The following is a 57,046-nucleotide window of genomic DNA, read 5'->3' as shown; positions in this document are numbered from 1 at the left end:
GCCCGGGACCAGCTCCCCCACCGGCGTCGCCCACGACGACAAGATGGTGGAGATGAGCACGTCAACCGACCCCCGGGACACCAGCGCCATCGGGAAGAACCCGATCCGGCGAAACCCGACCGGCCAGCTGATCCGCGCCCTGATGGCCGTGGTCCAGACGCCGTTCGTGCAGAACCGAGGCCTCCAGGACCTCGTGAACCGCGTCGCCTACGAGGGCACCAAGACCGGCTTCAAGGCGCTCGGCGCCGCGAACCGCACCTTCAAGGTGGTCGCCGGCACCGGTAAGCCCAAACGGCTCGGCGCCAGCACGAAGACGACCTACGACCTCACGCCCGACGACGAGCAGAAGATGATCGTCGACACGGTCAAGGACTTCGCCGCCGAGATCGTCCGGCCCGCAGCGTTCGACGCGGACGCCGCGACCGAGGCCCCGGAGTCGCTGCTCGAGCGCGCCACCGAGCTGGGCATCACGATGATCAACGTGCCGGAGGAGTTGGACGGCGCCGGCACCGACCGCGGCGTGGTCACCAACGCGCTCGTGGCCGAGGCCCTCGCCTACGGCGACATGGGCCTCGCGCTGCCGATCATCGCGCCGAGCGGCGTCGCGGTGGCGCTGTCGCAGTTCGGCTCCGACGGCCAGCAGAAGACCTACCTCACCGAGTTCGCGGGCGAGGAGGTGCCGCAGTCCTCCGTGGTGATCGCGGAGCCCGGCGCCCTGTTCAATCCGTTCGCGCTGTCCACCAAGGCCACCCGCACCTCGGGCGGCTACGTGCTCAGCGGCGTGAAGTCGATGGTGCCGCAGGCCGGTTCGGCCGAGCTGTTCGTGGTCGGCGCCGAACTGGACGGCAAGCCCGCGCTGTTCATCGTGGAGTCCGGCACCGACGGCGTGATCGTGGAGGGCGACCCCAGCATGGGCCTGCGCGCCGCCTCGCTCGGCCGCCTCAACCTCAACAACGTCAAGGTGCCGTCGACGGCGCTGCTGGGCGAAGTCGACCTCGACACCGCCGCGCAGAACTACACCGACGTGGTGCGCCTCGCCCGCCTCGGCTGGTCGGCGCTCGCGCTGGGCACCTCGCGTGCCGTCCTCGACTACGTGACCCCGTACGTCAAGGAGCGCGAGGCCTTCGGCGAGCCGATCGCCCACCGCCAGGCCGTCGCGTTCGCGGTGGCCGACATGGCCACCGAGATCGAGGGCCTCGAGTTGCTCGTGTGGCGCGGCGCCTCGCGCGCCGAGCAGGGCCTCTCGTTCAGCCGCGAGGCGGCGCTGGCGCGGAAGTTCGCCACCGACAAGGGCATGCGCATCGGCCTCGACGGCGTGCAGCTGCTCGGCGGCCACGGATTCACCAAGGAGCACCCGGTCGAGCGCTGGTATCGCGACCTGCGCGCCGTGGGCATCGCCGAGGGCGTCGTCGTCCTCTAGCCGACCTTCTGACACGAAAGAACCATCATGGCAATCAATCTGGAACTTCCCAAGAAGCTCAAGGCCTCGGCGGAGATGTCCCACCAGGGCGCGGCCGAGATCTTCCGCCCCATCTCGCGCAAGTACGACCTCGCCGAACACGAGTACCCCAAGGAACTCGACACCATCGCGGCGCTCTACGACGGCCTCGCCGACGCCGGCCAGGCCCCGTCCGCCGCGAGCGGTGACCGCAAGAAGAGCGAGGCCCCCGAGGCCGAGGCGGAGAAGCCGAAGCCGGCGGTCGATGTCACTGCGGGCAACCGCAACGGCGGCACCATGGAGTCGATCATCAACGCGATCGAGATGTGTTGGGGCGATACCGGTCTCATGCTGGCGTTCCCGTTCCAGGGACTCGGCAACGCCGCGATCGCCGCGGTCGCGACCGACGAGCAGCTGGAGCGCTTCGGCAAGGTATGGGCCTCGATGGCCATCACCGAGCCCTCGTTCGGCTCCGACTCCGCCGCCGTCACCACCACCGCGACCCGCGACGGCGACGAGTGGGTCCTCAACGGCACCAAGATCTTCGTCACCTCGGGTTCGCGTGCCGACCACGTGGTCGTGTGGGCCACCGTGGACAAGAGCCTGGGCCGCGCGGCGATCAAGTCGTTCGTGGTGCCCCGCGAGCACCCCGGCGTGACCGTCGCCCGGCTCGAGCACAAGCTGGGCATCCGTGCGTCGGACACCGCGGAGATCCGCTTCGAGGACTGCCGCATCCCGTTCGAGAACATCCTCGGCAGCCCGGAAGTCAACGTGGAGAAGGGCTTCGCGGGCGTCATGCAGACGTTCGACAACACCCGCCCGCTCGTCGCCGCGATGGCGATCGGCTGCGCGCGCGCGTCGCTCGAGGAGCTGCGCACGGTCCTGGAGGACGCGGGTATCGCCATCGATTACGACGCACCGGTGAACACGCTGCCGCACGCGGCCGCCGAGTTCATCCGCCTCGAATCCGATTGGGAGGCCGCGTACCAGCTCACGCTGAAGTCCGGCTGGATGGCCGATAACAAGGTGCCGAACTCGATGAACGCGTCGATGGCCAAGGCGAAGGCCGGCCGCGTCGGCTCGGATGTGACCCTCAAGGCGGTGGAACTCGCGGGTGCGCTGGGATACTCGGAGCGCACGCTCCTGGAGAAGTGGGCCCGCGATTCGAAGATCCTGGACATCTTCGAGGGCACCCAGCAGATCCAGCAGCTCATCATCGCCCGGCGCCACCTGGATCTCACCAGCTCCCAGCTGAAGTAGCCCGGGGAGGATCCGACGGGGCGTCGCCATCATCGATGGCGGCGCCCCGTTCTCGTGCGCGCAACGTTTTTCGCGCACGCGGGCACATCTCGCGCACCGCGCGTCGTCCGCGCGCGGAGCAGCCCTCAGAGCGCGTGTCGCGGCCGAAAGTCCCGGCGACCCTTCCCCGGTACTCCGCGCCGCCCTACCTCCGTAAGGAAAGTAGTTGCGCTGCTATCGGAATCGAATCTCGTTCATCATTTCGTGACCGAATTGTCGTGACGCCAGTCACATTTTTTCTGTGACCTCCACCACTTCGCGCTGGTCAGTGCCTATGCGAACTATTGCTAGCATCATTACGGCTGACCTGGTCTTACCCACCTCACAGCCTACCGTGATCTTTTCGTTATCAAACGGAGACCGTCTCGTGGCGGGGATGACGCCGGGCCGAGAACCACCTAGTGTTCATCAGGACCCGTTCACGGGACGAAAACTGAATCCACGAACCCCGCGTGTGTGTGTGGGCCCGCCGCCGAAAGAGTGCATCCAGCCTCTGGCGCCGGACCGCTTCAGCGCGACGCACCACGTCGCCGAAGCAGGTTGAGTGCTCTTCTCAGCCCACTGCCGTGCCCGACAGAGAAGGCACGGTCCACTTCTTCCCCGACACTTCGGCCCCTATCGGGCCATGTCCTGGCATGCGCATGGCGAAAGGAAAACATGAAGAACCTCCGTAAGACCCTGGGCATGATGGCCGTTACCGGCGCGATCGTCGCCGCTCCCGTCGCTTTCGGCGCCGGCACCGCGAACGCCAGCAGCGTCGATTGGGACGCCATCGCCGCCTGCGAGTCGGGTGGCAACTGGTCCACCAACACCGGCAACGGCTACTACGGCGGCCTGCAGTTCAGCCCGTCGACCTGGCAGGCCAACGGCGGCTCGGGCATGCCCCACAACGCCTCCAAGGCCGAGCAGATCCGCGTGGCGGAGAACATCCTCGCCTCGCAGGGCATCGGCGCGTGGCCGAGCTGCGGCGGCCGCGGCTAAGAGCCTGTCGCACACTGACGAACGCCTGTGGCGGTCGGTCCCCGAAGGGATCGGCCGCCACAGGCGTTTCCGCGTTCGCACCGAGGGCCGCACCTGACAGAATCAGCGGGTGCTCCGCTCCGGCGTCCTCGTCCTTCTGACGGGGCTCTACTTCGCGCAGGGACTCCCCTTCGGCTTCTTCACCCAGGCCGTGCCGGTGCTCCTCCGTGACGCCGGCTACTCCCTCACCGCGATCAGTCTCACGTCACTCCTGTACGCGCCGTGGGGCATCAAGTTCCTCTGGGCCCCTGCCGTCGACCGGCTGGGCACCCGCAGGCGGTGGCTCCTGATCACCCAGCTCGGCTCCGCGGGCACGGCGTTCGCACTCGCCGCGACCGACGTCACCGGCTCCCTCCGGTGGGTCTTCGTGGGCATCGCCGTGATCAACCTGCTGGCGGCCACGCAGGACGTGGCGACCGACGGCCTCGCGGTGCGGCTCCTCGGGCCCCGCGATCGGGGCATCGGCAACGGCATCCAGACCGGCGCCTACCGGATCGGGATGATCGTGGGCGGCGGAGGCCTGCGGTGGGTGTTCTCCGAATACGGCTGGCGCGTGCTGATGCTCACCCTCGGGTGCCTCATCCTGCTCTGCACGCTGCCGGTCGTCGCTCTCGTCCGCGACGAGCCGCGGACCGTCGAACCCGAGCCCGCGCGCGAGGCACTGACGACGGCGTGGTGGCAGCGCCTGCGCCGCCCCGGCGTGGTCGGCCTGATCGCGCTTCTCGCGGCCTACAAGTTCGGCAACGCGATGGCCTCGTCGATCGCCGGTCCGTTCCTGCACGACGTGGGACTGAGCCTCGGCCAGATCGCGCTCGTGAGCGGCGCCCTGAGCTCCGCGGGCGCACTGCTCGGCTCCGCCGTCGGCGGATGGCTGGCCTACCATTACGGCCGGCGGCCCGCCCTCCTCGCGGGCGGCGTCGCGCAGACCCTGGCGATCGGGCTGTACGTCGTCGCCGCCGCCGGTTTCGGCGGTTACGGACTCGTGGTGACCGCGACGATGACCGAGCACGTCCTCGGAGGCGCCGCCACCGTCGCCCTGTTCACCCTGATGATGGACGCCAGCGAGCGCGAGTTCGCCGGGGCCGATTACACACTGCTGGCCTGCGCAGTGGTGGGCGCGCAGGGCCTCGCCGGATTCGCCGGGGGCGCGGTGGGCGACGTGTTCGGCTACACCGCGGCGTTCGGGACCGGGATGGTGCTCTCCGGTATCGGGTGCGCGGTGTTCGTCCGCGCCCTCGACCGCGGGGCCGGGCCGGAGTCACTCACGACGTGGGCACCTCGGGCGTCCAGAGCATGAGCTCATCCGCGGAACGGAATCCCATGCGGCGGTACAGGTCCACCGACTCATCGGTCGGCGAGAGAACCAGCCTTCGGTAATCGCGCGAGCGGGCCTCTTCCTGCGCCCGCTCGACCAGTGCCCGGCCCACTCCCTGCCGCCGCGCGGCCGGAAGCACGAAGAGGTGACCCACGTATCCCCATGCGGCCGGCACCGCGCCCGGCATCGGCATCCGCCGGTACTCGTGCACCGTGATCATCCCCGCGACCCCGCCGCGGTCAGAGCGGTCCCCCGCCACGAACACCGTGCGATCGTCGTCGACCCACCACCGCCGGATCTGCTCGGTGAACCCGTCGTCGCAGGGCCCGTGGGCGCGGCCCGTCGTGGCGGCCCAGGCGTACCGCAACGCGGCCACCACGGCCGCGTCCCGCGCGGGATCGGCCCTCCAGACGTCCATGCCGCCAGGTTACAAGCGGACGCGTCGCGAATCTTCGCTGTAGAGGGTGGACGCGGCCATTATGGCTGCGAGGTACCTCTGCGGCGAAGATTCGCGACGCGGGGCGGGGCGATCAGGCGGGGACGGGCTCCCTGGGCTCCTCGGCCTTCGGGTCGTCGGCGTTGCGCTCGGCGAGGGCGCTGATGGAGTCGGCGGACTCGACACTCGCGTCGCGGCGGTACTGGACGAAGGAGTACGCGAAGGCCGCGATCCACAGCGCCACGATGAGGATGTACACGATGCGCGTGACGCCCGGATCGAGCGCGAGACCGCTCTTGCCCATCAGCGTCTTGGCGTTGGTGAGGATGATCAGGCCGCCCACCGAGGCGCCCAACAGGCGCGGCGGGAAGTGCCGCACGAGCCAGGCCGCGATCGGGGCCGCGATGACGCCGCCCAGCAGGATCGCGCCGGCGTAGGCGAAGTTCACGCCCTCGCCGCCGAGGTTGGCGAGGAAACCCAGGGAGGCGGCGAGCGCGATGAGGAACTCACTGGTGTCGATCGTGCCGACCACCTTGCGGGGCTCCATCCGGCCCGAGGCGAGCAGCGCGGGGGTCCCGACGGGGCCCCAACCGCCGCCGCCCGTCGCGTCGACGAAGCCGCCGAACAGGCCGAGCGGGGCCAGGAAGCGGCGCTTGAGCGGGCGGCCCAGGTTCTTGGTGTCGATGCCGCGGAAGGTGAAGCGCAGGAGCACGTACAGGCCCAGCAGCAACAGGATCGTCGACATCACCGGCTTGGCCACCTCGGTCGAGAGGTTGGAGAGCACCGTCGCACCGATGAACGCACCGATCGCGCCGGGGACGCCGATCCGGCGGACGACCTTCCAATCGACGTTGCCGAAGCGCCAGTGCGAGGCGCCCGATACGGCGCTGGTGCCGATCTCCGCGAGGTGGACGGTCGCGGAGATCGCGGCCGGCGACAGCGTGGTGAGTGCGACGAGGAACGTCGTGGCGGTGACGCCGAAGGCCATTCCCAGGCTCCCGTCCACGAGCTGCCCCAGCAGCCCCACGAACGCGACGATGACCAGAGTCGGCATGGTGATTCTCCCTGTACGGCTGATCCGGACGAAGGGACTCGTCCGTGTATGACAGGCCACTCTGCCGTTCAGCGCTCCGTCCGGGAACGGTCCCGATCACGGTGATCGGAACTCGGGTGTCGCTCAGCCGCCGTCCGGGACGCCGGAGAGGCGGCTCGACGGCGACTCCAGCGAACTCATCGCGGGCGGGCGCCCTCGCCGACGAGGAACCACGTGCGCTGATCGGGCTTGCCCTTCACGGCGATGATCCCCCGCTCCTCGAAGTCGAAGCCCTCCTCGGACAGCCTGTCGCGCACCGACGATGTGACCTGGATGCGGTCGACGATCCCCGTCGACTCCATCCGGGACGCGACGTTGACCGCGTCGCCCCACACGTCGAAGAACACCTTCTTCGAGCCGACGATGCCCGCCACCACCGGCCCGTCGGCGAGACCGATCCGCATCGGCGTCGCCCGGCCGTCCGCGTCGGCGACGGACGCGGCGGCGACCCGCATCGCCAGCCCGAACCGGGCCAGGGCGGCGAGGTGATCGCGCCGCGGCTCGGGTACGCCGCTGACCACCATGTACGAGTCGCCGGACGTCTTGATCTTCTCCAGGCCGTGCGCCTCCACCAGACCGTCGAGCACCGTGTAGAGGCGGTCGAGGTACCGCACCACCTCGGCGGGAGCCGTGTGCCCGGACATCTCGGTGAACCCGGCGATATCGGCGAACAGGACCGAGGCGTCGTCATAGGCGTCCGCGACCTCGCGGTGGCCCGGCTGCTTGAGCCGGTCCGCGACGCTGCGCGGAAGAATGTTGTCGAGCAGCGCCTCCGACCGCCGGTACTCCTCCGCGAGGGCCGCCTCGGCGCGGGCGATCTCGAACAGCCCCGAGCCGACGGTCGCCACCGCCAGCGTGGCCGCGACCGTCACGTTGATCACGAATCCCACGGTGAGCAGCCACGGCGGCGCCAGGCCGGTGTCCTCGGGCACCGCGAAGTGAAGGTGGATCACCGCCGCCAGGCACAGCGCCACCACCACGGCGGACGCCACGACCCTGCGGATGCCGACCACCATCGGCACCCCGACGGCCATGACCAGGAAGTAGTAGAGCAACCCGGCGCCCTCGCCGATCGCGGTGCACAGGCTCCACAGAGCGGCGGACGCGACGATGAAGAAGCCCGTGGCAGGAGCGAGCGCGCCGAGCCGGCGCAGGGACGGGACCACGGCGAACGCCGCCCCGGACACGGCGTTGATCACCGCGACGTTCACCGGCCCGCCGAACGCGCCGCCGATCACGGCGAAAACGAAACTCACCGCCGATGCTCCGTACGCGGCGATCGAGACCAGGCGACGCCCGCGCCGATCGGTCTCCGATGTCTCGCGCTCGTCCACGTCGCGCGAAGAGCACCACGTCCGGAGGTCTGCGCTGGTCGGCACAGCAGCGAGCGTACGCAGGAAAGCCCCGTGCCGGTCCGGATACGGCGGCAATCGTGCTGCGACTACTCCGGCGGGAGTCGCCGCACGACACGGCAGGGGTTGCCGACCGCGACCACGTGGTCCGGGACGTCGCGGGTGACGACGCTGCCCGCCCCGATCACCGCGTTCCGGCCGATCCTCACGCCGGGACACACGATCACGCCGCCGCCCAGCCACACGTTGTCGCCGATCGCGATCGGTTCCGCGGTCTCCCAGCGCGCACGCCGCGCCGCGTGGTCCCCGACCGGATGCAGGGCCGTGAGGAGTTGCGCCCGTGGCCCGACGGACACGTCGTCGCCGATCGAGATGGGCGCGCAGTCCATCAGGATCGCGTCGTAGTTGAGGAAGCTGTTGGCTCCGATGGTGATGTGAGCGCCGTAATCGCACTGGAACCGCGGCATGACCCAGGATCCCTCGCCGATGCCGCCCAGAAGCTCCTGGAGGATCCGGAGGCGCTGCGCGTCGTCGTCGGCGGCGGTGCCGTTGAACCGGTCCAGCAGCCGGCCGCACGCCTTCCGCATGGCCACGAGCTCGGGATCGCTGTCGCGATACGGCTCGCCCGCGAGCATCCGTCCCCGTTCGTCGATCACCCCACGACCGTACGCGGAAATGCGAAAGGGCCCCGGATTTCTCCGGGGCCCTTCGACCTAGTAGCGGGGACAGGATTTGAACCTGCGACCTCTGGGTTATGAGCCCAGCGAGCTACCGAGCTGCTCCACCCCGCGTCGGGTGAACACCACGTTACTGGAAGCTGCTCTCGATGTGCAAATCACTTGAACGTGACGCCCGTCTCCCCCGCCGCCGCGACGCTCTCACGAGCGACGGGGGAACCGGAATCAGTTGCCGCCCTGCGACTTGCCCTCGGCCTCCTGCAGCTTGCCCACCGCGTCGCCCAGGCGCTTCATCGCCTGGCCCACGGCGACCTGATCGCCGCTGCGCTGCGCCGAGAGCACCGCTCCCCACGCATCGGACACGGCCTGCACCGCCGCCTCGAGCTCGGGCGTCTCGGGGCCACCGGGCACGATGCCCGGCGTCGTGCCGGGCTGCTGCCCCTGCTCCCCGTTGGGGCCGGGCACCGTCGCGCCCGCCGTCGGCCCGCTCACACCGGGCGCGGCCGCGGCGAGGGCCGCGTCCACCCCGCGGAAACCCGCCTGCGTCAGCGACGCGGCGACCGTCGGCTGGTAGCCGGCACCGGAGGTGACCGGGTTCAGCGTGAGCACCTTGATCAGCTTCGGCGGCGTGTTCTGCTCGCTGCTCTGCGCGTACATCGGCCACACGTACACCTGACCGCCGTTCGCGAGCCCCAACGCTTGGAGGTTGCCGAACCGCGGGTTGAGCGCGCTGATGTTGGCGTTGTCCGCGGTGTACGGGGGCGAGCCCTTGATCAGGTCCGCCGCCTGGCTCGGGCCGGGCGTGCGACGGGGCATGTCGCGCACGATGATCCGGCCCGCGTCATCCCCGTCCGAGGACACCGACACCCGCGCCGACACGTACGGCTGGTCGCGCGGCTGCAGCACGGACGACAGCTGGAACTGCGCCGGACCGCCGCCGGGCTGCGCCGCGACGGAGTAGTACGGCGCCTGCAGGCCGTCCTTGTCCGGGGTGTCCGCGGGGGCGCCCGCCACCTGCCACACGTCGTTCTGCTGACGGAAGGTGTTGGCGTCGTTCGTGTGGTACTTCTGCAGCAGGAACCGCTGCACCTCGAACAGGTCCTGCGGGTAACGGAAGTGCTGCCGGATCTCCGACGGGGCGTTGCCGCCCGGCTCGATCACGCTGGGGAAGATCTTCTTCCACGCGTTGAGCACCGGGTCCTTGTCGTCCACCTGGTACAGGTGTACCGACCCGTCGTACGCGTCGACGGTGGCCTTCACCGAGTTCCGGATGTAGCCCACCTTCTCGTCGGGCTGGCGCCGCTGCTGCGGCTGGCCCGGCGCGGCCTGCTGACGGGAGCCGGTGGCGTCCGACAGCGAGGTCTGCTGCGCGTAGGGGTACTTCGGCAGCGTGGTGTAGCCGTCGACAACCCACTGGATGCGGCCGGACCGCGAGTCCACCACCGGGTACGTCTTCGTGTCCACCGTGAGGAACGGCGCGATCTGCTTGACGCGGTCGCGCGGGTCGCGCTGGTAGATGATCTTCGACTCGTCACCGATGTTGGGGTTCAGCAGGATGTTCCGCTCGGTGAACTTGATCGCGTAGGCCAGGCGCGGCAGCCACGAGCCCACGTTCACGCCGCCGTCGCCCTCGTACCGCGAGCGCGCGGTGTCCGAGTCGTACTCGCGCGCCTCGCCCTTGCTGCCGACGATCGAGTAGAAGTTCGGGTCCGAGCCGATGATCTCGCCGTAGTAGAGCCGGTTCTGCTTGACCGTCTGCTGCTTGCCGACACCGTCGCGGGTGAACACCGGCTGGCCGCCGGCGGTGTTGTTCACCGCGTCCTTGTTGCCCTCGGTGACCACCTGGTCGACCTCGCCCGCGGGCGCGGTGATCAGGCCGTTGCCGTGGGTGTAGACCATGTGCCGCGACGTCCAGTCGGTGGGCGTCTTGTCCGGGTTCAGCTCGATCGGCGCCATCAGCACGTTGGTGGGCCGGCCGCCCACGTCGTACCGGTCCACCGCCAGCTGGTCCGGGAGGCGGTAGTACTCCTTGAGCTGGTTGAGCGTGGAGAAGGCGCGCGAGACCACGTTCGGGTCCAGTAGGCGCACGTTCTGCAGCGACGGCGCGTCCTTCTGCGTCAGGGTCTGCAGCGTGTCGTCGGAGACCTTGGAGTCCGTCTTCTCGTATTTGGCGTCGGTGAGCCCGTACGCCTCCTTGGTCGCCTCGAGGTTCCTGTTGATGTACGGCAGTTCACGCTCGGTGTTCGGGCCGACGGAGAAGGTCTGCACCGCCTGCGGCCAGCCGAACCCGACGACCAGCGAGGAGAACAGCATGAGCACGGTGGCGATCGCCGGGACCCGCAGGTCCCTCATCACGATGCCCGCGAAGAACGCCGCGGCGCAGATGATCGCGATGCCCGTGAGGATGGCCTTCGCCGGGAGCACCGCGTTGATGTCGGTGTAGTTGGCGCCGGTGAACATGCTGGACCGGTTCGAGTAGACCAGCGCGTACCGGTCGAACCAGTAGGCCACGGCCTTGGTCACCAGGAACACGCCCGCGATGGAGGCCAGCTGGATACGGGCGCCGCGCGAGAGGGAACCGTCCCGGCCCGCGAGCCGGATTCCGCCGAACACGTAGTGCGCCAGCAGATTCGCCAGGAACATCACGATGAGGCCGGCGAACACGAAACCGAGGAGGAACTCGATGAACGGCAGCGTGAACGCGTAGAAGCCGATGTCCTTGCCGAACTCGGGGTCCTGCACGCCGAACGTCTCGCGGTTGAAGAACAGCAGCACCTGCTGCCACGACGCCTGCCCGAAGATGCCGGCGATGAGGCCGACGAGAACGGCGGGAACCACGGCGAAGGTCTTCAGCTTGCTGGTGACCACCGCGCGGTAGCGCACCACCGGATCGTCGGTGGGCGAGGGCAGGAACGCGGGCCGCACCCGGTACGCGAGCCACATCCCGGCGAACGTGAACACCGCCAGGATCAGGCCCGTGATCACGAACAAGCCGAACCGCGACAGCAGCACCGTGCGCAGCACGCCCGCGTGTCCCAGCGAGGAGAACCACAGGAAGCCGGTGTACACGTCCACCACCCGCGGCCCGATGAGCAGCAGTGCGAGCAGCACCACCGCAAGGCCGATCAAGATCTTGGCGCGCCTCGAGAGCGAGGGGACACCGGCAGCACGAGGAGTCGTCACGACAACTACTGTACGGATTTGTCCCGATCCTTCCTCGGGGCGGCTCCGTGCTGCGCCCGGGGAATGCGATCATGGGGTCGTGACCTACGACGAGCAGGAATTCGACGAGGCGGCGCTGGGCCGCGCCGCCCGCGAGGCCATCGAGTTCGTGGAGCCGCAGGGGTGGGGCCAGCCGCCCCAGCTGTTCGGCTTCGTCCCCACCTCACTCCTGGCCACCAGCCAGCCCGAATGGGCCGACATGCTCGACGACGGCGCCTCGCTCACCGTCATCGAGCAGGAGCCGCTGCCCGGTGATCCGGAGGGCGGGAGCTCCGAACTCGATCACGTGCTCGCCACCACCACGTGGCCGGACGAGGTGGTCGGCTGCGCGCTGGTGCAGGAGATCATCGTGCTGCCCCCGGCCGCGGAGGCCGATCTCGACGGTGCGCTCGAGCCCCACCTCGACGACGTCTCGAAGGCCGACCGCGCCGGTCGCGCGGCCGCCGAGAGCCACCCGGGCCGCAAGACCGCGCGGATGGTCGCCGCGGTGCTCCGCGACGGGCACCGGATCACGCTGCTCATGGTGCGCCCGGACGACGAGGACGACGACCCCTTCGCCGCCCCGGACCTGCTGCGCGCCGATCAGCTGGCGCCCGGCCTGGTGCAGGGGCTGCTCGCCACCTTCGACGAGGATTAGCCGACCGCCGTCAGCACGAGGGCGCGGGGCGCCCCTCCCGCACGTCGTCCAAGGCCTTGACCGCACCGTCGACGTTCTCCACCTTGACCAGCCGGAGGCCGTCGGGCGGCGACGTCTTGGCCTCCTGGCAGTTGCCCGACGGGACCAGGAACACCGACGCACCGTCGCGCTTGGCGCCCTTGAGCTTGTGCGAGATCCCGCCGATCGGGCCGACCGCACCGTCGGCCGCGATCTCGCCGGTGCCTGCGACGATCTTGCCGCCGGTGATGTCGCCCGGCTGCACCATGTCGATGATGCCGAGCGTGAGCATCAGGCCCGCCGAGGGGCCGCCCACCTTCTCCACGCCGAAGCCGACCTTGACCTTGGGGTCCGCGGGCACCTGCCCGACCACGATCCCGAGGCGGGCCTTGCCGTCCTTCTCGTCGAGCACGACGGGGACCTGCGCCGGCCCCTCGGGCCGGAGCACGCCCACCGTCACCGTGTCGCCGCGCTTCTTCCCCTCCATTGCCTTCGCGACCGACGCGGCGTCCGTGGTCGGGGCGCCGTCCACCGACTGGATGACGTCGCTGCCGCGCAGCTTCCCGTCCGACGGTCCGCCCTGGACCAGCGCGGACACGCCGGTGGCGGTCGGGACCTTGAGATAGCGCAGCGCCGCGAGGGTGGCCGAGGACTCCGACCCCGTGAACTGCTCGCGGTTCCCCTGCTCGATCTCCTCGCGGGTGGCACCCGGCTTGTAGTAGGCGTCCCGCGGAGCGAGCTGCTCACCGGACGCCCACTTGCCGAGGGCGCTGAACAGGTTGAGCCCGTCGGTCACCGCGATGGTGGTGAACCGCAGCTGCCCGGCCGGATGGTGCACGGGGAGGCCCTCGACCTTGATGACCTGCTTCTTGTCGTATTCGCCGAGGGTGTCGGCGGTGTCGCCGGGGCCGACCGCCACGTAGGGCACGGTCACGAACATCCCGAGCAGCACCAGCACCAGAAGCGGCACCAGGGCCGCCAGCACCGTCGTGATCCTGCGCTCCGTCACAGGCACCCACAGTAGCGGCCGCCTGTTCGCTGACGGCGTGACGGAGGCTGCGGCGGACCGTCGACGCGGGCAGTACCGTGGAATCATGAACGACTTGCCCTTCGGATTCTCCGCGTCGAACGACGACGGCGACGGCCGTGACAAGCCGTTCGGCGCCGACCCCAACCAACCCTTCGACATGAGCCAACTCGGCGACATGCTCAGCCAGCTCGGCCAGATGATCTCCGGCATGGGCGCGGGGATGACGGCGCCGGGCGGCCAATCCGGCGACCCGGTCAACTACAGCGTGGCCGCGCAGCTCGCCCGGCAGACCCTCGGCAAGCACGAGCCGGTGTCGGACCGCCAGCGCAACGCCGTCGACGAGTCCATGCACCTCGCGCAGCTGTGGCTGGACGAGGCGACGGTGCTGCCCGCCGGCCCGCAGAAGACGGTCGCCTGGACGCCCGTGGACTGGCAGGAGAAGACCCTGCCCACGTGGAAGCGGCTCGTGAACCCCGTCGCCGAGAAGATCTCCGGCGCATGGCTTCAGGGCATGCCCGAGGAGGCGCGGGAGATGGCCGCGCCCATGATGGGCATGTTCACCCAGCTGGGCTCGATGTCCTTCGGCACGCAGCTCGGCCAGGCCCTCGGCAGCCTGTCCAAGGAGGTGCTCACCAGCACCGACATCGGCCTGCCCCTGGGGCCGGACGACAGCGCGGCCCTGCTCCCCGAGGCGATCGAGGCGTTCAGCAAGGACCTGGAGCAGAAGGACCAGGAGATCCTCGTGTTCCTCGCGGCCCGCGAGGCGGCGCACCAGCGCCTGTTCTCGCACGTGCCGTGGCTGCGCTCGCGCCTGCTGGACACGGTCGAGCAGTACGCCCGCGGCATCCAGATCGACATGTCCGGCATCGAGGAGCTCTCCCGCAACCTCGACCCGTCGGCGCTGCAGGACCCGGCCAAGCTCGAGGAACTGATGTCCGCGCAGGGCGCGGCGCTGCAGCCGAAGACCACGCCCGAGCAGACCGTGGCGCTCGAGCGTCTCGAGACACTGCTGGCGCTCATCGAGGGCTGGGTGGAGACCGTGGTGCACGCCGCGATCGCGGACCGGCTGCCGAGCGCCGCCGCGCTGCGCGAGACGATGCGCCGCCGCCGGGCATCCGGCGGGCCCGCGGAGCAGACCTTCGCCACCCTGGTCGGCCTGGAGCTGCGGCCCCGCAAGGTCCGCGAGGCCGCCGACCTGTGGGAGCGGCTCCTGACCGCCACCTCGCTCGAGCAGCGCGACGGGGTCTGGGCACACCCGGATCTCATTCCCGACGCCTCGGACCTCGACTCCCCCGCCGGCTTCATCGACCGGTTCCTCGCGGACTCCTCCGACCTGGACGACCCCATCGCCGCGATCGAGCGCGAGATGCGCCGGGACTCCGGCGAGCCCGGGGATTCCGGGATTTCCGACGAGTCCGAGAAGTAGCACGTAACCCCTGGTGGACGCCGGTCATCCCCTGTGGATAACCGGCGTTCTCCGCGTGTGCGCGGGTCCGCGGGATGCGAGGCTCGGCGCATGGAGGAACGCGTCCGGGTAGACCCCTATCTGACCGTCGTGGTGCGGCCGCCCACGCTCGTGCAGCTCGGTGCCGCGGCCACGGGCGCCCCGGTGCTCCGGCCGCCGTCGTGGCTGCCGCCCGACACCGCCGCCGGGCTGGTCCGATGGATGCAGACCTACCGCACCCGGCGGGAGGTGGAACGACGGGCGGCCGACTCGGGGATGACGGAGGGCGACGTGGCGGAGCTCCTCGCCGAGCTGCGCGCGCACGGCCTGCTGCAGCGCGAGCCCGCGGGCGCGCCGCTGCACGTGTACCTGCACGGCAAGGGCCCCGTCGCCGATTCCCTGCTCGGCGAACTCGAATCGGTCGACGCGGTGCGGGTGAGCGCCGGGACCGCCCGCGGCTGGACTCCGACGGGCCGCGGCATCGACCTCGCGGTGCTCACCGACGTGCTGACGCCGGATCCCGTGCTGGTCCGCAGGCTGATGCTGGCCCGGGTACCGCACCTGCCGGTCCTGGTGCGCGACGGCATCGGAGTGGTGGGGCCGCTCGTCCTGCCCGGCGCCTCCCCGTGCCTGCGGTGCCTGGACCACACCCGCTCCGACGCCGACCCCGGTTGGCCGACCCTCGCGTGCCAACTGTTCGGCCGGACGGGACGCGCCTCGGACCAGGTCCTTCGGGTCACCTCCGCGGTGGCGGCCCAGCAGGTGGGTGCGATCGCGGCGTTGAGGGCCGACGAACCCGCGCCGGGCGACGGCGCCGGGACCGCCCTCCGGAGCGCCCCTCTGGATGTGCTCGGATGTACTTTGGAGGTCGAGGGCTGCGGCATCGCCGTCCGGCGTTGGACCATGCACCCCGGCTGCGGATGCGGTCGTCCCGCCGACGACACCGCCGCGGCCGCCACGACAGGATGACGTACATCAGGGGGCCAGGTGTCCGAGATCACCCGCGGCGGCGCGAAGCGCACCGCGAAACTGGCGGGCCTTCCCCTCGGGATGGCGAGCCGAACGGCCGTGGGCTGGGGCAAGCGCCTCGCCGGCGCCGACCGCGACGCGGTGAACGCCGAGCTGCAGGCCAAGGCCGCCGAGCAGCTGTTCGAGGTGCTCGGCGAGCTCAAGGGCGGCGCCATGAAGCTGGGGCAGGCCATGAGCGTGATGGAGGCCGCGGTGCCACCGGAGTACGCCGAGCCCTACCGCGAGGCGCTGGCCAAGCTGCAGAACGAGGCCCCGCCGATGCCCGCCGCGACGGTGCACAAGGTGCTCGACCAGCAGCTGGGGACGGGCTGGCGGGACCGGTTCGGCTCGTTCGACGACGAGGCGGCCGCCTCCGCATCGATCGGCCAGGTGCACCGCGGCGTGTGGGCCGACGGCCGCGAGGTGGCGATCAAGGTGCAGTACCCGGGTGCCGACGAGGCCCTGCGCGCCGACCTCAAAGCGCTGGGCCGCCTGAGCTCGGTGATCAAGCCGCTGACGCCGGGGGCCGACATCAAGTCCCTGGTCCAGGAGCTCACCGACCGTACGGAGGCCGAGCTCGACTACCGCTACGAGGCCACGAACCAGCGCAAGTTCGCCAAGGCCTTCGACGGGGACCCGAACGTGGTGGTCCCCAAGATCATCGCGAGCGCACCCAAGGTGATCATCAGCGAATGGGTCACCGGGAAGCCGCTGCGCGAGGTGATCTCGTCGGGAACGCAGCAGGAGCGGAACGACGCCGCCGCCAAGCTCACCGAGTTCGAGGTGAGCGCGCCCGCCCGCACCGGCCTGCTGCACGGCGACCCGCACCCGGGCAACTTCATGATCGCCGACGACGGCCGCCTCATAGCGCTCGACTTCGGCGCGGTCGCCGAGTACCCGGGCGGTATCCCGCCCGCGGTCGGCGAGATCCTCCGGCTGGCCCGCGACGAGGACTACGAGGCGCTGTTCCCGCTGCTGCGCAGCCAGGGGTTCATCCCGCCGCGCCTGGACATCACGCCGGACGAGATCCGCTCGTACCTCGCGCCGTACGTCGATCCGCTGCGCTCGGAGAGCTTCCACTTCACCCGCAAGTGGCTGATGCGGGTGGCCAACACGTCGGCCGATGTGCGCAGCGAGCAGTTCCAGACCGGCCGCAAGCTGTCGCTGCCCACCGAGTACGTGATGCTGTTCCGCGTGCTGCTCGGCATGGTGGGCATCTGCTCGCAGATGGAGGCGGAGGCGCCGTACCGGGCCATCGTCGAGCACTGGGTGCCGCTGCTCGACACCGAGGACTAGACCCTCACCTCTCGCGCAGCCTGCGCAGGACCGCCAGCGCCGCACCCAGTTCGGCGTCATCGAGGCCGCGGGCGGGCTCCGCCGCGCAGGCCGCGGGCGGGCCCCACGTGGTCGAGCGCGGCGGCACCGTCGGGCGTGAGGCGCACCAGGGGCGCCCGACGGTCCGCCGGATTCGGTCCCCGTTCCACCAGGCCGTCGCGTTCGAGCCGCTCGACGGTCTCGCGCACGCTACGGTTCGAGCATGACCACACCGCGGATCTCCCGGATCGTCGTCTCCGTGTCCGGGCTCGAGCAGGCGCTCGGCTTCTACCGGGACCTGCTGGGACTGCCGGTGGAACGCGCGGCCGGCGAACTCGCGTGGCTGCGCACCGACGACGGCGTCGAGCTCATGCTGCACGAACGCCCGGCGCGGGCCAGTGACACCGCTGTCGCGCTCGGCTTCCTCGTCGACGACGTGGACGCGACCGTCGCGCGGTGGATCGACGACGGCGGCGCCGTGGCCGACGCCCCGTCGACGAGGCCGTGGGGCGAACGGATGGCCGTCGTGCGGGACGCCGACGGCCACCTCGTCTGCCTGTCACAGCCCGCCTCGGCCCCCGCGTGAGCGCACGTCACGCGAACGCGCCCGAGCCCGTGATGTCCCGGCCGACGATGAGCGACTGCACCTCGGCGGTCCCCTCGTAGGTGACCAGCGCCTCCATATCGCAGAGGTGACGCATGACGTGGAAGTCGAGCGTGATCCCGTTGCCGCCGAGCACGTCCCGCGCCAGGCGGCACACGTGCCGCGCCTTGACGCTGCAGAAGTACTTCGCCAGGGCGGCCATGGTGTCGGTGACCGCACCCTCGTCGAGCAGCCGGCCCAGGCGGATGCAGTACAGCTGCATCGCTGTGACCTCGGCGAGCATCTCCACCAACTTCGCCTGCACGCCCTGCGTCGCCGCGATCGGCTTGCCGAACTGGATCCGCCGCTGCGCGTACGTGAGCGCGATCTCGTAGGCCGCCACGGCGTGCCCGGCGGACGCCCACGCCACCATGTTCCTGGTGCCCATGAGAACCTTGGCCACGTCGGGGAACCCGTTGCAGTGCACCAGCCGCCGGTCGTCGGGCACGCGGACCCCGTCGAGCACGATGTCCGCGTTCTGCACCATCCGCAGCGACACCTTGCCCTCGATCTTGGTAGCGCCGTATCCGGGGTCGTCCTTCTCCACGACGAACGCCTTCACCTTGCCGTCGGCGGTGTCGCGCGCGAACACCACGATGACGTCGCACCACACCGCGTTGCCGGGCCAGCGCTTGGCGCCGTTGAGGACCCAGTGGTCGCCGTCGCGGGTGGCCGTGGCCTCGAGGGCCACCGAGTCGGAACCGTGGTCGGGCTCGGTGAGCGCGAAGGCGCCGATCCTCTCGAGCCGCGCCATCGCGGGCAGCCACCGCTCCCGCTGCTCCTCGGAGCCCAGCTTGTACACGGACTGCATGGCGAGCCCCACGTGCACGCCCATGAAAGTGCCTATGCTGCCGTCGATCCGGCCGAGCTCGTAGGAGACGAGCCCCTGCCCCACCGCGGTCATCGGGGTGATGCCGTATCCGCTCATCGTGTCGCCCACGATCTGCAGATCGCGGAGCTTCGGAAGCACCTCGAAGGGGAATTCGCCGCGCTCCCAGTAGTCGTTGACGATCGGCAGCAGTTCCCGCTCACCGAAGTCGCGCACCTTGTCGAGCAGTGCGGACTCGTCCGGGCTGAGCAGGGCGCGCATGTGCAGGTAGTCGGTCCCGCGGGCGCGGGCGATGCCGTCGGCCAGCGCGGCGGTGGTCTGATCGGTCATGGGAGGTCCCTTCGTCGGCGTGATCGCCTCGCGCTCGCCGTGTGAGGCGGGTCACGGCGGGCGCATTCCCAGTGTGCGGGGCGGGACCGGCGGGAGCCTATGTGCGGGGAGACAGTCCGCGGGACGTCGCGGCGTGACGGGGACCAACGGGTCGCCCTGCGCCGCTGCCGGCGCGCCGGCCCGAGGCGCACCGGCCCCGGAGACGAGTGAGCCCCGGTCTCCCGAGGCCCTGCTGCGAGGGCCGGGAGCCGGGGCTCACCGTGTCGAGCGGCGTCACGCCGCGTTCTTCCGCGGCCGTCCGCGAGGACGCTTGCGGGCGATCACGACACCCTGGTCGAAGATCTGTCCGCCCCACACGCCCCACGGCTCGCCACGCTCGAGAGCGGCGGCGAGGCAGGCGCGCTGGAGGGGGCATCCTTCGCAGAGCTGCTTGGCGTGCTCGAGGTCCGACGGGGCCTCGGCGAACCACAGGTCGGGATCGGTTGCGCGGCAGGGGATACTGCCGCTGATGTCGATGTCAACTTCTTCGATGTTTCGGACGACCGGGCGTTCGTCCATGATGGTCGGCACTTCTGGTCACCTTTCCGCCTGGTTCACAGGCGGCCTCGGTAGCGGCGCCGGGTAGGCGCACGGGATGTTCTCTGACGGTGAGTGCGCGAACCGTGTGGCGGTGACCTGCTCGAGGCCCCGACGAGGCGGGGCGGATCAGGTACCGGAGAACCACGGGTTCCGCGCGGCTGCGGGTCCCGTGGTGAATGTGATGGAGGTGGGTCTGAGACCTAACCTCGTCGCATGGAACACACGGGGCGCGTGAGCGGTTCGCGATCGACGACGTACGTCGCCTTGCCGGTGCGATGACGCCAGGGTCGCGGCGTCATGACGGGCAGGGCGTGGGCGGAGGCGTCGACACGAACCGCTGCTGCAGCGAACACTCCACCCTCTGCTGCGGTGAACTGCTGTCCTGCGTTGATGATTGCGTTGTTCATTTCGTTTGCCTCCTTCCATGCGTACGGTCAATCACGGCTCGGCGGGCGAGGCGGCCAGAAACCAGCCTCGCGCGTCTTCCCGTGCGGTCGAGATCCACAGTATGCGGGCGAAACTATTCACACAAGTTATTTTTGACCTGCGGTTTCGGCGCTACCCGTGCTCGGAGACGAGCGCCAGGACCTCGTCACCGTACTTGTCAGCTTTCGTGGCGCCGATGCCGTTGATCCGGACCAATTGGGCGCGGCTGCGCGGCTGGTGCTCGGCGATCGCGAACAGGGTGGCGTTCGAGAAGATCGTGTAGGGCGGGATCTGCTGGTCGCTGGCCTGGCTCGTGCGCCACACCTTGAGCGCCTTGAGCAGCTCGTCGTTGAGGTCCGAGGGGCAGTCCTCGCAGCGGGAGAGCAGCTTCTCCTCGCGGGTGTCGAGGATCGAACCGCACACCCGGCACACGTCCGACGAGCGGCGCTTGCCCTTCGACGGCCCGGAGTCGACGAGGGTGCGCGGCCGGCCCGCGTCGGCGTGCGCGGAGACCACGTCGAGGAAGCGGGTGCGCTTCCGCGTCTTGCGGCCGCCCTCGTTGCGGGCCAGCGCCCAGGACAGGTGCAGGTGCTCGCGGGCGCGGGTCACGCCCACGTACAGCAGTCGGCGCTCCTCCTCGATCGGCTCCGGGTCGCCCTTGGCGATGGCCTGCGCGATCGGCACCGATCCCTCGGTCAGCCCCACCAGGAACACCGCGTCCCACTCCAGGCCCTTCGCGGCGTGCAGCGACGACAGCGTGACGCCCTGCATGGTGGGCGGGTGCTTGGCCTCCGCGCGGGCGCGCAGCTCCCCCAGGAGTTCGGCGAGCGTCAGCCCGGGACGCTCCCTCGCCAGGTCGGCGGTGAGCTCCACCAGCGCGTTGAGCGCCTGCCAGCGTTCCAGGGCGCGCGCACCGTCGGGCGGCTCCTTGGTGAGGCCGAGGCCCTCCAGGGCACCGGAGACGAGGGACAGCAGCTCGTCGCCCGAGACGCCGCCGAACTGGCCCGCGCGGGACATCAGGGCGCGGACGGCCTGCCCGATCTCGGGCCGCTCGAAGAAGGCGCTGCCCCCGCGCACCTGGTACGGGATACCGGCCTCGGTGAGCGCGGCTTCGTGGACGGCCGACTGCGCGTTGATCCGGTAGAGGATGGCGATCTCGCTGGCGGGAACGCCCTTGGCCATGAGCTCGCGGATCCGGGTGGCCACGAGCTTGGCCTCGGCCGGCTCGTCGTCGGCCTCCGCGTAGATGGGTGCGGGACCGTCCCCGCGCTGCCCCACCAGCTCGAGCCGGGTGCCCGCGACGCGGCCCTTGGCCTCCCCGATCACCTTGTTGGCCAGGGCGACGACCTGCGGCGTGGAGCGGTAGTCGCGCTGCAGCCGCACGATGGTGGCGTCCTCGAACCGGCGGGTGAAGTCCAGCAGATAGTTCGGGGTGGCGCCGGTGAAGGAGTAGATGGTCTGGTTCGCGTCCCCGACCACGGTCAGGTCGTCACGCTCACCGAGCCACGCGTTGAGCAGCTGCTGCTGCAGGGGCGTGACGTCCTGGTACTCGTCCACGACGAAGCTGCGGTAGCGGTCCCGGAACTCCTCCGCCACCACGGGGTTGTCCTCCAGGATGGCGGCGGTGACCAGGATCAGGTCGTCGAAGTCGAGCAGCCGGTTGCCCTCGGCGTCGGTCTTGCGGCGCTCGTAGGCGGCGTACACGTCGGCGACGGTGCCGGGCGCCATCGGCGCGGTGCGGTCCGCGTCCTCGACGGCCTTGGCGTAGGTCTCCGGCGTGACCAGCGATGCCTTCGCCCAGTCGATCTCGGACAGCAGGTCGCGCACGGTGTCCGTCTCCGGCCGCAGGTCGCAGTCGCGCGCCGCGCGGCCGACGATGGGGAACTTGTTGTCCAGCAGCTCCCAGCGCGTGTCCCCGATGGCGCGCGGCCAGAAGTACCGCAACTGCCGCATCGCGGCGGCGTGGAACGTGACGGCCTGGACGCCGGGCGCACCGTCTCCCCCGCCGATGTTCAGGCTGCGCAGCCGGGCCCGCATCTCTCCCGCGGCGCGGGAGGTGAACGTGACGGCGAGCACCTGACCGGCGGCGACGTGCCCCGTGGACACCTGGTGCGCGATCCGGTGGGTGATCGTGCGGGTCTTACCCGTGCCCGCGCCCGCCAGCACGCACACCGGCCCTCGCGGCGCGACGACCGCTTCCTGCTGCTCCGGGTCCAATGCTTCGATCACGGCCCCGAGTATTCCAGCCCGCCCCGACAAGTCCGGGGCGGGGAAGAATCGCGGCCCGCGCATGGTTGGCTACAGGTATGAGCCAGCTGACGATGTACACCACCACGTGGTGCGGATACTGCAACCGCCTCAAGACCGGCCTCAAGGCCAACGGGATCGAGTGGACCGAGATCAACATCGAGGAGGATCCGTCGGCCGCGCAGTTCGTCGAGGGCGTCAACGGCGGCAACCAGACCGTGCCCACCGTGAAGTACACCGACGGCAGCACCGCGACCAACCCGTCGCTCGCCGACGTCAAGCGCAAGCTGGGCGTCTGATCCGGTCCGTCTGTTCGGACTCCGTCAGTCGACGCCCGCCCAGGCCTCGACGATGCCCCGGGCGATGGAGATCGAATTGGGCAGCAGGAGCGGGGCATCGGGGGCATCGGTGCTCCAGTCGCCCGCCGCCAGCGCCTCGCGCACCTGCAGGCGGCTGAACCAGCGCGCCTCGGCGATCTCGCCGTCGTGGAAGGTCAGCTGCGCCTCCCGATCCGCGCGGGCCGTGAACCCCAGCATGAGCGACCGCGGGAACGGCCACGGCTGGCTGGCGACGTAGGCGATGTCGTCGACCTCGATGCCCACCTCCTCGCGCAGTTCCCGCGCCACGCACTGTTCGAGCGACTCGCCCGGCTCCACGAAGCCCGCGAACAGCGAGAACAGTCGCTCGGGCCACTGGTGTTGGCGGCCCAGCAGCACCTGATCCGCGCCGTCGTGGACCAGCGTGATCATCGCCGCGTCGGTTCGCGGGAACTCCTCCGCACCGGACTCCGTGGAGCGCACCCAGCCGGCGCGGCCGGGCACCGTCGGGCCCCCGTCGACCGGGGAGAACCCGGCCGACGCGTGCCAGTTCAGGATGCCGAGCGCCTCGGCGATCAGCGCCGAATCGACCGGTGAGAGCAGGTGCCCGCGCATCCGGAGGTCCGCGCCGTCGAACTTCTCCACCCGCAGGGCGAACACGAGCGCACCGTCGACCCTGCCGAGCAGGACCGCGCCCACCGGGCGTTCGGCGGCGATCTCGTGGCCGCGCGCGAACACGAGCGCGGTGCCGTCGAGGGCGAAGCGGCCGCGCGGGTCGACCCGCAGCACCTCGGCGGTGGGCCACGCCGTGTCGAGGGCCGCGGGGTCGGCGCGCAGCTCGTCGGCGCGGTCGACGTGGTAGCGGGAGAGGAGAGGGGGCACTGTCAGGGTGAGCTTTGCCACGCTCACCATCGTAGGCTGAGGGCATGATCGAACCGATCGTGGACGCCGCCCGGGTGCGCGCCGAGCCCACCGTGATCCTCGCCGACACCCGCTGCTACCTGGACGGCAGCTCGACGCGGGAGGCCTACGACGCGGGGCACGTCCCGGGCGCGGTGTACGTCGATCTGGACACCTTCCTCGCGGGGTCGCCGAGCGCGGCCGAGGGCCGCCACCCGCTTCCCTCACCCGAGGTGTTCGCCGCGGGGATGTCTGCGGCCGGGATCGGCGACGGCGCCACCGTGGTGGCCTACGACGACGCGGGCGGCGTGATGGCCGCGCGGCTCGTGTGGATGCTGCGCGCGCTCGGCGAATCCGCGGCACTGCTCGACGGTCCGCCCGAGGCGCTCGGCGCGTTCACCCCGGAGAGCGCGCCGCCGGCTCCCGCGGAATTCACCCCGCGCCCCTGGCCGACGGAACTGCTGGCCTCGCTCGACGACACCGCCCGCGCCGCCGAATCCGGCGCGATGCCGGTGATCGACGCCCGGCCCGCGGACCGATTCGCCGGGGAGAACGAGACGATCGATCCCCGCGCCGGCCACATCCCCGGCGCCCGCAACGTTCCGTGCCGGGAGCACGTCGTCGAGGGCGCGCTGCTGCCCGTCGACGTGCTCCGGCAACGGTTCTCGGACGCGGGCCTCACGCCCGACGGGCCGTTCATCGCCTACTGCGGGTCGGGCGTCAGCGCCTGCCACGACCTCGTGGTCGCGGAGCACGCCGGCTTCGGCCACGGCCTGCTGTACCCGGGAAGCTGGTCCCAGTACTCGGCCGACGACTCCCGCCCCGTCGCCACGGGCCCCTGACCGCCGTCCGGCAGCCGGCCCTCGTAGGACCCGAATCTCGGAACGCGGGTGGCTAGTTGGGGACCTTGGCGTCGGCGTTGCGGACGAACAGGAGGCGGTCGCCGGCCTCGACGACGGCGACGGCGGGCGAATCGACGCGGTACAGATTGCCCTTGCGGACCACGCCGAGAACAATGTTCGGCAGGTGGCGCGGGGAGCGGCCCACCTCGACGCGGGTCACCTCGCGCTCGGCGATGTTGAAACCGTCGCCCGGGGACAGCAGGTCCTCGATCATCTCCACCACCGACGGGGTCGTGGTGGCCATGCCCAGCAGGCGGCCCGCGGTCTCGGAGGAGACCACCACGGAATCGGCGCCGGACTGCCGCAGCAGGTGGGTGTTCTCGGACTCCCGGATGGAGGCGACGATCTTGGCCCTCGGCGCCAGCTCGCGCGCCGTGAGGGTGACCATCACCGCGGCGTCGTCCCGGTTCGCGCCGACGATGATCGACGCCGCGCGGGGCGCGCCCGCGAGCCGCAGGACGTCGGCCTTGGTGGCGTCGCCGCGGACGGTGACGAGACCATCGATCTCGGCGGCCTCCAGGACGGCCTGATCGGTGTCGACGACGACGATCTTGCTCGGCTCCATGCCGTCGTTGATCATCGCGCTCACCGCGGTCCGGCCCTTGGTGCCGTAGCCCACGACGATCGTGTGGTTGTGCACAGCAGACCTCCAGCTCTTGATTTTGAACGCCTGCCGGGACCGCTCCGTGAGGACCTGCAGAGTGGTACCGACCAGGACGATGAGGAAGAGCACGCGCAAAGGCGTGATGAGTAGAACGTTGATCAGTCGCGCCGACTGCGTGACCGGCGTGATGTCGCCGTAGCCCGTGGTCGAGAGCGAGACCGTCGCGTAGTACAGGCAGTCGAGGAACGTCAGCTGCTTGTTGGTGGTGTAGTCGCCCTCGATGGCGGCGTCGCGGTAGCCGTCGCGCTCGAGGTACACCACGATCACGGCAAGGAAAAGCGCTCCGAGGGCGACGAGGACGCGGGCACCGATGGCGCGCCAGGGACTGGCGTCCCCCGCGGGGATCCGCAGGACGCTGACCAGTGCGTGGTCGGGGAGATCCGTCAGCTCGGACTTGCTCCGGCGACGGAACTTGGTTCGTGCGGCCATTACCTACCTGGACGTTCCTTTGCACAGCGGCTTTGCAGTACATGTCCGGTCTAGCACGTCTGCCGGAACCGACGAGCAATCTGCCACAATCGGTGCATGGTGTCCACCACTGACGGCCCCCGCCGCTCCGACAAGGCCGCGCGCGGCATGGCCCTCTCGCTGGCGGGCATGGGCGTCGCGCACTTCGTCGCCCCCAAGCCGTTCGACTCGATCGTCCCGCCGAACCTGCCGCTGGGGCTCACGCCGCGCCGCGCGACGCAGCTGTCCGGCGTCGCAGAGCTGACCACGGCCGGCCTGCTCGCGGTGCCGCGCACCCGCCGGCTGGGCGGCGTGGCCGCCGTCGCGCTGTTCGCCGCGGTGTTCCCGGCCAACGTCTACATGGCGCAGCAGTGGTCGGACAAGCCGCTCCCCCTGCGCCTGGGCGCGTACGCGCGGCTCCCGCTGCAGCTGCCGATGATCACGACCGCCGTGAAGATCGCCCGCGACAAGTGACTAGCCCTGCCCGGCGCTCGTGATCAGGAGCTCCAGGCCGTCCTGGTCGAGCAGGTCCGACGGCGCCACCGTCTCGCCGGAGCGCACGTAGAAGAACGCGGCGCGCACGTCCTCGACCGGGACGTCGCGCAGCCGGGCCCAGGCCAGACGGTACGCGGCCAGCTGTACCGCCGCGGCCCGCTCGTCGGTGGGTTCCGCGGGCCGCGCGCCGGTCTTCCAGTCGACGACGGTGAAGCCGCCGCCGGGGTCCCGGAACACCGCGTCCATCCGGCCGCGCACCACGGTGCCGGCGGCGGCGATCTCGAACGGCACCTCGATGTCGACGGGGGTGCGGGCGGCCCACTCGCTCGCCTCGAACCGCTGCTGCAGCAGCGCCAGGTTCTCGTCCGCGCCCGCGTCGCCGTCCGCCGCGCCGGGCAGCTCGTCGAGGTCCAGCAGACGTGACGCGCCGTACCGCCGCTCCAACCAGGCGTGGAAAGCGGTTCCCCTGCGCGCGTACGGGTTCGGCTTGAACGGAACGGGCCGACGCAGCCTGCGTGCGAAGGTCGACGGGCTGCGGCGCAGTTCCACGAGCTGGCTCACGGACACCTCGCGAGGCACGGCCACCTCGAGTTCCTGCGCCGCGTTCCGCGCCCGCTCGGCGAGCAGCGCGGTGACGTCGGCCGCCCAGCCGTGCGGATCGTCGGTCCCGGCAGCATCCGCGTCTGCACCGGAGTCCTCGCCCGCCGCGTCGCCCGACGGCAGGTCGGAGAGGGCCGCGAGCACCAGCTCGGCGCCACCGTCCACCGACGGCCGGTGCGCGGCGAGGAAGTCCCGCGGCCAGGCCGCCTGCACCGGATCGGCCTCGAGCGGGTTGGCCGCCTCGTCCGCCGGGGATTCGGCCCACTCGGTCACCGCATCGGGCGCGTGCTCGCGGGCGCGATCGAGGAAGCGGGACGGCGCCTTCGGCGTCTTGACGTCCTCGCTCCAGTAGTGCCCGGACAGCAGGAGCGTGCCCTGGGTGCGGGTGACGGCGACGTAGAACAGCCGCTCGTCCTCGTGCATGTTCATCGCCTTGAGCGCCTTCTTGTGCGCGTCGACCTCGTCCTCGAGCTCCTTGCGGTTGTTGCACCCCGCGAGGTCCAGGCGCGGCACGCCGTCGCTCTCCCCCGGCTCGGCCACGTCGCCGCGAAGGCCCGGCGGGAGCTCGGCGGGCGTCGAAAGCCATGTGGGCAGCGCGCGGTTCGACGGGAAGATGCCCTCGGAGAGGTGCGGCACCGCCACCACGTCCCATTCCAGGCCCTTCGCGGAGTGCACCGTGAGCACCTGCACGCGGTCCGTGGCCACCTCCACGTCGCCCGGCGTGAGGCCGCCCTCCACCTTCTCCGCGGCGGCGAGGAAGGCGAGGAGCCCCGGCAGCGAGGCCGCGGGGCGTTCGGCGTAGGAGACCACGACATCGGCGAACGCGTCGAGATGCTCACGCCCGGTCGCGCGGCCGCCCAGCTGCCGCGACGCCCGGATCCGGGTCTCGATGCTGACGCCGAGAACCCGCTCGGCCTCGGCGACGATCTCCGGCAACGGGTGACCGAGCCGCTCGCGGACGTGCCGCACCTCGCGGTCGAGGGAGCGGATCTTGGCGAATCCGGTCGCCGAGTAGCCGGACTCCGGCCCCGGGTCGGCGATCGCGTCGCCGAGGCCCGCGGCGTCGAGCAGTTCCGCGGGGAGCGTCGCGTCGAGCGCCGAATCCAGCTCGTCCGCGGAGGTGACGACGCCGGTCGCGGCGCGGCCGGTGCCGTGCGCGATCCGGCGGGCCCTGTCCCACAGCGCGCGCAGGTCCGCGGCACCGAGCTGCCACCGCGGCCCGGTGAGCAGGCGCATCGCCGCGGTGCCGGCGAGGGGCTCCACCGCCAGCCGCAGCAGCGAAACCACGTCCTGCACCTCCGGCGTGTGCAGCAGCCCGCCGAGGCCCACGACCTCGACGGGGACGCCCCGCTCGCTCAGCGCCGCGGCGATGCCGGCGGAATCGGCGTTGCGGCGCACCAGGATCGCGACCGTCGGCGGCTCCTCTCCCGATTCGAGACGCTCGCGCCACAGGCCGGCGATCGCCTCGGCCGCCCAGTTCCGCTCGTCGATCACGGTGGGGTGCAGGCTTATCCGAAGGTCGCCCGTGGGGGCGTCCGGCCTGGCCTTGAGCTCGGAGACGGGCACGCCGCGGCTGCGCAGGTCCTCCGAGACAGCGTTCGCCAGGCTCAGCGCCGACGTGGGATTGCGCCAGCTGGTGAGTAGTTCGCGGCGGGGCGCGGGCGGTCCGTCCGCCTGCGGGAAGTCGGTGGCGAACCGGGGCAGGTTGGCGGCGGAGGCCCCGCGCCAGCCGTAGATCGACTGGATCGGGTCCCCCACCGCGGTGACCGCGCCCGAGCCGGTGGTGCCGGCGCCGCCGGTCCCGGCTCCGCCGAACAGCGAGGCCAGCAGCATCCGCTGCGCGTGCCCGGTGTCCTGGTACTCGTCGAGCAGAACGGCGCCGAACCGTGCCCGTTCCAGTACCGCCACATCGGGATTCGCGAGTGCCAACTGTGCGGCCAGGCCCATCTGGCTGCCGAAGTCGAGCACCTCCCGGGCCCGCATCTCCGCCGCCACGGCCCGCACCAGCGGGATGAGGTTCCGCCGCTGCTCCTGGATCTCGGCGGCCTTGAGCAGGGCCGCGTTCGGGGTGGCGCGCTGCCGGGGGCCGGGCGGCAGCAGACCGATGAGGCGCTCCAGCTCGTCGTCGTCGGCCTCCAGCTGATCGGGGGTCACGAGGTGGTCCGCGAGCGCGCCGGACAGCCCCAGCACCTGTTCGGTGAGGGTGGCGGGGTTCTTGTCCGTCTCCAGCGCATCGTCCCATCCGGTGATCACGTCGTACGCGATCTGCCACCGTTCGGTCTCCGACACCAGGCGCACCGACGGCTCCACCGGCAGCAGCATGCCGTAGTCGCCCAGCAGCCGGCCGGCGTACGCGTGATACGTGCTGATCTCGGGCTCGACGGTGCGCAGCAGCCCGCGGAGCTCGCCGGACGGATCGATCCGGTCCACCACGGGTGCCCCGGCGAGGCGGGCCAGCCGCTTGCGCACGCGGATCATCAGCTGCTGCGCGGCTTTCCGGGTGAAGGTGAGGCCCAGAACCCGGTCGGGTGTGACGTACCTGTTGGCGATGAGCCAGACCACGCGGCCCGCCATCGTCTCGGTCTTGCCGGCCCCGGCGCCGGCCACCACGAGGCACGGGCCGAGCGGCGCCTCGATCACGGCGCGCTGCTCCTCGGTGGGCGCGAACGCCTGGCCCAGCTCGTGTGCCAGGTCGACCGCGGAGATGAGCGGCTCATGTGGGAATCCGCCCACGTCCCGCACATCGGGAATCTGCTCAGTCATCGACGACGCTCCTCCCCTTGTCCACGACGGGGCAGCAGGACGCGACGGCGCAGTACTGACAGGAGGCGTTGAGCGTGGCGGGGAACGCCGGTCCGCGGGTGCGCCGGGCCGCCTCGCGGATCACGCCGAGCCACTCGTCCACGTCTTCCGGCGAGAGGGCGTCCTGATCGCGGACCGTCGACCCGGTCTTGGTGTGTCCCTTGGCGACGTACACGAGCTTCCCGCCGCCGGGGGTCTCGGGAACACCACCGATCCCGCCGTGTGCGAGGGCCACCTGATAGGTGCGCAGCTGCGCCTGCGCCTGCCCGTCGGCCTGCGTGGGCACCGTACGTCCGGTCTTGACGTCCACCACGACGGCGCGGCCGAGCGGGTCGCGCTCGAGCCGGTCGATGCGCCCCCGGATCCGCACGTCGGGCTCGCCGCCCTCGCCCTCGATCACGGCGTCCACCGGTACCTCGACGCCCGCCTCGGTGAGATCGGTGCGGCTGCCGGAGAGCCAGGCCCGGAACGACTCCAGCATCTCCTCGGTGCGGGCCAGCTCGCGGCGGGCGAACCAGTCCGCCTCCAGGTCCACACGGTCCCAGACCTTCTCGAGCGATGCGGTGACGTCCTCCTTGGGGATCCGGCCCGCGACGGCCTGCACCAGGGTGTGCACGAGGTTGCCGGTGGCCTGCTTCGCCGAGTCCCCGTCGCTGCCGCCGAAGCGTTCCAGCACCCAGCGCAGCGCGCAGGCGGACAGGGACTCCACGTTCGACGGGGACAGCGCCACCGGTCCGTCCTCGGGCTGCCACAGCGGATCGTCCGTGCTCGCGCCGGCCAGGCCGTACCAACTGTCGGGGTGCGCGCCGGGCACCCGGTCGGCGGCGAGGCGGGCGAGCTGCCGCGCCGCGTGCGCGCGCTCCTCCTCGTCGCGCTCCGGATCGCACACCGCGGCCCGCAGCACGGCCACGAGGGTGCGCAGGTCCAGCGAGTATTCCGGCGCGGATTCGACGGCGGGAGTGTAGGTCTCGGGGTCCTCGTCGTCCGACGGGGCGACGCCCTGCAGGAACCGGGAGGGCACCAGGTCACCCTCTCCGTCGGCGGTGTCGACCGCGGTGAGCAACAGCCGGCGGCGGGCGCGCGAACACGCGACGAGCAGCAGCCGCCGCTCCTCCGCGAGCAGCGGCAGCGAGCGGGACACCGTGGGCAGGGCCGACGGGTCCATCCCGTCGAGCGCGTCCAGCAGCTCGTCGGTGCCGAGCAGGCCACCGCGCCGGCGCAGGTTGGGCCAGCGCCCCTCCTGCACTCCCGGCACGGCCACCACCTCCCATTCCCGGCCCACCGCGCTGTGGGCGGACAGCAGGGTGACGCCGGGGGTGGTCGGCTGATCCCTGCGGATCCCTGACCGCGGGATCTGCAGTTGCTCCAGATATTCCACGAACGCGGCCACGGAGGCCGTGGGCAGAGTGTCGGTGAAGTCCGCGGCGGCGTCGAACAGGCCCATCACCGCGTCCAGGTCGCGGTCCGCCTGATCGCCCAGGCTGCCGCCGCGCAGCGCGAGGGCGCCCCAGCGGGCGGCCAGGCCGGTGACGGCCCACGCGGCCCACAGCACCTCCTCGACGGTGCCGGTCTCGGCGGCGGTGCGGGCGGCGCGCACGGCGGCGAGCACCCGCTCCACGGGCTCGGCCTCCAACTCGGTGAGCGCCGACCGGTAGGGGGCGAACTCGGCGGCACCGGTGAGCACCGCGGTGAGGATCTCGGCGGAGCCGCGCTCGTCCGCCGGGTCCGCGCGGCGCACGGCCCGGCGCACGCGGCGCAGCGTGAGCGGGTCTCCCCCGCCGACAGGGCCGGACAGCAGGGCCACCGCCTCGGCGGGTTCCAGTCCCTCCGGCGCCTCGGCGGCGCGCAGCACCAGCAGGAGGGCGTTGACCGCGCGCTGCCGGGCGAGCGGCACGTCGTCCGTCGGGACGGTGACGGGGACGCCCGCGTACGCGAGGGCGCGGCGCAGGGGCGCGGCCGACGCGGAGACGGACCGCACCACGATCGCCATGTCCTCCCACGGCACGCCGCCCACGACGTGCTCGCGGCGGAGCAGCGCGGCGACGGCGTCCGCCTCCTTCGCCGGGGTGGAGAACAGCCGCACCGAGGCCGCGCCGGGCCGGGGCCGCTCCGGGGCGACGGCGCCGGACCGGTGCGGCAGCCGGGACGAGACCCGGTTCACGGCGTCCGCGATCTCGGCGCCGAACCGGAAGCTGCGCTCCAGCACGATGTCCCGCTCCTCGGTCACGTCGAGCTCCTGCAGGAACCGGGTGCTGGCGCCGCGGAACGCGTTGACCGCCTGATCCGGGTCCCCCGCGATCACGGTGAGCTCGGTCCCGGTGCCCAGCAGGCGGATCAGGGCCGAGGCGAGAGGGTCCAGGTTCTGCGCGTCGTCCACCAGCAGGAAGCGGATGCGCTCGCGCTGCTGGGCGAGCAGCGCGTCGTCCGTGGCGAGGGCCGTGACCGCCGCGTCGATGAGTTCGGCAGCGTCCACGGCGGGAGCCACGGCCTGCGGGCCGGCGAGGCCGACCGAACCGCGCAGCAGGGTGGTCTCCTGGTACTCGCGCATCGCCGCCGACGCCGCGAGCCACTCCCCGCGGTCGTACCGGCGGGCCAGCTGCTCGACGACGTCCGCATCGGCTCCGCGTTGCGCCGCCTGGGCGAACAAGTCGCGCAGCGCGCCTGCGAAACCGTTGGTGGACAGGGCCGGACGCAGCCGTTCGGGCCAGAACGCGCCGCCGTCCTCGAGGTGCCCACGCAGCAGCTCCCGCACCACCGCGTCCTGTTCGGACCCGGTGATCAGCCGCGGCGGCGGGCTCGACGTCTGCGCCGCCTGCAGCCGCAGCACCGCGAACGCCAGCGAGTGCACCGTGCGCACCAGCGGCTCCCCCGACGCGTGCACGCCGTCCTGCTCCCGGCCGGCGAGCACCCGGGCCGACAGCTCCCGCCGCAACGCCGACGCCGCCCGCTTGCCGCCCGTGAGCACCAGCACCGACTCCGGCTCGACGAAGGGGTCCGTGAGCTTGGCCACGGCGATGTCGATCAGGGCCGACGTCTTGCCCGTTCCCGGCCCGCCGCGGATCCGGTAGGGCGCCCAGCCGCCCACGTCGAGCGGCAGTGCCCCGCTCGACGGTGCCGCCAGCTCGGCGACCGGCCCGGCCCACTCCCGCGCGGGCGGCGGCTCGGGCGCCGAGTAGGAGAGGGTGAGCCGCGGGGCGGCCTGCGTCCCCGCGCGGCGGTGCCTGCGCGCACCGTCGGCCGTACCGCTACCGGACATCCGCACCCCCTTCCCCGGGTCAGGCCTCGATCTCATCACAGGCCACCGACAGTCCCGCGGAGGCGCCCGGCAGGGCACAATCGGGGGCATGCTCAACACCCACGTGTACGGGCCCGACGAACCCGGCGCGCCCACGGTGCTCGCGATCCACGGCGTCACCGGGCACGGCGCCCGCTGGCGCCGCCTCGCCGACGACGAGCTCCCAGGGGTCCGCGTGCTCGCGCCCGACCTGCGCGGCCACGCCCGGTCCACGTGGGAGCCCCCGTGGCACTTCGAGCAGCACGTCGCGGACCTGGTCACGGTCCTGGAGCGGCACGGGGTGACGGACGCCGCCCCGGTGCTGGTGATCGGCCACTCGCTGGGCGGCGCACTCGCCTGCCGCCTCGCGCACGCGCGGCCGGGGCTGGTGCGCGGCCTGCTGCTCGTCGATCCCGCGCAGGGCCTCGACCCCGAGATGTGCCTGACCATCGCCGATCAGACCATCGAGTTCTTCGACTTCACCTCGCCCGAGGAGGCGAAGCAGGACAAGAAGTCCGGCGCCTGGGAGCGGGTCCCGGACGAGGTGATCGACACCGAGATCGCCGAACACCTGGTGCGCCGTGACTCCGGCCGGTGGGAGTGGAACATCGGCTGCGCGGCGGTGACGGCGCTGTGGGGCGAACTGGCCCGGACGCCCGTCGGCGCGCCGGCCGGCGTACCGACGGTGCTGCTCCGGGCGGAGCGCGCGAACTTCGTCACCGAGGGCCAGCTCGCCGCGATGCCCGCAGGCACGGAGGTGGTGCCGGTGGACGCCGATCACATGGTGGCGCAGGAGATCCCGGCCGTGGTGGGCGAGCACGCGCGGCGAATGCTGGGCTGATCGGCGTGGCGAAGGTGACGGAGGAGCAGGTCGAGGCGGTGCGCGCCCTGATCGCGGCCATCCCTCCGGGGAACGTGCGGACGTACGGCGACATCGCCGGCGAGGTGGGACTGTCGTCGCCGCGGATCGTCGGCTGGGTGATGCGCACGGACGCCGCGGACCTGCCGTGGCACCGCGTGGTGCCCGCGAGCGGCCGGCCCGCGGAGCACATCCGCACCCGGCAGCTGGAGAACCTCCGCGCCGAGGGCGTGCTCGCCGACGACGGCCGGATCGACCTGCGGCGCTACCGGCTCTGAAGCTCCCGCTCGCCGGCGCGGAACCGCGCGGCCAGCAGGCCGATCACCTCCGGCGCGAGCCCCAGCGGCTGCGCCACCCCGTCGGCGTCCGCCCGCTGCAGGCGGGCGTGGAACAGCCCGTCGGCCAGCTGGTAGGCGGCCAGGAACAGCCGCCGGCCGCGGCGGTCCAACCTCGCGACGGCGTCCTCGACGACGGGCTCGCCCGCGGCGAGGAAACCCACGGGCACGGCCCCGCCGAGCCGGGAGGCGAGCATCGCCGCCATCGCTCGCACATCGGCGCGGGCGTGCGGGTCCGAGGAGCCCGTCGCGCCGAGCAGCACGGCGTCCCCGGGCCGCCACCCGGCCTCGCCGAGCCGGCGCAGCAGGCCGTCCACCAGGGCGGGGTCGGGCCCGAGCGGGTCGGTGATCGCGACGCGCGCGTGCCCGCTCGCCGCGACGTGCCGCGGCACGTCGGTGCGCACGTGGTAGCCGGCCGCGAGGAAGGCGGGCACGAGCACCGTCGGGCGGTCGTCCCCGGACAGGAGGTCCGACGGTGACGGGCCCAGGACGTCCACGAACGCCACGTCGAGCGGGCCGATCCGGGAGGCGACCGCATCCGCGAGGTCGCGGACCATCGCGACGCCGTGCGCGGAGCGGGTGCCGTGCGCGACGAGGATCCGGCGGGGCGGATCGGTCAGAGCAGCCACCGCGCCATCTCGGCGAGGTGCTCGAGACCGGGGAGGGCCTCCGCATCGGACTTCGGGTGCAGGGCGTGCACGGCGAGCCGGAAAATGAGGGCGCGGAGCACCATCTGCGGCCACTCCGGCAGGTCCTTCCAGCGGAGCAGGAGGCCGTCGTCGGCACCGCCCCAGACGAGGCCGTCCACCGCGACCACGGCGGCCGCCCAGGCCGCGGGCCGCCAGTAGGGCGTGAAATCGGTGAGTCCGGGCGCCGCGGCGCCGGCGAACAGGACGGCGCCGGAGAGGTCGCCGTGCACCAGCTGCGGCTCGGAGGTGGTCGGGGCGCGCAGGGCGGCGAGCTCGCCCACCAGCTCGACGGCGCGCTTGCGGTCCTCGCGGGTCTCGTCGAGCGCGCCGAGCTTGCGGGCCATCGCGAGCGGGTGCTCCTCCCACGCCGCGCGGTCGGCGAAACCGAAGTAGTCCACGTCGCTGTACGGCGCGACGGCCGGGGACAGCAGGAACCGCGGGCGCTCCAGCTTCCGGGTCACGTCGTGCAGCCGGTTGGCCATCGAGATCATCTCGTCGAACCGCGGCTCGAGGGACCCCGCGATGAAGGTGTCGGCGCGCCATCCGGACACCACGTACCGGCCGTCGGTGGCGCGGAACGGGCGTGCCAAGCGCATGCCGTCGACGTACAGGTCCTCACGGACCTTGGCGGACCACGCCGCGCGGGCGTGGTCCGCGATCAGGGACAGGACGACTTCCCCGCAACGCCATCCACCGTCCCAGTCCGCACCGAGCGCGATGGGCTCGATGCCGTCCAGACCGAAGGTTGCGAGGACGTGCGCGGGGGGTTCGACGGGGCTCACACCATGAAATCTACCTGCGCGATGGTTAAGGACGCGTCAGGCGCGGCCCGGTTCCACCAGGACGATGGGGATCAGCCGGTCCGTCTTCTCCTGGTAATCGGCGTACGGCGGGTACGCGGCGACGGCGCGCGTCCACCACTCCTCGCGCTCCGCACCGTGGATCTCGCGGACCGGGCCGGAGACCACGGTGCTGCCGTCCTGCACCTCGACCTCGTCGTTCTTGAGCATCGCCGAGAACCACACGGGGTTCTCCGGCGCGCCGCCCAGCGACGCGACGGCGGCGTACACGCCGTCCTTCTCCACCCGCATGAGCGGCCGGCGGAACAGCTTGCCCGACTTGGGGCCGCGGTATGTGAAGAGCACCACGGACATGCCCGCGACGGCCACGGAGGACGTGGTGCCGGTCTCATCGATCTTCGCGAGCTGGTCCGCGACCCAGCCCGTCTTCTCCTGCGCGTAATCGCCTTCGAGTGCCATGGCTCCAGGGTAGGTCGGATCCCTGGACAATGGAGACCGTGCAGTCGAACTCCCCGTCCCCCGCCGGGCGGCACGCGCCCGTCGTGACCGTCTCCGTCCAGTTCCCCGACCTGAGCGTCCGCGAGTTCGAGGAGGTGCGCGAGCGGCTCACCGCCGGGCGGCCCGGCCGCGCCGTCGTGCCGCACGAGGCGCACCGGTGGTACGCGGCGTCCTCGGATCCGGAGACGGTGCGGGCCCTCGTCGCGGGGCTGCAGGCCGCGGTCGCCGGGCGGAGGCTCTCGTTCGACGACGAGGAGGCGCTCGACGACCTGAGCCAGGAGTACGCCGACTGGCTGGAGGAGTCCGCGGAGGCCGACGACGCCGACCCCGGGCCGGTGGTGAGCTTCTCGGTGCACCTTCCCGCGCTCACCCACGAGGAGTTCGCGGAGCTGTTGTCCACGTTCCGCGCGGTGCACTCGCGGCGGATCGTGCTGGGCGAACAGCGCGGCGACAGCCACCACGAGTTGTCCACACGGCAGCAGATCGAATCCCGCCTTCCGGGAATCCGGGCCGCCCTCGCGGGCGAGCCCGTGGGCACCGTCGACGCGCTCCCGCTCCTCGCGCTGCTGAACGACTACGCCTCCTGGCTGTCCCGGTTCGACGATGCGGGGCCGACGCCGGGATAGATGACGGATTCGTGGAGAGCCGGTTCCAGATCTTCGATACCGCTCGCGGATCCGCGCCGCGGCGATACGGTGACCGGACCGACAAGTAAGCGGAGGTTCTCTTGTATCCCGGTGCATTCGCTGACCTGACCCCCGGCAAACCCGCCGCCATCGACGCCTCGACGGGCGAGATCCTGACCTACGCGCGGCTGGACGAGCAGTCGACCCGCCTGGCGCACCACCTCGCGGGGCTGGGGCTGCGCCGCGGCGACACGATCGCGGTCGTGGCCGGCAACGACCTGCGGGTCTTCGTCGCCTACTTCGCGGCGATCCGCAGCGGGTTGTACGTGGCGGCCGTGAACTTCCACCTCACGCCCGGCGAGGTGAACTACATCCTCGACGACTGCGCGGCGAAGGCGGTGTTCGCGGGCGCCGATGTGGCGGAGGCGGTCTCGCGAGCCCGCGAGATCGCCGCGCTCGCCGCGCCCGGGCACGCGATCGCCTGGGGCGGCCCGATCGACGGCTTCGCCGCGTACGACGACGTGCTCGCGGCTGCGCCGTCGACGCGCCTGGCGGACCAGCCGCGCGGAACCGACATGCTGTACTCGTCCGGGACCACGGGGCGCCCCAAGGGGATCCGGATCCCGCTGCCCGAAGGGCAGGTGGACGAGGTGCCCGACGCCTACACCGCCATCTTCTCCCCCGCGTACGGCATGGACGAGGACACCGTGTACCTCTCCCCGGCGCCGCTGTACCACGCTGCGCCACTGCGGTTCTGCGGCGTCACCATGTCGGTGGGCGGCACCGTGATCATGATGCACCGGTTCGACGCCGAGGAGGCCCTCGCACTCATCGAGAAGTACCGCGTCACGCACAGTCAGTGGGTGCCCACGATGTTCGTCCGGATGCTGAAGCTGCCGGCGCGGTCCCGCGCGCACTACGACACGAGCAGCCTGCGCGTCGCGGTGCACGCGGCCGCCCCGTGCCCCGCCGAGGTCAAGCGGTCGATGATCGACTGGTGGGGCCCCGTCATCCACGAGTACTACGGCTCCACCGAGGGTGCGGGCGCCACGTTCATCGGCCCGCAGGAGGCGCTGGAGCGCCCCGGCTCCGTGGGTCGGGCCCAGGTGGGCATCGCCCGGATCTGCGGGGACGACGGTGCCGAGCTGCCCGCCGGCGAGGTGGGCACGATCTACTTCGAGCGCGACGAGATGCCGTTCCGGTACCACAACGCACCCGAGAAGACGAGCGCCGCACAGCATCCCGACCACGCCAACTGGGCGACGACCGGCGACGTGGGCTACCTCGACGAGGACGGGTACCTCTACCTCACGGACCGCAAAGACTTCGTGATCATCTCCGGCGGGGTAAACGTGTACCCGCAGGAGGCGGAGAGCGCCCTGATCATGCACCCCGCAGTCGCCGACGTCGCCGTCATCGGCGTCCCCGACGACGAACTCGGCGAGACCGCCCTGGCCTGCGTGCAACTCGCGCCGGGGACGGCCCCGTCGGACGAGCTCGCGCAGGAGCTCATCGCGTACGGGGGCCGCGACCTGGCCCGCTACAAGCTCCCCCGCGCGGTGCGGTTCGTGGACTCCCTGCCCCGGACGCCCACGGGGAAGCTGGTGAAGCGGCTGATCGAAGTGTGATCAGTAGACGGGCAGCGACGGATCCACCTGCCGCGCATAGGCGTTGATGCCGCCCTGCAGGTGCACGGCGTCGCGGTAGCCCGCGCCCTGCACGGCGGCGAGCACCTCGGCGGAGCGGATCCCCGTCTTGCAGTACAGGACCAGCTTCTTGTCCGGCGAGACCTGCCCCAGCCCCTCGCCGGATTCGAACGCGGACTTGGGGACCAGCTTCGCGCCGTCCAGGTGCACGATCTCCCACTCGACGGGCTCGCGCACGTCCACCAACTCGTAATCGACGCCCGCGGCGCCCAGGCCGGCGAGCTCCGCCGGGGTGATGGTGCTGCCCGCGGCGGCGCGCTCGGCCTCGTCGGACACGACACCGCAGAACTCCTCGTAATCGATGAGCTCCGTGACCTCCGGCGACTCCGGGTCCTTGCGGATCCGGATGGTGCGGTAGCTCATCTCCAGGGCGTCGTACACCATGAGGCGGCCCAGGAGGCTCTCGCCGATACCGGTGATCAGCTTGACCGCCTCGGTGCCCATGATCGACCCGATCGAGGCGCACAGGATGCCCAGGACGCCGCCCTCCGCGCACGAGGGAACCATCCCGGGCGGCGGCGCCACGGGGTACAGATCGCGGTAGTTCAGGCCCTGCTTCTCGCCGTCCGGCCCGTCGGGCGCGTCCTCCCAGAACACGGACGCCTGTCCCTCGAACCGGAAGATCGAGCCCCAGACGTAGGGCTTGTGCGCGAGCACCGCAGCGTCGTTGACCAGGTAGCGGGTGGCGAAGTTGTCGGTGCCGTCGAGGATCAGGTCGTACTGCTCGAACAACTGCACCGCGTTCTCCGGCTCCAGCCGCTCCGGGTGCAGGTTGACGGTGACCAGCGGGTTGATCTCGGCGATCGAGTCCCGTGCGCTCTCCCCCTTCGGGCGGCCCAGGTCGGACACGCCGTGGATCACCTGGCGCTGCAGGTTCGAGGCGTCCACCTCGTCGAACTCGACGATGCCGATGGTGCCCACGCCGGCGGCGGCCAGGTAGAGCAACGCCGGGCTGCCGAGACCGCCGGCGCCGATGACCAGGACCTTGGCGTTCTTCAGGCGCTTCTGCCCCTCGACGCCCATCTCCGGGATGATCAGGTGCCGCGAGTACCGCGCGACCTCGTCGCGGGTCAGATCGGCGGCGGGTTCGACGAGCGGTGGCAACGTACTCACGTGAGGTGGAACGACGGCGCCGCCCCACTCATTCCCGGGCCCCTAACGCAGGACCGGCGCCACCCACGCGTTCGGCCGGCACGTCAGGTCGTTGTCGAACCCGTCGGACTTGTCCAGGTTGAAGATGTCCCGGTTGTTCACGCCGAAGGTCTGCTGCATCATGATCGGCGCCAGGCCGCCGTTCGACGGGCACGGCACGTGCTGCGGGTAGCCGATGGCGTGCCCCACCTCGTGGTTGATGGCGTACTGCCGGTAGCCGGTGAGGTCGCCCTCGAAGGCGTTCGCGCCACGCGACCAGCGGGCCAGGTTGATCACCACGCGGCCGAACTCGCCGTTGTAGCAGGACGACTCCAGCTGGATCTGATAGCCGCACGCCGAGCGGGTGGTGATCGGGGAGGACAATGAGATGGTGAAGTCCGGCTTGGTGTCGCCGTCCACGCGGCGGAAGCCGATCGCCGGATCGTGGATCCAGCTCCGCGGGTCGCCGAGGGTCCGGTCGATCATCGTCGCGAAGGTCTGATCGCCGCCCAGCGCGCCCATGTCCACGCCGTCCTCGACGGCCACCTGGTAGGTGTACACGTGCTGCTTACCTTCGCCCACCTGTCCGGTGGCGCCGGGCACGACGTGCCAGATCCCCTGTCCCTTCTCGGTGAACGGGCCGCCGTTGGGCAGCATCCCGGCCTGCGGCACCGGGCCGGCCGCTCGTCGCGCGCCGACGATGGTCTTCTCCGGGTTCGGGTTGCGCGAGAGCGGGTTCTCCGTGACGGTGTCCGACGCCTTGTCCGCGCCGAACGGGTTCCCCCAGAACGTGAACACCAGCGCCAGGATCGTGAGCACGGCGAGCACCGGCACCGCGTAGGCGCGCCACCCGTAGGTGTTCAGGATCCGGGTCAGCGCACTCTGTTTCGGGTACTTGCGCTCGCGGGGCGGCCGGTTCCGCCCGTCCCCCGACGCGCCGCCGGACGGGTTGATCGGGTCCCACTCGGCCCGCAGCGGCGCACGCCCGTCAGGTCGGGGGCGCCTCGGGCTCGAAGGACTACTCACGTCGCCAACCATCCCATGTCCGGCCCCGGGACGACCGAATCGACACGCAGTATCACGAATCCGCCATCTCGATCAGGTCCCGCACGATCCGCGCCGTCTCGGCCGGGCGCTCCATCTGCGCCACGTGCCCCACGCCCTCGAACACGGTCAGCGTGCTGCCCCGGATGTGCCGCACCACCTTCGGCGCCACGCCGACGCTCACCAGCAGGTCACGCGCTCCCCAGATCACCGCGGTGGGCACCGAGACCGCCCGCGCCGCGGCCCAGTGCGACGCCCCCAGGTCCATGACCCAGCTGCGCACCAGCGCGTTGAAGCTGGCCGCCAGCGCATCGGGCGCCCACGCCATCGACGCCCGCGCCGCCGCCTGATCGACGGCCTGCCGCCGCCGCACAGGTCCCATCACTTCCGGGTCCACCAGGATCTCGCGGAACGTGGAATCGACCTGCCGCTCCGGATACGCGCTGCCGATCAGCCGGAACCCCGCGGGGCCGACGCCGGGGATCCGCACCAGGGACAGCGGCAGGAACTGCAGCCGGCGGACGCGGGGACGCAGGTCGGGGAACGCCGGCGAGATGAGGGTGAGGCTGCGCACCAGGTCCGGGCGCAGCATCGCGACCCGCACGGCGACGGCGCCGCCGAGCGAGTTCCCGATCAGGTGCACCCCGTCCGGACCGTTCGCCGTGCCGCCCGGTGCGCCGCCCGGCCGGCGGCGCACCGCGACCACCGTCTCCAGGTACGCGACCACCGTCTCGGCGAACGATTCGATGCCGTAGTCACCGTCCGCGGGAGGATCGGACAGCCCGAATCCGGGCAGGTCGAGGGCGTAGGACGCGACCGACGGGGCCAGCACCTGCCCGAGGTCGGTCCAGTTGATGGACGAGCCGCCCAGGCCGTGGATCATGACCGCGGTGGGCCTGCCGTCGGGCGGCGCCGTGGTGGCCGCGGCACCGTCGACGTGCCGGGCGAACACGCGCCGTCCGCGGAGCGAGAGGAACTCTCCCGGCCAGACGTCGCTCTCCCGATCCACCTGCGCGAGTGCCGCCACGCCGAAGAGCTTGCCAGAGCCCGACGCGCGGCGCGCACGACCCCGCGCGCGACACGGGAGTATTGTCGAACGGTCGAGGCCCGCGCCGTGGGCCTGAACGAACGATGAGGTGGAACACATGGCGGACCTGGGTGCGACGACGGCAGCGGGCGATCCCCGCGGCGCGGCGAACCCCGCACCGCGGAGGACCGCCCGGTTGCCGCGCAGCGCCCGGCGGATCCAGCTGCTGGAGGCCGCGAGCAGCGTGTTCGTGGACCTGGGCTATCACTCGGCGGGCATGGACGAGATCGCGGTACGCGCGGGCGTGAGCAAGCCGGTGCTCTACCAGCACTTCCCCGGCAAGCTCGAGCTGTACCTGGCCGTGCTCAACGCGCACGGCGAAGCCCTGGTCAAGGGCGTCGGTGAGGCGCTGAGCAGCTCCACCGACAACCACGTGCGCGTGATCGCGGCGGTGCGGGCGTTCTTCGACTTCGTCGACCGCGACAGCCAGGGCTACAAGCTGATCTTCGAGTCCGACGTGCTGGAGCCCGTCGTGCAGGAGCGCGTCGAGGGCGCGGTCGACGAGTGCATCGACGCCGTCTACGACCTGGTGTCCGAGGATTCCGGGCTGGACGCGCACCGCGCCCGGATCCTCGCCGTCGGCCTCGTGGGCGCCAGTCAGGTGAGCGCCCGCTACTGGCTCTACGCCGACCGCCCCATCCCCAAGGAGGACGCGGTGGCCACCACCGTGCAGCTGCTGTGGGGCGGCCTCAGCCACGTGCCCCTGCAGGCGGAGCGCCGCGCGCACTGACCCTCTCCCGACGGTCCGCGCTACGCACCGGCCCGTCAGGCGAAGCGGTGCATCATCATCTCGATCGGCCCGCGCGGGAAGCGCCGGGTCCACAGGGCGGACGCCGCGATCAGGCACGCCACCACCGCCGCGTACACCGCCGCCGTGAACAGCAGCCGGTGCTCGCCGCCGTACCGCGCGGCCAGGCCGAGCCCCCAGCCGTAGCAGAGCGCCGACGCGATGAGGTTCTGCAGGACGTAGCAGCTCAACGCCGTGGTCCCGATCCGGCTCATAGCCGAGCCCACCCGGCCGACCGGGCGCCGCTGGTAGAACTCCGCGATCACCCCGAGCAGCCCGAGCGCCACGACCGGCGCGACGACGTACCGGCCGACGAACACCGCCGGTCCGGCCATGTCGAGCGGCGCGCCCGCGATCCCCAGGGCCAGATCGATCGGCGCCGCGATCCCGCCCGCCAGCATCAGCCTGCGACGCAGCGAGGCACCGTCGTCCTCGAACAGACCGGACTGGAAAAGCCTTGCCCCCGTGAGGAACATCGCGATCGTCAGCGGGATCATGAAGATCGTCTCCGCGCGGAACAGCAGGGCGTGATCGATGCGGAACGCCACCAGGTCGAGGAACGAACCGTCCGCGTACGGGTTGAAGTCCCCGCGCGCGTCCGACGGGGTGGCCGTGCCGCCCGAGGGCAGCAGCATCCCGATCACCGCGAGCGCCACGACGGTCAGGTGGATCGCGACGGCACCGATCACCCACCGGTTGCGCACCCCGGGCCGCAGGATCAGCAGCGCCGACACCAGGAACGAGACGATCGCGTACCCCATGAGCACGTCGAACTCGGCGACCAGCAGGAAGTGCAGGAGGCCGTCGAGGAACAGCACCAGGGCTCGGCGCCAGTAGCGGCCTGGCCACGGGCGGTCGTGTCGCGCCGCGGAGGCCTGCTGGATCGCCAGGCCCACACCGAACATGAGGCTCAGCAGCCCCAGGAACTTGCCCTGAGCGAGGGTCTGCAGCACCCGGATGGGCAGCGATTCCGCGCCCACCGTGTCGAAGTAGCCGACCATGCCCGAGGGCTCGGTGAAGATCCACACGTTGGTGCCGAGGGTCCCCAGGATCGCGATCCCCCGGGCCACGTCCAGCGACGCGATGCGGCGCGACGGAGGCGCCGATGTGGTTGCGGTCATGCCGTTCACGGTCCCACCGCACACGAGGGCCCCGTAACCACCGATCGGTGATCACGGGGTCCGTCGTTCGGGGGACCTACTCGGCGGCGGTGCCGGCCGTGCCCTCGGCCTTCGACGCGCCGGAACGGCGGCGACGGCGACGCTTGCGCGGGGCGCCGCCCTCGCCGTCGGCGGCGGTCGACGGTGCGCCCTCGGACGCCGCCCTGTCGGCCTTCGGGGCCTGCGGCGCACCGTCGGCCTTCTGACCGCCCCGCGTCCGGGTCCGGGTGCGCGTGCGGGTGCTCTCGCGCTTCTCGCGCGGCTTGCGCTCGACGATCTCGCCCTCGGCGCGCTTGCGGACGCCGGGGAGGCGGCCCTTGACCTTCGGGTCGATGCCCAGGTCGGTGAACAGGTGCTCGCTGGAGCTGTAGGTCTCCGCCGGCTCCGGCTTGCCCAGGCCCAGCGCCTTGTCGATGAGCTCCCAGCGGTGCAGCTCGTCCCAGTCGACCAGGGTGACGGCGATGCCGGTCTTGCCCGCGCGGCCGGTGCGGCCGATGCGGTGCACGTAGGTCTTGTCGTCCTCCGGGCACTGGAAGTTGATGACGTGGGTGACGTCGTCGATGTCGATGCCGCGCGCCGCCACGTCGGTGGCCACGAGCACGTCGATCGAGCCGTCGCGGAACTTGCCCAGGGCCTTCTCGCGGGCCACCTGGCCGAGGTCGCCGTGCACGGCGCCGACCTTGAATCCGCGCTCGGCGAGGTCGTCGGCCACCTTCTGCGCGGTGCGCTTGGTGCGGGTGAAGATCATCGTGGCGCCGCGGCCCTCGGCCTGCAGGACCTTCGCCACCAGCTCGGCCTTGTCCAGCGCGTGCGCGCGGTACACGTACTGGGTGGTGCGCTCGTGCACGGCGGAATCGTCGTGGTGCTCGGCGCGCACGTGCGTGGGCCGGCGCAGGAAGGTGCGGGCCAGCGTGATGATCGGGCCCGGCATGGTGGCCGAGAACAGCATAGTCTGGCGGTCGGTGGGAACCATGCCGAGGACCTTCTCGATGTCCGGCAGGAAGCCCAGGTCGAGCATCTCGTCGGCCTCGTCGAGAACCAGGATCTGGATCTTGCCGAGAACCAGGTGCCCCTGGTTGGCCAGGTCCAGCAGGCGCCCCGGGGTGCCGACGACCACGTCGACGCCCTTCTGCAGCGCCTCGATCTGCGACTCGTAGGGACGGCCGCCGTAGATGGACGTGATCTTCAGGTCGCGCTCGCCCTTGGTGGTCTGCACCCGGACGCCGTCGGAGGCGCGCTCCAGATCCTCGGTGACCTGCACGCACAGCTCGCGGGTGGGCACGATGATCAGGGCGCGGGGCGTACCGTCGAGCGCCCGCAGGCCGTCCTCGCCCACCTCGGCCCGGGCCTGCGTGACGAGCCGGTTCAGCAGCGGGACGCCGAAACCGTAGGTCTTGCCCATGCCCGTGCGGGCCTGGCCGATGAGGTCGTTGCCGGCGAGCGCGAGCGGCAGCGTCAGCTCCTGGATGGCGAAGGTGCGCTCGATACCGCGCTTGCCGAGGGCGTCGACGATGGCCTGGTCGACGCCGAGCTCGGCGAACGACGGGGAGACGTGATCGTCGCCGATCACGTGCACGTCGGGCATGCCCGCTTCGGTGGCGGGCTCGGTGTGGATGTCGTTGTTCTGCGATGCGGTGGTGATGGGTTTCAGCCTTTCACTGGCGGCGAATGTGTCGCTTCTACTTCCTCGCGCGCACATATCGCGGCCAATGGAACGGCGGCCTGCTCGGCCGCTCATCGCCCTGTCGACGCCCCGATGGAGGGCGGAGTGCGCGCACAACATACCGGCGATCGAATCGATCGCACCCGACCATCGTACCCCGTCGCGCCGTCCCCACTAGCATGAGCGCATGAGCGATCAGCTGCAGGACCCGGGAACGACCGCCGAGCACCCCGGGGTCGCGGCGCTGTTCGCGGTCCTCGCCTACGGCGAACTCGCAGCCTTCGAACGGCTCGCGAGAGAGGCCGAGATGTCCCCCGACCTCCGCGGCCGGATCGCCATCGGTTCGATGGCCGCCGCCCAGATGCGGCACTTCGACGACCTCGCCGCCGAGCTCGCCGCCCGCGGCCTGGACGTGGTGGAGGCCACCGCACCGTTCGAGCCCGTCATTTCCCGCTACCACGCCCGCACCACGCCGCGGAACTGGAACGAGGCCCTGGTCAAGGCCTACATCGGCAACGGCCTCGCCGCCGACTTCTACAGCGAGGTGGCCCGCGCACTGCCCGCCGGGCCCGGCGCGGTGGTCAGCGAGGTGCTCTCCGACACCGAACGTTCCGGCTTCGTCGTGGACCGGATCCGTGAGGCGCTCGCGACCAATCCCGCGTTGCGGTCGCCGCTCACGCTGTGGGGCCGGCGGCTGCTGTCCGAGGCCATCACGCAGGCGCAGGAGGTGCTCGCCACCCGCGACGAGCTGGCCGCGCTCCTGTTCGAGGCCTCCGCCGACCTGCCGGGCGTGACGCAGTTCTTCGAATCTCTGCAGACCCGGCACGCCGAGCGGATGGCCACCCTCGGCCTCGGCTGACGGGCACCGCCCGGCTGCTGTCAGCAGAACCGGCGCGACCGCGGGCGGCCCGGGCGGATAACCTCGTGCCATGGAGATCAAGATCGGTATCGCGGACTCGAACCGCGAACTCGTGGTGCAGAGCAATGATTCGGCGGAGAACGTGCGCAAGGCCGTCACCGAGGCCCTCGCGGGCCGCAGCGAGATCCTCGAGCTGAACGACGAGAAGGGCAAGCAGTACCTCGTCCCGTTCACGCGCCTGGCGTACGTCGAGATCGGCACCGCCGACAGCCGCACCGTCGGTTTCGCCGCGGGTTAGGTCCGTCCCGCGTCCAGTTGGTGGACAACCCCGGTCTCATAGGCCCACACCACCACCTGGACGCGGTTCTTCACCCCGACCTTCCGGCATATGTTGCCCACATGGCTCTTGACGGTGCTGGCCTCGAGGTGCAGCGACTGAGCGATCTCGTCGTTCGACATCCCCTGCACCAGTAGACCGAGCACCTGCAGTTCGCGGTCGGACAGACCGGGGTCCGGCGCGTGGACCGCCGCGGAACCCTTTCCCGGCTTGCGGCGAGCGAACTCGGCGACCAGCCGCGGCGCGACCCTGGGTGAGACCGCGACTCCACCGCGGGCGACGTTGCGCACCGCGGCTACCAGTTCCTTCGGCTCACTGTCCTTGAGGATGAAGCCCGACGCACCGAGGTCGAGCGCCTCGAACAGGTACTCGTCCAGAGCGAATGTGGTCACGATGAGCACCCGCGGCGGGTCCGGCTCGGACAGGATCGCGCGGGACGCCCAGAACCCACTGCGCATGGGCATCCGCACATCCATCAGGACGACGTCCGGGCGGAGCCTGGTGGCAGCCTCGACCGCGACGACACCGTTGTGGGCGTGCCCCACCACGGTGATGCCCGGATCCGCGGAGAGGAAGAGCTCGAATCCCTGCCGCACCACCGGCTGATCGTCGGCGATGAGCACACGGATCAGATTGCGCACGGTCACGACGCCCCCGACCGCGACAGGGGAGCCCCCGACCACTCCGCCGCGCCACCGAACCGCGGAAGTTGTGCGCGCACCACCCAGTCACCGTCGTCGAACCCGGCCACTACGCGGCCACCGAGCAGGCTCGCCCGCTCGCGCATACCCGCGAGACCGAACCCGCGCCGCTCGGTCGACTTCCGCTGCCGCGGCACCCTGTTACGGACCTCGATCCGCACGTCGTCGGCGGTCCACACTCGCACGTCGACCGTCTCCCCGGGCGCGTGCCGGAGCGCGTTCGCCACCGATTCCTGAACGATCCGGTACGCGGTCAGGTGCGTGCCGCTGTCGATCTCCTCCAGAGCCGACTCGTCGACGTCGAAATGCAGCCTGACCGAGGGGAACGACGGCGCCACCTGCTCCACCAGCGCCGGAATCGCACAGATGGTGGGCTGCGGGTGAGGATCCTCTGCGTAGCGCAGGACTTCGACGATCTGCCGCAGACCGTCGAGCGAGCGCTGGCCCTGCGCGATCGCCCCCGAGAGAAGGTCTCGTGCGCGATCGCGGTCGGCGTCGTAGACGGCCTCCGCCGCTCGCGCCTGCACGAGCATGCCGGTCAGGTGGAACGCGGCGACATCATGCAGTTCTCGGGCCATCTCCCGGCGCTCGTCCTCAATCGAACGGGCGAGCCGCTCCTCGTACTCGTCCTGGGCGGAGCGCAGGGCCCGAACGCTGTGGTCGGCCACTTGGCGCCCTCGCGCGATGGTGATCCCGATCAGCAGGAACACTCCGAACATCACGATCGTGTTCGCGGCCACGTTCAGCGTGAGTCCCGACGGCGCGTCGCCCGGCATCGAGGCGCCGACCGCGATGCCGACGGCCACGCCGATCAGCGCCAGCACCAACAGTCTGCGGCCACGCACCTGCGACGCCAGGTTGACGATGGCGAGCCACCAGATGGGGGTGGCGCAGAATTCGGGGACTCCGGTGACGAAGACGAGCACCGCCATGAGCGCCGCGGACCCGAGGAAGGCCTCCTCCGGGTGACTGTTTCGTAGAGCTGACACCACGACCATCGCGGCGAGCACGAACAGAGCCGCCGACAGCCGCTCCGGAATCCGCAGGAACGGCATGTCGACGCCCATGGCGTGCTGAACGGCGGCCAGCGCCACCGAGCAGAACGCCGCGAATACCGGCGTCAGGGCGGCCTGGCCGACGTCACTGCGCATGATCGCCCTTCCCACCGCAGTGCTCATCACCCGGTGCCGCGGATGCACAACACTCACGCGTTCCCCCTGTCGGCAGCCGCCTGGTCATGACGGCCACGTACTCGGCGGGGGAAACGTCCGCCGGGCATCGAGGTGGACGCACAGTAGGGCGGGACCGGTCTCCCCCAGGATGTTCTCGATGGCGTCCGGCAGCTCCTCCGCGATCGTCACGTGCAACACCGGCGTTCCCGTCGCCGCCGCCAGCGCTGCCGCACCGCTCGGCACCCGGAAATCCACCAGTCGGTCTCGGCAGGCCCGAGTCGTCGACGGCCAGCCGAATCCCCCGTCGATCAGCTCGACGAACGCGATTGTCGCACGGTTCTCGATCGCCGTCGACAGTGTCGCGACGTTCATGCCGAACGCCCCGTCACCGCCGACGGCCAAGACCTTGCGCCCCGTCATCGCAGCACCCAGCCCCGCGCCGAGGCCGAAACCGAGCGCGGTCTGCTCGCCCGGAACCAGGGGACGCACACCACGCGGCAGCCGGAACACGGGCGCGTAGTAGCCCCACAGATCGGCGAGACCGTTCTCCTGCGCGAGCACCTCCACGTCCGAATCCGCCAGCCGCGTCCCGAGTACCCGGAAGAAGGCCGGAGCGGTGAGCGCCACGCTGCTCCGCTCGTCGGCATGAGTGGAGTGGGGCTGCAACCCATCCCAGGTATGGCGGTCCGGCGACGCCCCGGGGACGGCTCGCGCCACCGCGCGGACGAGGGCTGGGGCGTCAGCGACGACGGCGGTCGCCGGGTGAGCCCGCCCGATCATCCGCGGGTCGGTGTCGACCTGTGTGATCCGCGCAGCGGGGCCCGGTGTCCACCCCATCCGCGCGGTCTCCTCGAGTCTGCTTCCGACGACGAGGATCTCGTCCGCGGCCTCGAGCGCGGTGCGTGATTCAGGAGCGAGGTAGAGCCCCAGGAGCCCGGCGAAGCGGGGGTGCGACTCGGGGAAGACGCCGCGGCCGGAGGCGGTGGTGAGCACGACCGCACCGGTGCCGTCGGCGATCCGAGTCAGATCGTCCGGGTCCCCGCCGCGCGCACCACCCCCCAGCACGAGCACCGGCCGCTCCGCGTCGGCGAGCGTGTCGGCGATGTGCGCTGCTGTCTCCGGCGCGACCGCGGGCGGGATCTGCTCCTCCGGCTGGGGCGGCGGCGCCACCGCTGCACCGGTCGCCCCGGTTGCGCCGTCGACAACGACGTGAACGGGACCGCTCGCCGCGCGTGCCAAGCGATCGGCACGGCCCAGCGCCCAGTAGAGATCGGCCTCGTCGACAGCCCGGTGCACCCAGTGGAAAAGACCTGGACCGAGGTCCTGGACAGGGAAGTGCTGAAAGGCGCCGCGGCCCACTTCGGCGTGGCCGAGGGTCGCCGTGACCACCACCATCGGGACGCCGGCGCTGTACGCCTCGGAGACGCCGACGAGCGCGTTGAGCAGGTCCGGGCCACTGTGCGTACAGAGCACGGCCGGCGCTCCGGACACCATCGAAGCGCCCGCGGCGGCGAACGCGGCGGTGCGCTGGTCGCGACACGGCAGGACCGGAGCGCCGGCGAGGACCGCCGCGTCCAGCAGCCCGGGATCGTCGCCGGCCACTCCCGCGAACAGTCGCGACGAGCCGAGCAATTCGGCACAGCGGTCCCACACGGTGCTCATGCGCCGGCCGCCCGGTACCGGAGCCGGAGCGTGCCGGCCGCAGCGATCCGTCGCCGCTCGCCTACCAGCCACACCGTGACGTCGACGGCCACGTCCACCTCGTACCCCCGCTCCTCGACACGGCGCGGTCGCGCTTCCGCGGTCAGGACGGTCCCGGGCCGCACGGGGTGTGCGAAGGACAACCTGTCGACGCCGAGGTTGATCACCTCGACCTCCGGGTGCTTACCGGTGAAGGCCCGGACCTCGGCGAAGTCGTCGATCGAATCCGCGGCCAGGGGCGGGATCAGCGACGCCACGAGCATGCCGTGCGCGACGGTGCCGCCGGCCGCGGCGCGAGCCGCGCGGTCGACGTCGGTGTGGATCCATTGCCGATCGCCGGTGATCTCGGCGAACGCATCGATCATCGGCTGGGTCACGGTGACGGACTCCGGGGCGGTCATCGGGACCCCGCCGCGGCGCGCGCATCGCGCCACAGGCGATCGCTCAGCGGCGGCGGGCCGTACCCCGCCTCCTCGAACTCCGTGCGATTCATCGCTCCCAGAGCGAGAAGAGTGAGCCTTCCGCGGTCCACGATGGATGCCGCGCACAACGCCTCCGGCCGGATCTTCCCCGACGCCAGGATCAGGGCGGTGTTGAAGTTGTGCACGCCGGCCGCCATTGCGAAAGTCCGTGCGCCCTCGTGGTAGAAGACGTGTCGCATCACCGCTGTCATCGCGTCCATGCCGAGCCCCCTCCCCCAATCCTCCGGATCGGCGAGCACCACACCGAGCCCGAACCTTCCGGCGCCGGCCCACGCGAGGTCGTACACGCCGATCACGCGGCGGTCCGGATCGTCGCGCCGCAGGATCGCGCCCCCGACATGCCCGTCCGCCTGTTCGTCGGTCCAGGTGAACTGCTCGACGCCGGAGCCCGCGAACAGTGTGCGCGCATCGGCGTCGTGGACGGCGCGGACGAATTCATCGGCACCGTTGAGCCGGTGCGTGTTTCGGTCCGTTCCCACTGTCAGCTCCGTCCACATTCCGCGGATCACCCCGGCACCTCCGCTCCGTGCCGCCGCAGGTCCTCTCTGATCCGGTCGCGTAACCGGTCGACGATCCGGCGTTCGCGGGATGCGGCACCGCCGGAGCGGAACTCGTCCAGGTCGTCGCCCGTGATCGCGGCGATCACGCCCTCCCAGTGCCGGCCGCCGGCGTAGAACGCGTCCGAGAGCACCCCCTCGAAACGCACCCCCTCGGCCGCCAGCGCCCATTCGACGAACCGCTCGTTGTAGACCCCGAACACGAGGTCGATCCGCACCGTGTCGACGGAGGCGACGAGAAAGGCCGACACATCCCGCAGCGCGACGTCGAGGACCGCCGCGGTGATCGAGTCGTCGTCCGCGACCGCGACGGACAACCGGAAGTGCCCCGGGGTCTGCATACGCTCGGCGAGGACCACGGCCGCGTCTCCGTCCACCAGGAATGAGATGGCGGCGTCCGCCAGCATGGCGCGGGCGGCGTCCTCCTCGACCCATTGCGGGCCGCGAGAGGTCACCAGGGACCCCGGGTTCGCGACCAGCACGCGTACGGCGGCGGCCGCGGATGCGGTGTCGAGTACCGGGTTCACCATCGGCACGGTCAGGCCGCCGCGCGCTCACGCAGGAGTGCCCAGAACTGCGCGACGCTCTCCGCCTCGCGCACCCTGTCCTCCGGCAGCTCGACCGCGTAGCGGTTCTGCACTTGGAGCACCAGTTCGAGGATGCCGAGCGAGTCGAGTCCGAGATCGTCGACCAGCGAATCGTCGGGGCTCACGGAGACCTCGTCGGCGTCGAGGTCATTGATCCGCGCGACCTCTTCGGCCACCAGGCGACGGAACGCCTCCGCGTCCGCCGTGATGTCGGAGGTGGTGATGTGCGTGTCGGACATGGTGTTTCCTTTCGATACGGGGATGGGGTCACTCGGGCGAACGATCCCAGTGGAAGAGCAGTGAGCAGGAGCTGCCACCGAACCCGAAGGCGTTCACCAGAGCGGTCGTCGCCGGGGAGTCGAGCACCTCTTCGTTCTCGGTGAGTACTGCGGCGTGCTCAGCGACGAGTGGATCGGTGCAATGGGCGGTTCCGGGGAGCGTGCCCGAAGCGAGCGCCTCGAGCGCGAACATCGCGGATGCGAGGCCGGCGGCGTGCACGGAATGCCCCAGCGCCCCCTTGCAGGACGTGACCGGGAGGATCGTTTGCGCGGCGGCGGCCACCTCCGACACGGCATCCAGCTCGACCCTGTCTCCGTGTACCGTCCCCGTGGCGTGGGCGGCAACGAAGTCCGGGAACCCGCCCGAGTGGTCGATGGCTGCGCGCATGCACTCGGCCTGGCTGTCGCGGTCGGACTGCGCACCGCTGCCGAGGGTACGAACGCCCGTACCCGCGATCTCCGGGCCACTGTCGCCCGCGCCGAGCAGCATGGCACCGGTGAATCCGCCCAACGCGGTGCCGTCCGCGGCGGCGTCGAACGGACGGCAGAAGGGAGCGGCGGACAGTGCCCCCGCACTGTCGAAGGCGGCGGACTCGATGAATCGCGGTCGCATCGCCCCGAGCACCAGAACACGCCGGGCGTCACCGGATTCGACGAGTGACGCCCCCACTGCGATGGCGAGCCCGCCGGACGCACAGGCGTGGCTCACGAGCGTCTCGGGCAGCCCGTCGAGCGCAGGACTCAGACGGGCGGCCGGATCTCCGTACTCGTCCAGGTTTCCCGGGCACATGCTCCCGGGCGCCTGTGCGGCGGTGAGCACCACTGCGGGCGGGGTTCCTCCTGCCTCGTGCAGCACCGCGTCGACGCAATCCCGCACCAGCTGTCCGCGATCCGCGTCGGTGGGAGCCTCGATCACGCGGTTCGATCCCCGGAAGGGCACCGCCGTTCCAGGGATCTCGTCGATCCGGGGGTACCGGCCGGCCCAGGCTAAGACACGCGCTCGCATGCTTCCTCCTCCCGCACCTGCAGAGCGCGGGTCACCAACGCCGCCAGGTGATTCCGATCCAGTTTTCCCGATGCGGTGCGCGCCGTATCCGACCTGCACACGTGCACGACATCGCGCACGCGGAACTCGACCGGCAGGCCGCGTTGACGCGAATCCGGTTCGACCGGTCGCTCGGCGCCGGCATCGCCGACCAGAGCGATCACCACACGCGGGGTCCCTGTTCCATTGGGGTCGAGTTGCAGCGCAACCACATCGGTTTCCTCGGACACGAGATCCCGCACGGTTTCCTCGATCACCGTGGCGTGCACCTTGCGACCGTGACCCGCGAACAATCCGGAAGCGCGCCCGACGATGGTCAGACGGCCGCCCGCGTCGAGCGCACCGATGTCTCCGGTGTCGAGCCATCCGTCCGCCCCCACGGCGGGATCGGGCGCGGCGCCCTGGCCCCTGGTGAATACCGCCCCCGCCACCCCGGGGCCGCGGACCAGGACACCACCGTCCTCGCGCACCCTCACGTCCGTGCCGGACAACGGAGTGCCCACGGTGCGTCGACCGTAGCCATCGCCACAGGAGATGCTCACGTTCGGCCCGGCCTCGGTGAGGCCGTAGCCGTTGTGGAGCGGCGCCCCCATCGCCTCGTACCGGTCGAGCAACGCGTGCGGCACGACCTCTCCGCCGACGCCGCGGACGGTCAGCCGTCGCAGGGCCGCCGAGAGCGCCGGTTCCCCGGTGGCGGTGGTGGCGAGGTAGCGCCACACCCCTGGAATCGTGTCCAGGGTGTCGATCCGTCCGTCGAGCAGCGCTCTGGTGATCGCGACGTGGTCGGTCGCGGCGAAGGCCCGCAGGCTGCCGCCGAGGCGGCGCGTGAGATTGACCACCGAGAAGCCGTAAGCGCTGATGGGGCTCAGTGCAAGGCCGTACCGCGTATCGGGACCGGTGCCCATCCGCAGGGCCGTGGCGGTCGCCTGGTAGTCGAGAACCTCATCGGACCAGGGAACGAACTTGGAGCGTCCGCCGGTACCCGACGTGGCGGCGAGGACGAGGGCGCCGGATGCGGGACCCGCCAGCCGGATCACCTGCGGAACTCCTCGTGACGCCGCCGCGCCGAAGGTCGCTGCCTGCTGCACCGCGGTCCCGAGCACCAGCGGCATCCCTTCGGTGCGGGCACGCTCGTACGCCTCGATCAATCCGCCCGGGTCCGCCGGTGCGAGTACCGCGCGATCATCCGGCATGGTCGGCACTCCTGACCAGAACATCGAAGGTCACACCTTCCGTCCCCCCGCCGAGGTCGACTCCTGCCCGGGCTTCCACGATCACGCTGTACCGCGCACGGGACGTCCGGGCGACGGCCGCTCCGATCCGGCCGGCGTCGTCGGGTGAGCAGGACAGCGCCATTGCGGCGCCGCTCCAGCCGAGCCTGGTGGCGCGGCCGAACGCTCTGCAGCCGTCGGCGTTCAGCACTTCGGTGGGCAGGGTCGGACGGGCCGCACGCTCCGCCGCGACGTACTCACCCGCCGCCCAATCCAGGAGGTCGGGTGAGGCCAGAACCAGGACCGCGCCGAGCTTCTCGTGAGAAGCGTCGAGTCGCCTCAGATAGTCGGCGATCACCCTCCCCACCGCACTCGGCCAGTTCAGGAGCGTCACACCGGTCACGCGGGTCGACACCCCCTGCCCGACGGCGATGACGGGCGCCGTCATCGCTGCGCCGCCAGTTCGTCGGCGAGCAGCAGGGGGCGCCCTGCCGGTGCCGCTCCGCCCACGGACACCCATGAGGCGCGGCGGCCCCAGCCGCCGAACGGGGCGTGCCCGGACTCGGCCTCGAACGGAGTGGTCGGGCCGATCACGCGGCCGGTACCGAGCCGCTCGCGGCCATCGAGGCCCGGTTCGCCGTACCCCCACACGTACATCCCGTCCGCGATCCGATCCGGAGCCGACAGCGCGGCCTCGACCTCCTCGAAGCGGTCGTAGGTGACCAGGTCGAAGACGGGGCCGAAGTACTCCGGGATATCCGCGGTGACGTCGGAGAGGGCTGCCTCCCGCACGATGACCGGATGGTGATCCGGCGTATCGACGCCGTCACCGCGCCACAGCTCGCGGCGTGCGAAACAGGCGACCTGTCCGGCAAGCCCCGTCACCGAATCCGCCGCGGCCAGAGGGCCGTTGATCAACCCTGGGACTCCGCGATCACCGGTCACGGGAACCTCGCGCAGCCGGGCGACCAGCCGATCGACGAATTCGGCGCGGACCGAGCGATGCACGAACACCAGGTCCGGACACAGGCAGTCCTCACCGTTGTTGTAGAGCCGCGCGGCGACCACCGCCTCCACCGCCTCGCCGAGCACGGCGCCCCGGCAATCGGGGCCGATCAGCGCCGGATTCGGCCCGGCACCGAAACCGAGGAAGACCGTGGGGTTGATAACGTCGACCAACCTCATTCCGTTCTCGGGCCGCCCGTTGAAGACGACCGCGGCGCCGGCGGACAGGTCCGCGAATTCGCGCTGTGAGTAGTCGACCAGCCGTGCGGTGGCGGGCACGGCGTCGCCGAGGATGTCCCGCAGGGCGAAGTACTGCGCCTTGCTGCGGGCGGACGGGCGCGCCATCACGTCGTCGAGGTACAGCGCGGGCAGGAACACGAAGAGCGCCGCGCTGTACAGGGCGTTGTTCGCCGGGAGGTAGGCGCGCAGGGGTGTCGCCGGGTCGGCCAGCACGTAGCGATCCGCCTCTGCGTCAGCGGTGCGCAACAGCGCCACGGCGTCCTTGATCTCTATGTGGATGCTGGCGTCGCTCGCGATTGGCCGCAGCGCCGCGACCACCTGGTCGGCGCGGGCCTCGATCGCATCGGCCAGGGTGTTGCCCGCGGTCGCGGCGGCCGCGCGGGCGTCCAGGAATTCCATCGACGACGCTGTCATCACGCTCCCTCTCGTTCGCGAATGGGGTTGTGGGGTGGTACCGGTGATACGAAGACGGTGTCCGGACCGCCATCGGCGACGGCGGCGGACAGATGTCGGGCGACGTCGGTGGTGGTGGGCAACTGCACGCCGGTCCGGCGAGCGGCCTCGCGACGCTCCTCCGCGGCCCGGGGTTCCCGCATATCCATCAGCAGCGCCGCGGGCGAGCCCTCGACCATGTCGCTCACCACCACCACGCTCTTCCGGCCGGCTACGGCGCAGTGCTCGCGCACCAATCGCTCACCGCGGTTCTTGGAACGCGCGACGCGGCGGTAGGAATCGAACTCTTCGATCCGGCCGTACCGATGGGATTGCAGGCTGGTCGGGAAGACGACGGTCGCCGCCGGCACGAACAACCCGTCCAAGGCGTCCAACACGGCCACCTGGGCGTCGGCGTTGAGCAGCTCGGCGTAGCACGGATCCTGCACCTCCATGCCACCTGCCGCATTGAGGACGGCTGCGACGAGCGGTGCCCGGGCAGCGCATGCCCTCGCCAACGCCCTGCGCCCGGCGGCGGTGGTGATGTCGGCCCGCACGGCATCCACGTCGACCGCCGGGGACCCGAGCGCCGCTCGCGCGCGAACGGTCTCCGCACGGCGCTCCTTCTCCCGGAAGCAGAAGACGACGTCGTGGCCGCGGGCGGCGAGCATCGCCACGGTCTCGGCGCCGATGCCGCGCGATCCTCCCGTTATTACGACTGTTCCGCGCCGCATGTCAGAACACCCCCGGCAACCACTGCGCCGCAGGGCGCGTTGTGGCAGCGGTCAGGGCCAGTGCGATCCCCGCGGCGCCGGTGGCGTACTCCGAACAGGCTCGAACCGCCAGTTCCCCTGGGCTGCGCAGGCGCCCGTCGGGGCCGTGTCCCAGGAACGACGCCACGGCGTCCGCCTGGCGCGCGATCGAACCGAGCAGGTCCACCTCGCCGGGAGCGCGGCCGGAACGCTGCAACTGCCCCAATGCGGCCAGGCCTCCGGACAAGCCGCGATACAGGCCCGGGGAAACGCCGACGTTAGCGCACGCACCCTGCAGGATTCGCCGGAGCACGTCGTCGGAGGCGTCGATCTCCGCCCGCAACTCGGCGGCAGCGAGGACGGTGCCGGCGTTTCCGCGGTCGAGGTAGCCGAGGATCCTGTGTGCACCGTCGTGGTGGAACAGCGCGCCCGAGGGATGCGGAACATACGCGTCGATCTCCTGGCGGAGCAGTTGTCCGGCGGTGTCCATCAGGTCGGGCTTGTCGAGGGCGACCGCTGCCCGGCCGAGTATCAGGGAGACGCC

The 57,046-nt window shown here is 71.4% G+C and carries 55 protein-coding genes and 1 tRNA gene (1 of these 56 running past the window's edge); 19 read left to right on the top strand and 37 right to left on the bottom strand.

From position 1 onward, the window contains the following. Positions 1–43: 43 nt before the first annotated feature. From BN39_RS12215 to BN39_RS12200, 4 genes are all read left to right on the top strand, one after another. Positions 44–1,420, top strand: a complete 1,377-nt coding sequence (locus BN39_RS12215) for an acyl-CoA dehydrogenase family protein (RefSeq protein ID WP_019202692.1) — start codon at positions 44–46, stop codon at positions 1,418–1,420. A gap of 27 nt (positions 1,421–1,447) precedes the next feature. Beyond that, a complete protein-coding gene (locus tag BN39_RS12210) occupies positions 1,448–2,698 on the top strand; it encodes an acyl-CoA dehydrogenase family protein (protein WP_019202691.1) in 1,251 nt (416 codons plus the stop codon). Between the two features lie 696 nt (positions 2,699–3,394). Further along, the gene (locus BN39_RS12205) at positions 3,395–3,718 is read left to right on the top strand and encodes a transglycosylase family protein (RefSeq protein ID WP_019202690.1); all 324 of its coding nucleotides are present in this window, start codon (positions 3,395–3,397) and stop codon (positions 3,716–3,718) included. 109 nt (positions 3,719–3,827) lie between these two features. Further along, on the top strand, positions 3,828–5,054 hold the full coding sequence (locus tag BN39_RS12200; RefSeq protein ID WP_019202689.1) for an MFS transporter: 1,227 nt from the start codon (positions 3,828–3,830) through the stop codon (positions 5,052–5,054). Here BN39_RS12200 and BN39_RS12195 read toward each other — a convergent pair. The 6 genes from BN39_RS12195 to BN39_RS12170 form a co-directional block, all read right to left on the bottom strand. Continuing rightward, positions 5,020–5,490 (bottom strand): GNAT family N-acetyltransferase, encoded by a 471-nt coding sequence (locus tag BN39_RS12195; protein WP_019202688.1) that lies wholly within the window; start codon positions 5,488–5,490, stop codon positions 5,020–5,022. The two genes, BN39_RS12200 and BN39_RS12195, sit on opposite strands and share 35 nt — an antisense overlap. 112 nt (positions 5,491–5,602) lie before the next feature. Continuing rightward, positions 5,603–6,562 (bottom strand): sulfite exporter TauE/SafE family protein, encoded by a 960-nt coding sequence (locus tag BN39_RS12190; RefSeq protein ID WP_019202687.1) that lies wholly within the window; start codon positions 6,560–6,562, stop codon positions 5,603–5,605. A 176-nt stretch (positions 6,563–6,738) separates the two neighbouring features. Beyond that, complete coding sequence (locus BN39_RS12185) at positions 6,739–7,980, bottom strand: adenylate/guanylate cyclase domain-containing protein (RefSeq protein ID WP_237741648.1); 1,242 nt, start codon at positions 7,978–7,980, stop codon at positions 6,739–6,741. Between the two features lie 62 nt (positions 7,981–8,042). Continuing rightward, positions 8,043–8,588, bottom strand: coding sequence for a maltose acetyltransferase domain-containing protein (locus BN39_RS12180; RefSeq protein ID WP_019202685.1), 546 nt, complete (start codon positions 8,586–8,588; stop codon positions 8,043–8,045). Between the two features lie 82 nt (positions 8,589–8,670). Then, positions 8,671–8,744 (bottom strand) — tRNA-Met (locus BN39_RS12175). Between the two features lie 111 nt (positions 8,745–8,855). Further along, entirely contained in the window at positions 8,856–11,813 is a 2,958-nt protein-coding gene (locus tag BN39_RS12170; RefSeq protein ID WP_040766235.1) for a UPF0182 family protein, read from the bottom strand. Positions 11,814–11,892: 79 nt separating this feature from the next. Here BN39_RS12170 and BN39_RS12165 point away from each other — a divergent pair, with 79 nt between their 5' ends. Continuing rightward, positions 11,893–12,489, top strand: a complete 597-nt coding sequence (locus BN39_RS12165) for a PPA1309 family protein (protein ID WP_019202683.1) — start codon at positions 11,893–11,895, stop codon at positions 12,487–12,489. 10 nt (positions 12,490–12,499) lie between these two features. Here BN39_RS12165 and BN39_RS12160 read toward each other — a convergent pair whose 3' ends face one another. Then, complete coding sequence (locus tag BN39_RS12160) at positions 12,500–13,516, bottom strand: PDZ domain-containing protein (protein WP_019202682.1); 1,017 nt, start codon at positions 13,514–13,516, stop codon at positions 12,500–12,502. Between the two features lie 85 nt (positions 13,517–13,601). On the opposite strand from BN39_RS12160, the gene BN39_RS12155 reads away from it, so the two are divergent. The 3 genes from BN39_RS12155 to BN39_RS12145 all read left to right on the top strand — a co-directional run bounded on the left by BN39_RS12155 (position 13,602) and on the right by BN39_RS12145 (position 17,285). After that, the gene (locus BN39_RS12155; protein WP_019202681.1) at positions 13,602–14,963 is read left to right on the top strand and encodes a zinc-dependent metalloprotease; all 1,362 of its coding nucleotides are present in this window, start codon (positions 13,602–13,604) and stop codon (positions 14,961–14,963) included. 90 nt (positions 14,964–15,053) lie between these two features. Next, positions 15,054–15,950, top strand: coding sequence for a hypothetical protein (locus tag BN39_RS12150; RefSeq protein WP_040766230.1), 897 nt, complete (start codon positions 15,054–15,056; stop codon positions 15,948–15,950). 18 nt (positions 15,951–15,968) lie between these two features. Next, a complete protein-coding gene (locus BN39_RS12145) occupies positions 15,969–17,285 on the top strand; it encodes an AarF/ABC1/UbiB kinase family protein (RefSeq protein WP_019202679.1) in 1,317 nt (438 codons plus the stop codon). 56 nt (positions 17,286–17,341) lie between these two features. Here BN39_RS12145 and BN39_RS22770 read toward each other — a convergent pair whose 3' ends face one another. Further along, positions 17,342–17,512 (bottom strand): winged helix DNA-binding protein, encoded by a 171-nt coding sequence (locus tag BN39_RS22770; RefSeq protein ID WP_019202678.1) that lies wholly within the window; start codon positions 17,510–17,512, stop codon positions 17,342–17,344. Positions 17,513–17,526: 14 nt separating this feature from the next. Here BN39_RS22770 and BN39_RS12140 point away from each other — a divergent pair, with 14 nt between their 5' ends. Further along, on the top strand, positions 17,527–17,889 hold the full coding sequence (locus tag BN39_RS12140) for a VOC family protein (protein WP_019202677.1): 363 nt from the start codon (positions 17,527–17,529) through the stop codon (positions 17,887–17,889). A 7-nt stretch (positions 17,890–17,896) separates the two neighbouring features. On the opposite strand, the gene BN39_RS12135 is transcribed toward BN39_RS12140, so the two are convergent. The 4 genes from BN39_RS12135 to BN39_RS12125 form a co-directional block, all read right to left on the bottom strand. Next, on the bottom strand, positions 17,897–19,105 hold the full coding sequence (locus BN39_RS12135) for an acyl-CoA dehydrogenase family protein (protein ID WP_019202676.1): 1,209 nt from the start codon (positions 19,103–19,105) through the stop codon (positions 17,897–17,899). A gap of 273 nt (positions 19,106–19,378) precedes the next feature. Next, positions 19,379–19,663 carry a WhiB family transcriptional regulator gene (locus BN39_RS12130; protein ID WP_051159014.1) on the bottom strand — a complete coding sequence of 95 codons (285 nt, stop codon included), beginning with the start codon at positions 19,661–19,663 and terminating at the stop codon, positions 19,379–19,381. A gap of 221 nt (positions 19,664–19,884) precedes the next feature. Beyond that, positions 19,885–20,091 carry a hypothetical protein gene (locus BN39_RS23495; protein WP_159103246.1) on the bottom strand — a complete coding sequence of 69 codons (207 nt, stop codon included), beginning with the start codon at positions 20,089–20,091 and terminating at the stop codon, positions 19,885–19,887. Positions 20,092–20,242: 151 nt separating this feature from the next. After that, positions 20,243–22,339: an ATP-dependent DNA helicase UvrD2 gene (locus BN39_RS12125; RefSeq protein WP_040766229.1), complete on the bottom strand. Its 2,097-nt coding sequence runs from the start codon at positions 22,337–22,339 to the stop codon at positions 20,243–20,245. Positions 22,340–22,416: 77 nt separating this feature from the next. Between BN39_RS12125 and BN39_RS12120 the strand changes: the two genes are divergently transcribed. Beyond that, positions 22,417–22,656, top strand: a complete 240-nt coding sequence (locus tag BN39_RS12120; protein ID WP_019202673.1) for a mycoredoxin — start codon at positions 22,417–22,419, stop codon at positions 22,654–22,656. Positions 22,657–22,680: 24 nt separating this feature from the next. Here the strand turns inward: BN39_RS12120 and nudC are convergent, their stop codons facing one another. Continuing rightward, positions 22,681–23,586: an NAD(+) diphosphatase gene (gene nudC / locus BN39_RS12115; RefSeq protein WP_019202672.1), complete on the bottom strand. Its 906-nt coding sequence runs from the start codon at positions 23,584–23,586 to the stop codon at positions 22,681–22,683. 14 nt (positions 23,587–23,600) lie between these two features. Between nudC and BN39_RS12110 the strand changes: the two genes are divergently transcribed. Then, positions 23,601–24,416: a sulfurtransferase gene (locus tag BN39_RS12110; protein ID WP_019202671.1), complete on the top strand. Its 816-nt coding sequence runs from the start codon at positions 23,601–23,603 to the stop codon at positions 24,414–24,416. A 52-nt stretch (positions 24,417–24,468) separates the two neighbouring features. On the opposite strand, the gene BN39_RS12105 is transcribed toward BN39_RS12110, so the two are convergent. Further along, positions 24,469–25,569, bottom strand: a complete 1,101-nt coding sequence (locus BN39_RS12105) for a TrkA family potassium uptake protein (protein WP_019202670.1) — start codon at positions 25,567–25,569, stop codon at positions 24,469–24,471. A gap of 96 nt (positions 25,570–25,665) precedes the next feature. On the opposite strand from BN39_RS12105, the gene BN39_RS12100 reads away from it, so the two are divergent. After that, positions 25,666–26,061 carry a membrane protein gene (locus BN39_RS12100; RefSeq protein ID WP_019202669.1) on the top strand — a complete coding sequence of 132 codons (396 nt, stop codon included), beginning with the start codon at positions 25,666–25,668 and terminating at the stop codon, positions 26,059–26,061. On the opposite strand, the gene BN39_RS12095 is transcribed toward BN39_RS12100, so the two are convergent. Both BN39_RS12095 and BN39_RS12090 read right to left on the bottom strand, forming a co-directional pair. After that, on the bottom strand, positions 26,062–29,445 hold the full coding sequence (locus BN39_RS12095; RefSeq protein ID WP_081586014.1) for an ATP-dependent DNA helicase: 3,384 nt from the start codon (positions 29,443–29,445) through the stop codon (positions 26,062–26,064). It abuts the gene before it with no gap. After that, complete coding sequence (locus BN39_RS12090; protein ID WP_019202667.1) at positions 29,438–32,740, bottom strand: ATP-dependent DNA helicase; 3,303 nt, start codon at positions 32,738–32,740, stop codon at positions 29,438–29,440. The genes BN39_RS12095 and BN39_RS12090 overlap by 8 nt, the downstream gene beginning before the upstream one ends. A gap of 88 nt (positions 32,741–32,828) precedes the next feature. Between BN39_RS12090 and BN39_RS12085 the strand changes: the two genes are divergently transcribed. Together BN39_RS12085 and BN39_RS12080 are read left to right on the top strand one after the other, a co-directional pair. After that, a complete protein-coding gene (locus BN39_RS12085) occupies positions 32,829–33,599 on the top strand; it encodes an alpha/beta hydrolase (protein WP_019202666.1) in 771 nt (256 codons plus the stop codon). A gap of 5 nt (positions 33,600–33,604) precedes the next feature. Next, on the top strand, positions 33,605–33,895 hold the full coding sequence (locus BN39_RS12080) for an MGMT family protein (protein WP_019202665.1): 291 nt from the start codon (positions 33,605–33,607) through the stop codon (positions 33,893–33,895). Here the strand turns inward: BN39_RS12080 and BN39_RS23690 are convergent. The 3 genes from BN39_RS23690 to BN39_RS12065 are packed head-to-tail and all read right to left on the bottom strand — an operon-like array spanning position 33,883 to position 35,900. Continuing rightward, a complete protein-coding gene (locus tag BN39_RS23690) occupies positions 33,883–34,581 on the bottom strand; it encodes a sirohydrochlorin chelatase (RefSeq protein ID WP_019202664.1) in 699 nt (232 codons plus the stop codon). The genes BN39_RS12080 and BN39_RS23690 overlap by 13 nt on opposite strands. Further along, entirely contained in the window at positions 34,569–35,423 is an 855-nt protein-coding gene (locus tag BN39_RS23685; protein ID WP_019202663.1) for a TIGR02569 family protein, read from the bottom strand. Before BN39_RS23685 ends, BN39_RS23690 begins: the two co-directional genes overlap by 13 nt. Positions 35,424–35,459: 36 nt before the next feature. Further along, a complete protein-coding gene (locus BN39_RS12065; RefSeq protein ID WP_019202662.1) occupies positions 35,460–35,900 on the bottom strand; it encodes a nitroreductase/quinone reductase family protein in 441 nt (146 codons plus the stop codon). 38 nt (positions 35,901–35,938) lie between these two features. Here BN39_RS12065 and BN39_RS12060 point away from each other — a divergent pair, with 38 nt between their 5' ends. Together BN39_RS12060 and BN39_RS12055 are read left to right on the top strand one after the other, a co-directional pair. Then, positions 35,939–36,565 (top strand): hypothetical protein, encoded by a 627-nt coding sequence (locus BN39_RS12060; protein ID WP_148281475.1) that lies wholly within the window; start codon positions 35,939–35,941, stop codon positions 36,563–36,565. A 101-nt stretch (positions 36,566–36,666) separates the two neighbouring features. Next, positions 36,667–38,193: an AMP-binding protein gene (locus tag BN39_RS12055; RefSeq protein ID WP_019202660.1), complete on the top strand. Its 1,527-nt coding sequence runs from the start codon at positions 36,667–36,669 to the stop codon at positions 38,191–38,193. On the opposite strand, the gene moeZ is transcribed toward BN39_RS12055, so the two are convergent. From moeZ to BN39_RS12040, 3 genes are read right to left on the bottom strand one after another with little or no spacing between them, the layout of a single operon-like run. Next, complete coding sequence (moeZ, locus tag BN39_RS12050; RefSeq protein WP_192814866.1) at positions 38,194–39,375, bottom strand: adenylyltransferase/sulfurtransferase MoeZ; 1,182 nt, start codon at positions 39,373–39,375, stop codon at positions 38,194–38,196. Positions 39,376–39,426: 51 nt separating this feature from the next. Beyond that, the gene (locus tag BN39_RS12045; protein ID WP_040767731.1) at positions 39,427–40,428 is read right to left on the bottom strand and encodes a DUF3152 domain-containing protein; all 1,002 of its coding nucleotides are present in this window, start codon (positions 40,426–40,428) and stop codon (positions 39,427–39,429) included. A gap of 52 nt (positions 40,429–40,480) precedes the next feature. Then, on the bottom strand, positions 40,481–41,473 hold the full coding sequence (locus BN39_RS12040) for an alpha/beta fold hydrolase (RefSeq protein ID WP_019202657.1): 993 nt from the start codon (positions 41,471–41,473) through the stop codon (positions 40,481–40,483). A gap of 118 nt (positions 41,474–41,591) precedes the next feature. On the opposite strand from BN39_RS12040, the gene BN39_RS12035 reads away from it, so the two are divergent. Then, positions 41,592–42,263: a TetR/AcrR family transcriptional regulator gene (locus tag BN39_RS12035; RefSeq protein WP_019202656.1), complete on the top strand. Its 672-nt coding sequence runs from the start codon at positions 41,592–41,594 to the stop codon at positions 42,261–42,263. A 35-nt stretch (positions 42,264–42,298) separates the two neighbouring features. Here the strand turns inward: BN39_RS12035 and BN39_RS12030 are convergent, their stop codons facing one another. Both BN39_RS12030 and BN39_RS12025 read right to left on the bottom strand, forming a co-directional pair. Next, complete coding sequence (locus tag BN39_RS12030) at positions 42,299–43,441, bottom strand: DUF418 domain-containing protein (protein ID WP_040767726.1); 1,143 nt, start codon at positions 43,439–43,441, stop codon at positions 42,299–42,301. Between the two features lie 76 nt (positions 43,442–43,517). Beyond that, positions 43,518–45,065 carry a DEAD/DEAH box helicase gene (locus BN39_RS12025; RefSeq protein ID WP_019202654.1) on the bottom strand — a complete coding sequence of 516 codons (1,548 nt, stop codon included), beginning with the start codon at positions 45,063–45,065 and terminating at the stop codon, positions 43,518–43,520. Between the two features lie 265 nt (positions 45,066–45,330). On the opposite strand from BN39_RS12025, the gene BN39_RS12020 reads away from it, so the two are divergent. Both BN39_RS12020 and BN39_RS12015 read left to right on the top strand, forming a co-directional pair. Then, on the top strand, positions 45,331–46,002 hold the full coding sequence (locus BN39_RS12020) for a ferritin-like fold-containing protein (protein ID WP_019202653.1): 672 nt from the start codon (positions 45,331–45,333) through the stop codon (positions 46,000–46,002). Between the two features lie 70 nt (positions 46,003–46,072). Further along, complete coding sequence (locus tag BN39_RS12015; RefSeq protein WP_019202652.1) at positions 46,073–46,300, top strand: DUF3107 domain-containing protein; 228 nt, start codon at positions 46,073–46,075, stop codon at positions 46,298–46,300. Here BN39_RS12015 and BN39_RS12010 read toward each other — a convergent pair. From BN39_RS12010 to BN39_RS11950, 13 genes are all read right to left on the bottom strand, one after another. Then, complete coding sequence (locus BN39_RS12010) at positions 46,297–46,986, bottom strand: response regulator (protein WP_371190619.1); 690 nt, start codon at positions 46,984–46,986, stop codon at positions 46,297–46,299. The genes BN39_RS12015 and BN39_RS12010 overlap by 4 nt on opposite strands. Next, positions 46,983–48,191, bottom strand: coding sequence for a histidine kinase (locus tag BN39_RS12005; RefSeq protein ID WP_040766225.1), 1,209 nt, complete (start codon positions 48,189–48,191; stop codon positions 46,983–46,985). Before BN39_RS12005 ends, BN39_RS12010 begins: the two co-directional genes overlap by 4 nt. Before the next feature lie 84 nt (positions 48,192–48,275). Beyond that, a complete protein-coding gene (locus tag BN39_RS12000) occupies positions 48,276–49,874 on the bottom strand; it encodes a thiamine pyrophosphate-binding protein (RefSeq protein ID WP_019202649.1) in 1,599 nt (532 codons plus the stop codon). After that, a complete protein-coding gene (locus BN39_RS11995) occupies positions 49,871–50,314 on the bottom strand; it encodes a MaoC/PaaZ C-terminal domain-containing protein (protein ID WP_148281473.1) in 444 nt (147 codons plus the stop codon). The genes BN39_RS12000 and BN39_RS11995 overlap by 4 nt, the downstream gene beginning before the upstream one ends. Next, a complete protein-coding gene (locus BN39_RS11990; RefSeq protein WP_148281472.1) occupies positions 50,311–50,874 on the bottom strand; it encodes a GNAT family N-acetyltransferase in 564 nt (187 codons plus the stop codon). The genes BN39_RS11995 and BN39_RS11990 overlap by 4 nt, the downstream gene beginning before the upstream one ends. A gap of 26 nt (positions 50,875–50,900) precedes the next feature. Next, entirely contained in the window at positions 50,901–51,482 is a 582-nt protein-coding gene (locus BN39_RS11985; protein WP_019202646.1) for a hypothetical protein, read from the bottom strand. A gap of 8 nt (positions 51,483–51,490) precedes the next feature. Continuing rightward, entirely contained in the window at positions 51,491–51,778 is a 288-nt protein-coding gene (locus tag BN39_RS11980) for an acyl carrier protein (RefSeq protein WP_019202645.1), read from the bottom strand. Between the two features lie 28 nt (positions 51,779–51,806). Next, positions 51,807–52,733 carry a beta-ketoacyl synthase N-terminal-like domain-containing protein gene (locus tag BN39_RS11975; protein WP_159103245.1) on the bottom strand — a complete coding sequence of 309 codons (927 nt, stop codon included), beginning with the start codon at positions 52,731–52,733 and terminating at the stop codon, positions 51,807–51,809. Positions 52,734–52,804: 71 nt separating this feature from the next. Further along, the gene (locus tag BN39_RS11970; protein ID WP_159103244.1) at positions 52,805–54,010 is read right to left on the bottom strand and encodes an AMP-binding protein; all 1,206 of its coding nucleotides are present in this window, start codon (positions 54,008–54,010) and stop codon (positions 52,805–52,807) included. A gap of 34 nt (positions 54,011–54,044) precedes the next feature. Next, positions 54,045–54,521, bottom strand: coding sequence for a hypothetical protein (locus BN39_RS11965; RefSeq protein WP_019202642.1), 477 nt, complete (start codon positions 54,519–54,521; stop codon positions 54,045–54,047). Continuing rightward, positions 54,518–55,732, bottom strand: a complete 1,215-nt coding sequence (locus BN39_RS11960) for an aldehyde dehydrogenase family protein (RefSeq protein ID WP_019202641.1) — start codon at positions 55,730–55,732, stop codon at positions 54,518–54,520. The genes BN39_RS11965 and BN39_RS11960 overlap by 4 nt, the downstream gene beginning before the upstream one ends. Beyond that, positions 55,732–56,484 carry an SDR family NAD(P)-dependent oxidoreductase gene (locus BN39_RS11955; protein ID WP_081586010.1) on the bottom strand — a complete coding sequence of 251 codons (753 nt, stop codon included), beginning with the start codon at positions 56,482–56,484 and terminating at the stop codon, positions 55,732–55,734. The genes BN39_RS11960 and BN39_RS11955 overlap by 1 nt, the downstream gene beginning before the upstream one ends. Before the next feature lies 1 nt (position 56,485). Further along, positions 56,486–57,046: the final stretch of a hypothetical protein gene (locus BN39_RS11950; protein WP_019202639.1), read on the bottom strand. It continues 2,004 nt past the right edge of the window; the window shows 561 of its 2,565 coding nt (coding positions 2,005–2,565); its start codon lies off the right edge, out of view — the gene reads right to left on this strand; it ends in the stop codon at positions 56,486–56,488.

The sequence above is a fragment of the Tsukamurella sp. 1534 genome (assembly GCF_000312385.1).
Lineage (GTDB): Bacteria > Actinomycetota > Actinomycetes > Mycobacteriales > Mycobacteriaceae > Tsukamurella.
The sequence above is the reverse complement of the archived record's forward strand: the minus strand, read 5'-3'. Positions and strand labels throughout refer to the sequence as shown.

Coding starts and splice junctions, on each gene's coding strand:
- BN39_RS12035 (WP_019202656.1), top strand. CDS start 41,592: ATGGCGGACCTGGGTGCGACGACGGCAGCGGGCGATCCCCGCGGCGCG.
- BN39_RS12120 (WP_019202673.1), top strand. CDS start 22,417: ATGAGCCAGCTGACGATGTACACCACCACGTGGTGCGGATACTGCAAC.
- BN39_RS12210 (WP_019202691.1), top strand. CDS start 1,448: ATGGCAATCAATCTGGAACTTCCCAAGAAGCTCAAGGCCTCGGCGGAG.
- BN39_RS12215 (WP_019202692.1), top strand. CDS start 44: ATGGTGGAGATGAGCACGTCAACCGACCCCCGGGACACCAGCGCCATC.
- BN39_RS11960 (WP_019202641.1), bottom strand. CDS start 55,732: ATGACAGCGTCGTCGATGGAATTCCTGGACGCCCGCGCGGCCGCCGCG.
- BN39_RS12150 (WP_040766230.1), top strand. CDS start 15,054: ATGGAGGAACGCGTCCGGGTAGACCCCTATCTGACCGTCGTGGTGCGG.
- nudC (WP_019202672.1), bottom strand. CDS start 23,586: ATGGTGAGCGTGGCAAAGCTCACCCTGACAGTGCCCCCTCTCCTCTCC.
- BN39_RS12130 (WP_051159014.1), bottom strand. CDS start 19,663: ATGGACGAACGCCCGGTCGTCCGAAACATCGAAGAAGTTGACATCGAC.
- BN39_RS12155 (WP_019202681.1), top strand. CDS start 13,602: ATGAACGACTTGCCCTTCGGATTCTCCGCGTCGAACGACGACGGCGAC.
- BN39_RS11955 (WP_081586010.1), bottom strand. CDS start 56,484: ATGCGGCGCGGAACAGTCGTAATAACGGGAGGATCGCGCGGCATCGGC.
- BN39_RS12095 (WP_081586014.1), bottom strand. CDS start 29,445: ATGACTGAGCAGATTCCCGATGTGCGGGACGTGGGCGGATTCCCACAT.
- BN39_RS12100 (WP_019202669.1), top strand. CDS start 25,666: ATGGTGTCCACCACTGACGGCCCCCGCCGCTCCGACAAGGCCGCGCGC.
- BN39_RS12000 (WP_019202649.1), bottom strand. CDS start 49,874: ATGAGCACCGTGTGGGACCGCTGTGCCGAATTGCTCGGCTCGTCGCGA.
- BN39_RS12015 (WP_019202652.1), top strand. CDS start 46,073: ATGGAGATCAAGATCGGTATCGCGGACTCGAACCGCGAACTCGTGGTG.
- BN39_RS23495 (WP_159103246.1), bottom strand. CDS start 20,091: ATGAACAACGCAATCATCAACGCAGGACAGCAGTTCACCGCAGCAGAG.
- BN39_RS12195 (WP_019202688.1), bottom strand. CDS start 5,490: ATGGACGTCTGGAGGGCCGATCCCGCGCGGGACGCGGCCGTGGTGGCC.
- BN39_RS12020 (WP_019202653.1), top strand. CDS start 45,331: ATGAGCGATCAGCTGCAGGACCCGGGAACGACCGCCGAGCACCCCGGG.
- BN39_RS12025 (WP_019202654.1), bottom strand. CDS start 45,065: ATGCCCGACGTGCACGTGATCGGCGACGATCACGTCTCCCCGTCGTTC.
- BN39_RS11980 (WP_019202645.1), bottom strand. CDS start 51,778: ATGTCCGACACGCACATCACCACCTCCGACATCACGGCGGACGCGGAG.
- BN39_RS12065 (WP_019202662.1), bottom strand. CDS start 35,900: ATGGCACTCGAAGGCGATTACGCGCAGGAGAAGACGGGCTGGGTCGCG.
- BN39_RS12110 (WP_019202671.1), top strand. CDS start 23,601: ATGATCGAACCGATCGTGGACGCCGCCCGGGTGCGCGCCGAGCCCACC.
- BN39_RS12105 (WP_019202670.1), bottom strand. CDS start 25,569: ATGGCCGCACGAACCAAGTTCCGTCGCCGGAGCAAGTCCGAGCTGACG.
- BN39_RS12090 (WP_019202667.1), bottom strand. CDS start 32,740: ATGTCCGGTAGCGGTACGGCCGACGGTGCGCGCAGGCACCGCCGCGCG.
- BN39_RS12030 (WP_040767726.1), bottom strand. CDS start 43,441: ATGACCGCAACCACATCGGCGCCTCCGTCGCGCCGCATCGCGTCGCTG.
- BN39_RS12135 (WP_019202676.1), bottom strand. CDS start 19,105: ATGACCGATCAGACCACCGCCGCGCTGGCCGACGGCATCGCCCGCGCC.
- BN39_RS12005 (WP_040766225.1), bottom strand. CDS start 48,191: ATGCGCAGTGACGTCGGCCAGGCCGCCCTGACGCCGGTATTCGCGGCG.
- BN39_RS12180 (WP_019202685.1), bottom strand. CDS start 8,588: ATGCTCGCGGGCGAGCCGTATCGCGACAGCGATCCCGAGCTCGTGGCC.
- BN39_RS12205 (WP_019202690.1), top strand. CDS start 3,395: ATGAAGAACCTCCGTAAGACCCTGGGCATGATGGCCGTTACCGGCGCG.
- BN39_RS12140 (WP_019202677.1), top strand. CDS start 17,527: ATGACCACACCGCGGATCTCCCGGATCGTCGTCTCCGTGTCCGGGCTC.
- BN39_RS12190 (WP_019202687.1), bottom strand. CDS start 6,562: ATGCCGACTCTGGTCATCGTCGCGTTCGTGGGGCTGCTGGGGCAGCTC.
- BN39_RS12085 (WP_019202666.1), top strand. CDS start 32,829: ATGCTCAACACCCACGTGTACGGGCCCGACGAACCCGGCGCGCCCACG.
- BN39_RS11985 (WP_019202646.1), bottom strand. CDS start 51,482: ATGGTGAACCCGGTACTCGACACCGCATCCGCGGCCGCCGCCGTACGC.
- BN39_RS11965 (WP_019202642.1), bottom strand. CDS start 54,521: ATGACGGCGCCCGTCATCGCCGTCGGGCAGGGGGTGTCGACCCGCGTG.
- BN39_RS11995 (WP_148281473.1), bottom strand. CDS start 50,314: ATGACCGCCCCGGAGTCCGTCACCGTGACCCAGCCGATGATCGATGCG.